This window comes from Planomicrobium soli (assembly GCF_003014655.1).
GTDB classification, from domain to species: domain Bacteria; phylum Bacillota; class Bacilli; order Bacillales_A; family Planococcaceae; genus Planococcus; species Planococcus soli_B.
Genome location: NZ_PYAT01000008.1, coordinates 1 through 57,671 on the forward strand (window position 1 = coordinate 1; position 57,671 = coordinate 57,671).

The following is a 57,671-nucleotide window of genomic DNA, read 5'->3' on the forward strand; positions in this document are numbered from 1 at the left end:
CAATGAAAACCTGCAAAAGTCGCAAATGGAGCGGAAGGCGGCGACTCCAGCGGGACCAGCGCGAGCCGAAGACCCTGGACAGAGCGAAGCGAAGGGAGCGGCTGAGGCCGTGCCCGCGGAAAGCGTCCGCCTGGAGCAAAATGAAAAAAGCTGCCGAGAGTTTCTCGACAGCCTGTAAAAAAGCGCCCACGGGCGCTTTTTTCCTTTCCTATGCTTCCAAAAAATCACGCGGCGTAACGCCTTCCATTCCGATCAACGGATGGATGGCATGGGCATTGTCAGCTGTTAAGCTTGCCGGTCCAGTTTCTTCGGGGTTGGTTTCCGTTTTTGTTTCAGGTTCGGCTTGGGAAACCGCCAGGCGATCTTTCAGCGTCGTCATCCGTTTGGTGTCATCCGTGCGTTCCACGCCGAAACGGAATACGCTCGGATCACCGCAAAGAATCAGAAAGTCCTTGCTTCTTGTAATTCCGGTATACAGCAAATTGCGCCGCAGCATTTTCATATAGCCGCGGACGACCGGCATGATGACTGTCGGGAATTCCGAGCCTTGCGCTTTATGAATCGAGCAGCAATATGCAAGCGTCAGTTGATTCAAGTCGCTGCGCTCGTATGTCACTTCGATGCCATCAAAAGACGCTACAAGCATATCCTGTTTCTCTACAGTTTCTTTCGCTTTCATGATAGCGACAACTTCGCCCATATCGCCGTTAAACACATTGCTTTCCGGCTGATTGACAAGCTGGAGTATTTTATCGCCGATCCGGTAAGTGATATCGCCGAAAACGAGCTCTTTCCGCTTGCCGTCCTGATTCGGATTGACCATTTCCTGAATCATCCGGTTTAATGCATCAATGCCGGCCGGCCCCTTGTACATCGGTGCGAGCACTTGGATGTCTTTGATCGAGTGGCCTTTCGATAAGGCGCTTTTCACGACTTTTTCAACAACTGTCGGAATTTGCTCGGCTCCCGCTTTGATGAACGAACGGTCTGAGGTTTTTGCTGTAATATCTGCGGGCAATTGGCCGTTTTTCATTTGGTGAGCAAGTTCAATGATCGAGGAACCGGACGATTGCCGGTAGATATCTTTCAATTCGACCGTCGGAATGCGCTTCGAATCGAGCAAATCCCGGAGCACTTGGCCTGGTCCGACAGGCGGCAACTGGTCCTGGTCACCCACAAAAATGATTTGTGCGTCTTCCGGGACAGCTTTTAAAAGTTGATGTGCAAGCCAGGTGTCAACCATCGACATTTCATCGATGATGATCAATTTGCCATCGATTTCCTTCTCGGTTTCCTCTTCTTTTTCCTGGCCATTAAAACCGAGCAACCGGTGGATGGTCATTGCCGGCAGTTCGGTCGACTCGCTCAGGCGTTTTGCAGCACGGCCAGTCGGAGCCGCCAAAATAATCGGAAACGGTTCTTTTTTCTTGGCATAATCTTTCGGATCAAGCGAAAGGCCATGCAGCTCCGCGTATACTTCGACCAATCCTCTGACAACGGTCGTCTTCCCGGTTCCCGGTCCGCCGGTCAAAATCATCACCGAGGAATTGATGCTCGAGTCGATCGCTTCAATTTGCGTTTCGGCGTAATTGACGCCAAGACGCTCTTCCGCTTCGCCGAGTGCACGCCGCACTTCGGAGGCCGGAAAACGGTCGCGGTTTTCCTGGGATGCAAGCAAGGTCTCGAGCTTTGTCGCTATTCCAACTTCGGAATAGTAAAGGGACGGCAAATAAAGCCGCGTTTCTTCGCCAGCCACTTTGCCTTCTTCGTTCAATTCGATCATCGCCTTCGAAACCGCTTCGATGGAGATTTCTTCGCGCTGGCTCGTTTCAAGCAGCTGCTTAACAAGTGGAATAAGCGTTTTCGCATCAACAAAGACATGGCCTTCCGATAACGATGCCTGGTTCAATAAGTGCAGAATCGACGCTTTGATGCGGTCTGGATGGCTGCCGGTAATGCCTAGTTTCGCGCCAAGTTCATCTGCCCGCTGAAAACCGATGCCTTCGATTTCTTCAATAAGACGAAACGGATTTTTTGTTAAAAGGTCGATCGTTTCTTCACGGTATGCCTGGTAGATGCGCATGCCGACTTGCGGGCCAAAGCCCCAGTCGTTCAACTGGATCATGACCCGTTCAAGCCCAAGATTCATTTGCAAAGTTGCGCGGATATTGTCTTTTTTGTCATCTGATAGCCGCGGAACGGCATCAAGCGCTTCCGGGTCCTCCAGAATCTTTTTAATGGCGTCTTTCCCAAGCTTTTTGACAATGGTCTCGGCAGTTTTTCTGCCGATGCCGTTAAACATATCGCTTGATAAATAATGGATGATGCCTTGTTCGGTTTCCGGCACTTCTTTGGTGAATGTCTCGACCTGAAATTGAACTCCGTATTTTGGATGGTTTTTGACCAATCCGGTGAAACGGTATTGTTCTTCCATCGATAACTGGGGGAAATAGCCGGAAACAATGATTTCTTTTTCTTCATACGAGGTGTTTGTTTGTTGGATTTTCACTTTTGCGATGGAAAATAAATTATCGGGATTGTGAAAAATAGAAACGACCGGACGTCCCAGCACAAACTGAACTTCTTCTTGAAACAAATCGATCTGCCCTGCCATGCCAGCCGCCTCCTTTCACTTTTTTAAAGCTGTGTTTTTATCATATCGTACGCATAGCGCGCCATTTCATTGTTTTCATCCAATGTATACGCTTGTTCCAAATGATAAAGCGCATCGTTCGTGCGATTTGTTGAGACCGCGTATAGAACACCCAGGTTGTAGTGAGCATCCGAATTGCCCGGCTCTTGCTCTACTACTTTTCGGAATTGCGGCTCCGCAAGATCGAACAACTCCATTGAAGCGAGCATAATGCCGTAGCTCAAGCGGGCTGGAACATCATTTTCATCCAATTCCACTGCTCGCTGCAAATACGGCAGCGCCAATTTCGGCTGATTGAGCCGCTCTAAGCATTTGCCGATCATAAAATGTGCATCAGCGCCCTCGAGCCCGTACTGTACCGCTTTTTCATAAAGTTTAAGCGCTTCTTCATAGCGTTCAGCATTGAAATATAAGTTTGCCAATCCGTAATAAGCGGTCGCAGAAGTTTCATCAAGCGTGAGCGCTTTTTGAAAAAAGCGCTCTGCCCGTTCCACGTCGTCCATCGACGTCAAGACATGCCCAAAATTGATATAGCCTAGCGGGTTGTTTGGTTGTTCTTCGATTGCCTGCGTGAATGCCTTGATCGCTTCTTCAGTATTGCCTTCTTGAAGCGCTCTAATACCGATTTCATTGTAATTCATGTTTTTCTCTCCTATTACCCTACATATTCAAGGCGTGCGCCGTTTTTAAAGACGCGGTCGATCGTTCCGCCGCCCAAGCATTCTTCACCATCATAGAAAACCACTGCCTGTCCCGGGGTAATTGCACGAACCGGTTCTGCAAACGTAACAATCGCTTCATCGCCGATAAACTCGACGCTTACTTTTACGTCCGCTTGGCGATAGCGGAATTTCGCTGTGCACTCAAGCGTTCCTGTTGGCGCATTACCTGATGTAAAACTTAAGTTTACGGCCGACAAACTGTCCGAAAACAGGGCGTCATGGTTGATGTTTTGGCCGACGTATAAGATATTTTTATCCAAGTCTTTGCCGATCACAAACCACGGGTCTCCCGCACCGCCAATTCCTAATCCTTGGCGCTGGCCGATCGTGTAATACATCAAGCCGTCATGTGAACCCATCTTGACGCCTTCCAGGGTCTCCATCGAGCCGGGTTGAGCCGGCAAATATTGTCCGAGAAATTCCTTGAAATTGCGTTCTCCGATAAAGCAGATGCCTGTAGAATCTTTTTTCGTAGCTGTTGCAAGACCCGCTTCGAGTGCAATTTCACGCACTTTCTTTTTTTCCATATGGCCGATTGGGAACATCACTTTTGATAATTGATCTTGGTTTAATTGGTTCAGGAAATACGTTTGGTCTTTGTTGTTGTCTTTGCCGCGCAGCATTTTGGTTTCGCCGTTTTCGGTATGCTCTACTTGCGCATAATGGCCGGTCGCCAAATAATCAGCACCCAAGCTTAGCGCATGCTCCAAAAACGCTTTAAATTTAATTTCTTTGTTGCACATAACATCAGGGTTCGGTGTACGCCCGGCTTTGTATTCTTCCAGGAAATACGTAAACACTTTGTCCCAGTATTGTTTTTCGAAATTGACGGCGTAATACGGAATGCCGATTTGATTGCAGACACGGATGACGTCTTCGTAATCTTCCGTTGCTGTACAAAAACCGTTCTCGTCGGTATCATCCCAGTTTTTCATGAAGATGCCGATCACATCGTAGCCTTGTTCTTTCAATAAATAAGCGGCTACTGAAGAATCGACTCCGCCGGACATGCCGACGACAACTCGTGTATCTTGTGGTGCTTTTACAGTCATTTATCTCACCTTTTCACTTAAGCGCTAAACGCTTGCTGATTTGGGCTGTTTTTTCAGCCGCTTGTATAATGTCTTGTTCAGTCAGCCCGATGCCAAAACTAAAACGGATGGAATTGCGGCTTTGTTCCGCTTTTTCGCCGTACATCGCCACCAAAACATGTGACGGATCAATCGAACCCGCTGTACAAGCAGATCCGCTTGACGCAGAGATACCGGCCAAATCGAGGTTTACTAAGAAAGACTCGATATCGATGCCGGGTATGCTTAAATTCAGTATATGAGGCATTTGATGGCTGCCATTTTCATAGAAATTAACGCCTTCTCCTTCAAGAATGGCTTTGAACATCTCTTTGAATCCGTTGTAAAGTGCCCATTTCTCTTCTTTTTCTTCCAAAGAAATGGCGACAGCTTTTGCAAAAGCGATGACGCCCGGCACATTTTCCGTACCGGCGCGGCGTTTGCGTTCTTGTTCGCCGCCGATCAATTGAGGCGCAAGCTGCGTGCCTTTGCGCTGATAAAGGAACCCGATGCCTTTCGGTCCGTTCAGTTTATGTGCAGATACTGACAATAAATCCACATTCAACGTTTCCACATCGATCGGTAAAATGCCATAAGCCTGTACTGCATCGGTATGGAAAGTGACGTCCGTACCCTTCAGCAATTCACCGATTTCCGCAATGGGCTGCATTGTGCCAACTTCATTATTGCCCAGCATGACCGTCACTAAAATTGTATCGTCACGGAGCGCTTTTTTCACGTCTTCTGCCTCGACACGGCCATTTACGTCAACCGGCAGGTAAGTAACCTCATAGCCTTCACGCTCCAGTTTGGCGCATGCGTGCAAAACGGCATGGTGTTCAATAGCAGATGTGATGATGTGTTTGCCCTGTTTTTTCGCTGCCGTACCAAAAATCGCCAAATTGTCGGCTTCCGTTCCACCGCTGGTGATGATTATTTCCGCATCGCCTGCGTTGATGCTTTCCGCAAAAACACGGCGCGCGTCATCCAATGCTTTTCGCGCCGTTCTTCCGGAACTATGGATGCTTGACGGATTTCCGTAAACTGTACCGAGCGCGCCTGCAAACGCCTCAACCACTTCCGGATGCACCGGAGAAGTAGCCGCATGGTCTAAATAAATTCGGTTCATTTCTTTAACTCCTTTTATATATAAAACATGTAGTTTTCGTTTTCGCCATCCTGGTGATTTGCCAGATCATCAATAGTAGTTGTATCGAGTACATTTTTTACTGCATCGCGTATCCGTACCCACAGCTCACGCTGCGGCTGGGCTTCATCATCGATGCCTTCGACCGGTTGAATCGGGCCTTCCAGGACCCGTATCACATCTCCGGCTGAAATTTCCTTCGGCGAACGCGTCAGCATGTAGCCGCCGTAAGCTCCCCGCACACTTTTCACCAGCCCCGAGTTCCGGAGCGGCGCGACTAGCTGCTCTAAATAAGCTTCCGACAATTCGTAGTCGGCAGCAATTTTCCGGAGCGGCACCGGGCCTTCTCCATATTCTTTTCCTAACGCGATCATTATGGTCAAGCCGTAACGGCCTTTTGTCGATATTTTCATGGTTACACCTCAAAGTTATATTCCATTATTCTTCAAATCAGTATAGCATATTTAGACAGAATGGACTTGCAATGACTTTTCAAAGTTGACGCGATATACTGATAGAATTGATGTACGGAAGGAGTTTTTTAGTTTGCAGAACGAACCTTTGGCATACCGGATGCGTCCAAGGACGATCGATGAAGTGGTCGGTCAGCAAGATGTTATTGGGCCCCAAACCGCGCTTTACAAAATGATCAAGAACGGCCATATTCCGTCCATGCTCTTGTACGGCGAGCCGGGTATCGGAAAAACGTCGATTGCCCACGCTATCGCCGGCACATCAAAACTGCCGTTCATCGCCCTGAATGCAACGACGTCAGGCAAAAAAGACGTTGAAGACGTCGTCACCGAATCGAGGATGACCGGCAAAGTTCTGCTGTTCCTGGACGAAATCCACCGCTTTAACAAACTCCAGCAAGACGCGCTCTTGCCCCATGTTGAAAGCGGGTCGATCATTTTGATCGGCGCAACAACAGAAAATCCGTTCCACGACGTCAATCCGGCCATCAGATCGCGCTGCGGCGAAATAAAGCAGCTGAAGCGATTGACGCAGGAAGATGTTGCCCAATTGTTAAAAAGTGCATTGGAGGACCCAAAACGCGGCCTTGGCAGCCAAGAAATCTCCATCGCACCGGAACAAATTGAACGCATTGCATCAGGTTCGAACGGCGATGCCCGAAAAGCCCTGACGATGCTCGAATCAATTGTCATGGCTTCGGATGAAGAGGACGGCAAAACAATCGTCGACAATAGCATCATCGAACAGATGATGAAGCGAATTGGCGTCTTCGGCGACAAAAAAGGATCACATTACTTCAACTTGTTGTCAGCGCTCCAAAAATCGGTGCGCGGGAGCGACATCAACGCTGCCATGTATTATTTAGCACATCTGCTAGAAAACGGTGATCTGACAGCGGTGACGCGCCGCTTGCTTGTCATGGCCTACGAAGACATCGGCCTCGCCAATCCAGCGGTCGGCGGCCATGTGCTCGCCGCTTGCCAGGCAGCTGACCGCCTCGGCTTGCCGGAAGCACGCATCCCGCTTGCCCAGGCAGTTGCCGAGATGTGCTTGTCCGAGAAATCCAACTCGGCCTATAAAGCAATTGATGCGGCAACTTCCGCCATCCATAAAGGCCAGACCGGCGATATTCCGATGCATCTTCGCGATGCCCATTATGCCGGCAGTTCGGACCTTGGGCATGTTGGCTATCGTTACCCCCACGACACACCGATCGGTTCTTTTGGCGGCTGGGTAGATCAGGACTATCTACCTGCTGAAATCAAATCAGCCGAATACTATAAACCGGTCATTGCCGGTGAAGAAAAAAAGTTCGCGGGCATTTACGAAAAATTAAAGACGTTCCGAAAGAAAAAACGTTAAATCAGAGCCATTTCCTTTTAAGGAGATGGCTTTTTTTGTGCTTTCGAGAACCTTATGCACGCTTACAAAATTTTGTGCACGCTCCAGAGAAAATACGCACGTTCAGTGAAAAATACGCACGCTTACGAAAAAATACGCACGTTTAAAAATTTTTACGCACGTTCACCACTATTTTGCACAGAAAAACCGGCTCAACTTTCGAGCCGGTTTTTCTAGTTTGTGCGAACCCGTTGGATCGGGATGTTTTTTGTAATATCGTTTATGACCCAGCTGGCGGCAATCAAACCAACCGCAGATGGTGTGAAGGCATTGGAGCTCGGCGGCATCTGGGCTTTGCGGATAGCAGCGCCTGGTTTGCCGACAGTCTCTACGACATCTTCCCGCACGACAATCGGGCTTTCATCAGAAAATACGACAGGAATGCCTTTTTTGATGCCTGCATCACGCAATTTTTTGCGGATGATTTTTGCTAATGGATCCGTATGCGTTTTAGAGATGTCTGCAATCTGAAAGCGCGTTGGATCGGTCTTGTTTGCCGCGCCCATGCTTGCGATGATTTTTACTCCACGCTTGTAGCATTCCTGCATCAAATGGACCTTGTAGATCATCGTATCGGATGCATCAATCACGTAGTCTGGATTGTAGCTGAAAAATTCTTCATATGTTTCTTCCGTATAGAACATATGTAATGAAATAACTTCGCAATCTTCATTAACATCAGCAATGCGCCGTTTCATCACTTCCGCCTTGGATTGGCCGACTGTTGACAGGTTGGCCACCAGCTGGCGATTGATGTTGGTAATGTCCACATTGTCTTTGTCGACAAGAATGATTCTGCCTACACCGCTGCGAGCACAAGCTTCTGCAGCGAATGATCCCACTCCGCCAACTCCAAGAATTGCAACGGTTGCATTTTTAACTAAATTCAAGCCTTCTTTGCCTATTGCCAGTTCGTTCCGAGAAAATTGATGTAACATGATCTTCCTGCCCTTCAAATGGAATCGGTGTACCCCAAATTATACACATAAAAAATCCCTCCGACAAATTGAAGGAGGGAGATAAAGTTTAAGTTGATAAAGAATCCCAATCGTGCCGTCTTTTTTGGTGCTCATCGCTTTGAACCCGCTTCTAGCAGGTGGGTGACCTCTTCATCACTTTTAACTTCCGGTGAGGGCATGTTAGCCATGACGAAATTCAGTCTCCCGACGACAAAATGTTGGGTCAAAACTGAATTGCTGAAAACGAACACATCAGGATTCTTTAATAACTAGATATTAGCACATCTTCACGGAATAGACAAATGTTTTAATCTGAAACTTTTTGATTATTCTGTTCTTTGGCCGATAGGCTTAATTCCTCAAGCTGCGCTTGCGACACAGGGCTTGGAGCGTTTGTCAAAAGGTCGCTGGCACTTGCGGTTTTCGGGAATGCGATTGTGTCGCGAAGGTTTGTGCTTCCAGAAAGCAGCATAACCAAGCGGTCCAATCCGAACGCAATTCCGCCGTGTGGTGGCGTTCCGTATTCGAAAGCTTCCATCAGGAAACCGAACTGCTCTTTCGCCTCTTCGTCCGAAAAGCCAAGGACGCTGAACATTTTTTCTTGGATGTCGCGGCGGTAGATACGTGAAGAACCTCCACCCAGTTCATAGCCGTTCAGCACCAAGTCATATGCTTGGGCCCGGACACTTGCCGGATCTGTCTCCAATTTGTCGAGGTCTTCTTCAAACGGCATCGTGAACGGATGGTGAGCTGCAAAATAGCGGCCTGCTTTATCATCGTATTCAAACAATGGCCAGTCTGTGATCCATAAGAATTTATAGACTGAGTTGTCAATCAATCCGAGCTCTTTGCCGAATTTCAAGCGGAGTGCTCCGAGTGCATCGGCGACAACGGATGCTGAATCAGCAACAAACAACAGCAGATCTCCCGCTTCCGCTTCTGCCCGTGTGATTAACGCTGCAGATGCTTCGCCTTCGAAAAACTTTGCAATCGGGCCTTTTACGCCTTCTTCTTCCACTTTCAGCCAAGCCAACCCTTTAGCGCCATATACCGCGGCAAATTCACCAAGTGCATCGATGTCTTTGCGCGAATAGTTGGCGGCAACGCCTTTAACGTTGATCAATTTTACTTGGCCGCCATTTTCAACAGCACCTGAAAATACCTTGAATGCAGAATCTTTGACCAGATCCGAAACGTTAATGAGTTCTAAACCGAAACGAACATCCGGCTTATCGGAACCGAACCGGTCCATCGCTTCTTTATAGCTCATGCGCTGGAACTTCGGTTCGATGCTGAGCCCCTTCACATCTTTCATCATTTGTACCATTAAGCGTTCATTTAACTGAATGATATCCTCCATTGTCTGGAAGCTAAGTTCCATATCGATTTGGGTGAATTCCGGCTGGCGGTCAGCGCGCAAGTCTTCATCTCGGAAACAGCGTGCGATTTGGTAATACTTATCAAATCCGGACACCATCAGCATTTGTTTGAATAGCTGCGGCGATTGCGGAAGTGCGTAGAATTCGCCTTCATGAACACGGCTTGGCACCAAATAATCACGGGCGCCTTCCGGAGTGGATTTTGTCAAAATCGGCGTTTCCACTTCCAGGAAGCCTTCGCGGTCCAAGAAATTGCGGACAGACTTTGTAATGTCCGAGCGCATTTTAAACGTTTCAAACATTGCCGGACGGCGCAAGTCCAAATAACGGTATTTCAGACGCAGGTCTTCGCTGACGTCCGTGTTGTCTTCAATAGCAAATGGCGGGTTTTTCGCCGCATTGATGATTGCTGCATGGTCCACTTGCACTTCTACTTTGCCAGTCTTCATCGAAGTGTTCACTTGGCCATCCGATCTTGCAACAACTAGCCCTTCAATGCTTACAACAAATTCATTGCGCAATTTTTCGCCGATTTCAGCGGCGCGTTCGGAAATTTTCGGGTTGAACACCACTTGTACAATGCCTGAGCGATCGCGTACGTCGACAAAAATCAACCCGCCCAAATCCCGGCGTTTTTGAACCCATCCTTTTAATGCGACGCGCTGGCCGATGACAGATTCGTTTACTTCTCCACTATAATGCGATCTTGACATAATTATTCCCCCAATGATTTCTTCTTCAAAATTGTCTCTGCTAATTGTTCAAACACCACTTCTACCTGCTCGCCCGTTGCCATTTCTTTGACAGCAGCTTTGCCATTGGCAATTTCATTTTCGCCGATCACAATGACGTATGCCGCTTTTTTGCGGTCGGCCGATTTCATTTGCGCCTTTAGTTTACGGCCGCCAAAATCCATATCTGCTGAAATGCCGTTTTCGCGCAAGTTTTTAACGATGCTGAATGCTTTTTTCTTGGTCGTCTCGTCCATTGCAACCACATACGCTTCCAGGTTTTGCGAATCGCCGATTTCAACCTTCTCCATTTCAAGCGCCAACAGCAAACGTTCAATGCTCATTGCAAAACCGATTCCTGGCGATTGCGGCCCGCCAAGGTCTTCCACAAGGCCGTTGTAACGCCCGCCCCCTGCCAGTGTCGTGATTGCGCCAAATCCTTCAGCGTCACTCATGATCTCAAAAGCGGTGTGGTTATAGTAATCCAAGCCGCGCACCAAGTTCGGATCGACAACATAGTCAATGTCCAAGTTCTCAAGGTAGCCTTTGACGTCGTCAAAATATTGCTGTGATTCCTCATTCAAGAAATCGGCAAGCGATGGCGCGGTTCCCATCAGCGGGTGGTTACGGTCTACTTTGCAATCCAAAATGCGCAGCGGATTTTTTTCAAGGCGTGTCTGGCAATCGCTGCAAAATTCATTGATTCGCGGAGCAAAGTGTGCGATCAGCGCTTCTTTGTGCGCAATGCGGCTTTCCGTATCGCCAAGTGAGTTGATGACCAGGCGCAGGCTTTTTAGGCCAACTGAACGGTAAACGTCCATTGCCAGTGAAATAACCTCCGCGTCGATTGCCGGGTCTTTCGAGCCGATTGCCTCAACTCCAAATTGCACGAATTGGCGCATCCGGCCAGCTTGCGGGCGTTCATAGCGGAACATCGGCCCTGTATAGAACAGCTTCACTGGCTGGTCAGGCAGACCGAATAATTTATTTTCAACATACGCGCGGACTACAGACGCTGTTCCTTCCGGCCGCAACGTCAAGCTGCGGTCGCCGCGATCCTGAAACGTATACATTTCTTTTTGGACGATATCGGTCGTGTCGCCGACTCCGCGCTGGAACAGTTCTGTGTGTTCAAAAATTGGTGTACGGATTTCCTTGTACTGATAAAGTCGGCATAGCTCGTTTATTTTCTGTTCGACTTCCTGCCATTTGGCAGATTGGTCCGGCAATACATCGTATGTGCCGCGTGGTGCTTGAATGCTCATGATTTTCACTCCTCTGATTTTCCATACAAAAAAGCTCCCGCCCCTTGCTTTACGCAAGGGACGAGAGCCTGTATTAGCTTCCGCGGTTCCACCCTAGTTGATGCACAGAAGTGCATCCTCTCATTCCGGATAACGGCCGGTTCCGTCTTTTCCTAATAAACAGCAAATGCCATCGTTCAGAAAAAAGCCTCGTAAGTGTTATTCATCACCGATCTCTGCAGGAAAGTTTGCAGCCTAGGACTTTCCCTCTCTTTTCAGCCAATCATGCGACTACTTTCTTCGTCATCAGCAAAATATATAAAGATAATAAAGTTAATCTTAATTATCTTCGCAAATCTTGTCAACCTTTTTCACCAATGCCTGATTTTTTTTGCTATTATAAATCTATAATCCTAATTGGAGGTGCTAAATGAACCGCAAGTGGCTTACTGCTATTATTTTACTTTTCTTATTGATTGCTAATTTTCCTCCAGCTTTCGGCGGGCATATGGCTGTCGCAGAAACCGGAGGCACCCAAATCAACGCTTCCACCGTTAACTTACGGACTGGTCCCGGTTTAACATACAGCGTTGCAGGGTCTCTTGCTAAAGGCGACAAAGTGACCGTCATCGGGCAAGAAGGCGAGTGGTTCAAAGTGCAGGCCGGAGATTCGACCGGTTGGGTGGCTTCATGGCTCACTTCTGCTGCAACTGATAAATCGTCGGCACAAACAGCAGTCTCTTCGGTTGACCGCTTGAATGTGCGTTCACAACCCGACCTTTCGGCATCGGTTCTTACGCAAATGAACGCTGGTGACCAAGCAAAACTGATCGGAGAAACTGGTGACTGGGTTGAAGTGGAATTCCGCAATACACGTGGCTTTGTTTCTAAACAATACATAACGGCTACAAAAACCAAGTCGGAAAATCCCGCTCCAGCAGCAAATAATGCCGCTTCTTTTGAAATCGCTGTCAGCACTTTGAATGTCCGTAAAAAAGCGGACCTTAGCTCGAGTAAAATTGCGACAGTCCATAAAGGCGAAGTATATGCGATCCAGTCTTTTGAAGGAAACTGGGTCCAAATCCGTTTATCGGCAGATCTAACCGGCTGGGTTTACGCTTTCTATGGCCACCTTTCCGACCAGTCTGTCAAAACCGCAACCGCCTCTACAACTGAAAAGGTGACAGTCCTGACCGACGGCACTAATTTGCGTGCGCAGCCTTCTACCGCTTCCGGAGTTGTCAGCCGGGCAAACGCCGGTGACCAGCTAGGAGTTGTCGTGAAGCAAGGAGATTGGTACAAAGTAGCGTTGCCAGATGGCCAGCAGGCATTTATTGCAACTTGGGTCGTAACCGCCGGCGAAGCATCCGGTGCACAAAAAGCACCGGCAAAACAACCGGCAAACCGCAAAGCCGGAACACTGAATGGCGTTACCATTGTCCTTGATCCCGGGCACGGCGGGAACGATGGCGGCACAGTCGGAGTACGGGGAACAGTGGAAAAAGATTTGACGCTGAAAACAGCCGAAGCCTTGTCGCATTACTTGCGTTCTGCCGGCGCCGAAGTTGTGATGACCCGTCAGTCCGATGTTTTTGTCGACTTGCGAAAACGTGTATCGGATGGCCATCAATCAGCAGCTGATGCATTTATCAGCATCCACTATGATGCCATCAACGACAACAGTGTCCATGGGTTCACAACTTATTTTATGCATAGCTACCAGCAGCAGCTCGGCAAAGCGATCAATGCCGGCCTTGAAGGCAAATTATCGCTCGACAGCCGCGGCGTACGAAACGGCAATTACCTGGTGCTCCGTGAGAACCAGCGGCCGGCCGTCCTTGTTGAACTGGGCTATTTGAGCAATTTCAACGAAGAGCGAATTGTCACGACCAGCCAATTCCGCGATCAAGCGGCGCTTGGCTTGTATACCGGCATCGTCAATTATTTTGATGCCCAGCTCGGGCAATAGCAAAAACGGCATGGGGAAAATCCCGTGCCGTTTTTTATTTTTGTGCTTTTTCTAACTTCTGTAAATAATGCCTAATTTGTTGCAAATAACTATCGGCTTGCCGCAAACAAACAGCAAATTCTCATAAATAATTCTGATTCACAATAAAAACCGGCACAGGAACCATTTCCTGTGCCGGTTTTTATTATTTGGATTCAACTACAAGGGTGACGGGACCGTCATTAACCAGTTCAACGTCCATCATGGCGCCGAAAATGCCGGTCTCGACTGTCAATCCGTTCTCCCTCAAAGCATCGTTAAACGCATGCCATAAGGGCTCTGCGATTTCAGGGCGGGCAGCCGAAGTAAAACTCGGCCGGCGCCCTTTTTTCACATCGCCGTACAAAGTGAACTGGGAGATCGACAGGATGTCGCCCCCCACTTCTAAAACTGAATGGTTCATTTTGCCTTCTTCGTCTTCAAAGAGACGCAGCTGGGCAATTTTTCCCGCTACGTATTTTGCATCATCGATGGTATCTTCATGGGTGATGCCGACGAGTAGGACATAGCCTGAGCTGATTGCTCCTGTTACGGTCCCTTCGACTTTAACAGAAGCTTGTTTGGAACGCTGTAAAATTACCCGCATGGCTCCTCCTTAATTGGTCACGCGCGTCACCGAGTAAACGTCCGGCAGCTGCTTGATCCGTTCGACCACCCGGTTTAAATAAGAGATGTGCGGAATCATGATGGTCAGATTGATTGTCGCGATTTTATCGTTGTCGGCACGCCCGCTGACAGCTGTAATTGTCGTCTTCGTTTCGCTGACCATGTGCATGACTTCATTGATCAAGCCAGTCCGGTCATAAGCTTGGACTTCGATATCGATCTGGTAAGATTTGTTTTCCACTGTCTCTGTATTTTCCCATTCAACCGGAATGAGGCGGTCGGTCTCATTCGACTGGACATTCGGACAATCGCCCCGGTGAACTGAAACGCCGCGGCCTTTTGTGATAAATCCGATGATGCTGTCTCCAGGAACCGGATTGCAGCATCGCGATAAGCGAATCATGACGTTGTCGATGCCCCTGACAATAACGCCGGATTCGGTCCGTTTTTTCGGATTGGCTGCTTTCATTTCTACAGTGATTTTTTCTAGCGCTTCTTCTTGTTCGCGTTTTTTGCGCAATTTTTCAGCCAAACGGTTGACAACTTGCTGAGCGGTAATGCCGTTAAAGCCGACCGCCGCATACATATCATCTTCCCCGGCAAAATTGAATTTATCGCAGACGCGTTTAATGTTTTCATTGGTCAGCACATCTTTGACTGGAAACTCTTGCGCTTTTATTTCTTTTTCAATCAGTTCCCGGCCTTTTTGCACATTGTCAACGCGCAATTGCTTTTTAAAGAACTGCTTGATTTTATTTTTTGTTTGGGTGGATTTAGCTATTTTCAGCCAGTCGCGGCTTGGCCCAACCGATTGCTTGGATGTCAGGATTTCAACAATATCTCCTGTTACCAGTTCGGTATCAAGCGGAACCATTTTCCCATTCACTTTTGCGCCGATGGTTTTGTTGCCAATCTCGGAATGCACCCGGTAAGCAAAATCAATCGGACAAGAACCGGCGGGCATTTCAATCACATCGCCTTTTGGCGAAAAAACATAAACCATATCAGAAAACAGGTCGTATTTCAGCGACTCCATAAATTCTTCCGCATTGTCTGACTCGTTCTGGTAATCAAGAATTTCCCGGAACCATGTCAAGCGGGAATCCACGGAGCTTTTCGGGCGTTCAGAAGCCTTGCCTTCTTTATAAGCCCAATGCGCCGCCACCCCGTATTCGGCGATGCGATGCATTTCTGCCGTACGGATTTGGACTTCCAACGGATCGCCTTGCGGCCCAATGACTGTCGTATGAAGCGACTGATAAAGGTTTTGTTTCGGCATGGCGATATAATCCTTAAAGCGCCCGGGCATCGGTTTCCATGTGGAATGGATAATGCCAAGCACGGCGTAGCAATCTTTGACAGTCTCGACCGTGACCCGAACGGCCAACAAATCATAAATTTCGTTGAATTGCTTGTTTTGCAGAACCATTTTCCGGTAGATGCTGTATATGTGTTTTGGGCGTCCAAAAAGTTCCGCTTGAATGTCGACATCGTCCAATTGAGTGCGGATTTCGCCCATCACTTTATTCAAGTATTCTTCCCGTTCGGTCCGCTTTTTCTTCATCAAGTTGACAATGCGGTAATATTGCTGCGGGTTCAAATAACGAAGCGCTGTGTCTTCAAGCTCCCATTTGATCGTATTGATCCCTAGGCGGTGTGCAATCGGCGCAAATATTTCCAGCGTTTCGTTCGCTTTGATGCGCTGCTTTTCAACCGATTGGTACTTCAACGTCCGAAGATTGTGCAGACGGTCTGCCAACTTGATCAAAATAACACGGATATCCTGGGCCATGGCCACGAACATTTTGCGGTGGTTTTCCGCCTGCTGTTCTTCTTTCGACATGTATTTGATTTTGCTGAGCTTTGTTACACCGTCAACCAAAAGTGCCACTTCTTCATTGAAGTCGCGGACAATGTCCTCGCGGCTGACACTGGTGTCTTCTACTACGTCATGCAAAAAACCTGCAGCTACTGTTGCAGGGTCCATTTGCAAGTCCGCCAAAATCCCAGCTACCTGTACAGGGTGTACGATATACGGTTCACCTGATTTTCGGAACTGCCCTTCGTGGGCATCAAGCGCAACTTCATACGCCCGTTTTATCATTTCAACATGATCAGCGTTCATATAAGAGGCAACCATTTGGAATACGTCTTCTGCTGTCCTAATTTGATCTTTGGCCATAATTGCCCACCTTGCTTCTATTTTTTCGAAAAGTATATCTTTATATTATAAAAAACAAGGGAAGGAAAAGTAAAGCTTTGTTAGCAGATTTCCATCACTTTAATGAATTCCCGCATATATTCCGGCAAATCTGGCGGACGGCGGCTTGACACAAGATTGCCGTCAACAACGACAGGTTCATCAAACCATTCTGCTCCGGCATTAGTCATGTCATCTTTAATGCCCGGTGTGCTCGTCACTTTACGTCCTTGCAAGATATCCGCAGAAATAAGGACCCAGCCGGCATGGCAAATTTGGCCGATCGGTTTTTTCTTTTCATCCATCTGCTGGACGATGTTCAAAACTTCAGGGAACCGGCGGATTTTGTCCGGCGCCCAACCCCCAGGAACAAGAATCGCATCGTATTGCTCTGGTGTGATGTCGCCATAAGCAAAATCGGATTCGGCAGGAACGCCGTACTTGCCGATATATTTCGTATGGGCTTCTTCACCGGCCAAGTGGACCGTCGCGCCTTCTTCACGAAGACGCAGTATTGGATACCATAATTCAAGATCCTCGAATTCATGATGAACAAAACTCAGCACTTTTTTTCCTGCTAATTTCATGTTTGTTCCTCCTTTTGAGTAACGCCTTCTACAATCACATCAATGCATTCGTCTCCTACCGACAAAGCTTCAGGAGAAGAATCGATGCTCTCGATGTTCCGCACGCGTACATGGTTGGCTCCATTGTCGCCGCCAGATACTAAAATATCTGACTTTGCCGTCTTAAAACCTTTAAAAATACCGTTATTCATAGAAACATGATTTGCCCGGAATTGAATGGTTACAGCCGGATTTCCTTTATAGTCGTACTCCGGATCGCCTGCGAACAAAAAGCGGTTGATGACCACATTGCGGTAGCCGGAGACAACCAAAGCGCGCGGCGTCGATACCCAGTACAGGTCGGAAAATACGGGTGCAATGGCAATAATGCGTTCTGCCGTAATATTATAAGCTGATACGGATTCCGGATCCGTCATTTTATGGTGCCCGATATGGCGGAAGTTGTAAGCACGGTTATCGTTTAACGACAAATGGCCAGATATGTGGACGCCGGACGCCGCAGAAGACGAACCATGAGCTTTTATTTCGATTCCGCCGAAGCAGCGGGCTGTTACATTGTTTACGAGCCAGATATGCCTGGAGCCGTCATCAATTTCAAGGCCATTGGAATTGGCCACGCCTTTGTCATGGGCAGCACCGCTTGGGTCCCAGAAAAATGAATTCGAAACGAAAATGTAGTCACTGTGGTGGGTAGTTACGCCATCGTCGCCGAAACCATAGCCTGTCACATGGTCAAGCCAAATATACCGGCTTCCTCCACGCGCGCGGAACCCGTCGCCTGAATAGTTATATAAAGGGGATGTTATATCGAAGCAATGCAGCCCTGGATTGATGCCTTCTACATTCCTTACCCAACCGTAAGTGACCTGAGCAAATACGAGGCAGCTTGAGAAATTGCCGCCAAAACCGGTTTTCTCCAGACTTTCCAAACGATGGACGTTCCAGTCCATGCTTAGGTCTTCAACAGCAATATTGCGGTTGCCCTTCAGGTAATTCGAATTGGTAATGAGCCTGCGCCGTTTTGGAGTATCGGGATGAAGTTTTAAGGTTGTTTCGGATTTGCCTGCACCGATTAAACGCGTCCAGGAAGGCAGTTCTATGAATTTTACTATGTAGACGCCTGGCGGAACATATACATGAACCCGGCCTTTGCCAATCGCTTTTTGGAATGCAGTCGTGCAATCTGTCTTGCCGTCGCCTACTGCACCAAAATCTGTAACGTTGACATATCGAGTGATGGTTTTTTCTAGGTTTTCATATTCCTGATCAAGGGTGATTTTCCATTCCGGATATATCTCTGTCCCATCCGAAGTCCATTTATATCCATGTTGGTCAGGAATGGCATACGGCTGCCGGTAAATCGACAATGCCCGTTCAGCTACGGATCTTGGACGCTCCAATACCGGGTTTGCTATCGGTTCAATCTTAATTTCGTCAAAGTAAGCTTCAGTTTCTTTCATCGTTTCATCCATCGACAATGGATTTTCCAGTAGTTCATCAATCAGTTGCTTGTTCCTTGATGGATCATGGTTTTTGTCTAATTGAATCATTCGGCCACCTCTTCCTCATTAGTTTCACTCTTTTACATACCCTTCATTTTATAAAAAAACCCCTTCGCCCCGAAAGACGAAGAAGATATTTTAGTATTTCAACAAAGTATTTACATCGTAGCCATCTAGGTTTTTACGGCCATCCAAATAAGTCAATTCAATCAAGAAGGCACAGCCTACCACTACGCCGCCAAGCTGTTCAACCAGGTTGATCGTTGCGCCGATAGTTCCGCCAGTTGCCAGTAAATCATCAGTAATAAGCACACGCTGACCTGGTTTGATTGCGTCTTTGTGCATTGTTAAAACATCTTTCCCGTATTCAAGGCCATATTCAGCACGAATAACTTCGCGCGGCAATTTGCCTTCTTTCCGCACTGGGGCAAATCCGATTTCAAGCGCATAAGCAACCGGGCAGCCGATGATGAATCCGCGTGCTTCCGGGCCTACGATGATTTCAGCGTTTACCGTTTTTGCATACTCCACGATTTGGTCCGTAGCGTATTTATAGGCAGTTCCATTGTCCATCAGTGATGTGATGTCTTTGAAACGGATACCTGGTTTTGGCCAATCTTCTACTATTGTTACATACTGCTTTAAATCCATATCTTTTCCTCCTTGGCCGATAGTTTCGTATCGAACCATTCTTTCAAATCTTTATAGGACGCATACAAGAGCTTTTGCTCGAGCGCAATCTGCTGTTCACGCTTTTTGTAAATCGGCGCTTCTGACAAATCGCGTTTGCTTGGCGCTTTTGCAATTTCCGTAAGTCCATTGTTAAGTGTAACAAAACCGAGTTCAAAAAACACCTGAAGCATGAAAAATATCGCGTCCCGCGTCCAGCCTTTATGTTTCGCCAGCTCATCTCCGTGCTTTTTGAAATCGAATGAACCCCGTTTTTTTATAAACGCGAATAACCATGCAAACTGGTCCCGTGTTGGTATCTGCTCAAAATACTGGGAGTCTTTTGCATAAAAATGCGCATAGATCCGCTTTGGTCTCAATTCCGACAAAATTTGTGCAAGCTGCTCTTCGCTATCCGGCAAATCCAATAGCACAAGATGATGTTTCGGGGCTTCCAGCTCATTGAGCGTTTCAATGCCATATATCGGTTCACTGATCATGGATTTGAAAAGCGCCGCAGTATCTGGCTTGAATGCCAGATAAACCTGCTCTTTTTCAGGAATAAGCTTCGACCAGCGGGAAACTTGCCGGATGCCGCGAATATCGAACAGCTGCCATTCGTCAGTACGGACGTCTTCAATCAGCAGTTGCGGCTTTTTGCGGCCGTTCCATTCATTGATCTGCAAGTCGCCGATAACATCAATCTGGACATCGGGCGTCAGTTCGTCACCGACAGAACCGATGCCGAAGCCAACTGCATCGAGCGTTACAGCATTTTGTACCAACTCCATCTTCAAATGGTTCTGGGCTGCGCCGATTTTCCGGATCGATGATACTTTCACTCCATCCAGAAAGAATTTCGGCTTGGAAAAGCCCATGCCGAACGGTGCCAAAAAGCGCATCGATTCGATGGTTTCAATATCGATTTCATCCAGACGCACCGGTATGTCGATCTCCACAACCGGAATCAGGTCTTCTTCCGAGAGACTTGTTTCGGCTTGCATGTTCAATCGTTCCCGCAGCTCGTCAACGTGATTAAGTTCCAAGGTCATGCCAGCTGCCATCGGATGACCTCCGAAATGCGGGAGGATGTCGCGGTTTTCTGCCAGCTCATTGTACAAATGAAAACCTTCGATGCTGCGCGCGGAACCTTTTGCTTTTCCGGTTTCAGGATTCAAGCACAAAACGATCGACGGCCGGTAGTATTTTTCCGTCAGCTTTGACGCCACAATACCGACAACACCAGGGTTCCAGCCTTCCTGGGCAACGACGATGACCCGTGGCGGGCCATCAGGATAGCGTGCGTCAACCTGCGCGGTCGCTTCGTCGGCAATCTGTTTGACGATCGCTTGCCGCTCCTTGTTCAAAAGATCCAGGCTGCTCGCTAAATCCCGGGCTTGTGCGGGATCTTCCGTCATGAACAAGTGAACTGCCGGATCGGCGTCTTGCAGGCGGCCGATTGCATTGATGCGCGGACCGAACATATAGCCGATTGTCTCTTCAGTAATATCACGTTGCTGAACACCGGACACTTCGCAAAGCGCGTTTACCGCAACCCGCGGAGAAGTGCGCAGCGCCGCCAGCCCCTCTTTCACCAAAAAGCGGTTTTCATCGTGCAGCGGCACCAAGTCGGCAATTGTTCCGATTGCAACCAGTTCAAGCAAATGATCAGGCAGGTCTTCATATAAGGCATGTGCCATTTTAAAAGCGACACCGACCCCTGCCAGTTCACCAAACGGGTAATTGCCTTCCGGATGGCGCGGATGGATGATGGCCAATGCGTTCGGCATTATATCGCCGATATCGTGGTGGTCACTAATAATAACATCCAGCCCCAGACTGTTGGCATAACCCACTTCCTCAATTCCGGAAATGCCATTGTCCACCGTAACGATCAGTTTGGCGCCTTCTTCAAACGCCCGCTTAAACAACTCTTTATTCGGGCCATAGCCGTGTTTAAAGCGGTTTGGAATCATGAACGACACATCTGCCCCAAGATCCTGCAAAACCGTTAACATGACTGTCGTGCTTGAGACGCCGTCAGCATCATAATCTCCGTAGACGACAATTTTTTCATTTTGCTCAATCGCCAAACGGATTCGTTCCACGGCGATGTCCATATCTTTCATCAAGTACGGATTATGTACTCCGCTTTCGTCCATGTTCATGAATTTACGTGCTTCTTCGGCTGTGGTAATGCCGCGTGTCACTAATATTTTAGCCAATACGGATGAGATGGATAATTCTTGTTGGATGGCTTGCACCAACCCGCTTTCCGGTGTTGTCAGCCGCCATCGTTTTTTTGATTCTATCATGGCTCTTCACTTCCTCACCCGTCCATTATACAGAAAAAATGCGCAGACAAAAACCTTTCGGCAATAGTCCGAAAGGTTTTAATTTACAGCTGGTTTGTATCATTTGTGACAACCATCGCTTCAGGCACGACATCCGCCTTTTGGTACTCGGCAATTTCATTTTGCTGAGTAGCAATCAAGGACTCTTTGACTGCGATTTCTTTCTGAAGCGCTTTGACTTTGCGCTGCAGCGAATAGGTCCGGACTAATGCGAACACGCCGCTCAGCAAAAATCCTAGCAGTGCAGATGCCAGTATCACAAGAATTAACGGCCACTGGGCAGTGCCGAAAATATAATTGACCGGCACGCGATCCACGTTAACAACGGCAAACAAGGCAATGATGACAGCAAAAACAAGTCCGAGCAATATGAGCCATTGCATTTTCATGGAGATCTCTCCTTTCGGTAATAAAAAAATGGAACAAGGTCAGTATTCCATACCCCGTTCCATTTCTTTTATAAACTTATCCCTCCAGCGGCCAATAATACTCCCGCGGAAAGGAGTTTCTCTTTATACGACTGGCTCGTCAGAACCCCATTTGGACTCTTGTTCTTTCTTCTCGATGTCGATCGGACCTTTTTTCTGCAACTCGCGTTTTTTCAGCACTAGCCAGATTTGGGCTGCGATGAAAATTGACGAATACGTACCTGCGATCAAGCCGATCAGCAATGCAAGTGAGAAATTCGTGATCGATGGCGCTCCGAATATCAGGAGCGCTGTTACTACCAGCACGACTGTCAATACCGTATTAACAGAACGGCCAAGCGTTTGGCGAAGCGACTTGTTCACAACTAACGCCAACTGTTCTTCCGAATCGACTTTCTTCATATGCCTTAAGTTTTCACGAATCCGGTCAAACGTTACGATGGTATCATTGAGCGAATACCCGACAATGGTCAGAACGGCAGCGATAAAGGTTATATCCACTTCTAAACGAAGCAAGCTAAACAGCGCAACTATAAAGAAGATATCATGCAATAAGGCGACGATCGAAGCAATTCCCATCCGCCATTCGAAACGGAACGCGACATAGATGATTATGCCGATCGATGCAAGTGCAAGTGCCCATATGGCATTTTTCACTAGTTCCCGTCCTACAGTCGGCGATACTGTGGAAACATTTGGTTCATTTCCAAATTCATCGATCGCTGCTGCTTTCAAATCATTGATTTCTCCTTGTGTAAATGCCTCGGCATAACGGCTGACCCCGATATTGGAAGCATCACCGGAAATGACGACATCTTTTGATGGATAACCGCTATCCGACAAGAACGTCTGGACTTGTTCTTGCGTTAACGCAGAATCGGCTGTTATCTCAACTCGCGTACCGCTTGAGAAGTCAATCCCTAAGTTCAACCGGAAAATCCCGATTACCGCCATACCGGCAATTATAGTAGCAAGAGACAACAAGAAAAACTTATTGCGTGAACGTGCAAAATCGAAACGGTCGAAACGTGTTGATAAATCCAGGATTTCCAAATTTTCTTCCGGTTTATGGACAAGCGATTTACGCAATCCGAACAAGCCGACCTTTCCGTCGAGCAAGCTGCTGCCGACCAACAAACCTAAAAGAATGCGAGCTCCCCAGACAGCTGTCAAAAAGCTGACCAGAATAGAGATGATCAACAATGTGGCAAATCCTTTAACAGAGCTTGTTCCATATACGAACAAGACGATTGAAGCAATCAATGTAGTGATGTTGGCGTCAAAGATTGCGGAAAAAGATGATGCCGCCCCTGCACGGAACGATTCCTTCACAGAGCGTCCGACGCGCAATTCTTCGCGTATGCGCTCATACGTGATGATATTGGCATCGACCGCCATCCCGACCCCAAGTACGATTGCCGCAATCCCCGGCAATGTCAAGACGCCGCCAATCCATTCGAACGTCAACAGGATCAAGTAAACATATACTGATAAGGTAATCACAGCTATAAGTCCAGGCAACCGGTAATACAGAAGCATGAACAGTAAGACTAGAGCGATACCTACCGCTGCTGCATAAACGGTCTGATCCAATGCCTGTGCACCGAACTGTGCACCGACGGATGTCGAGTAGATTTCTTCCAGTTTTACCGGAAGGGCTCCAGCATTTAAGATACCCGCCAAGTTTTGCGTTTCCTCCACTGTGAAGGCACCTGAAATTTCCACCGATGGGGAATTGATGCGCTGAGACACACGCGGATCGGAAACGAATTTCGGATCCGGTTTCAAACGTTCTTCTTGATAAGAATCAACGCCTTCTTCAAAATCCAGCCAAATGACCAGTACATTATCTGGAGCTGGCATCTGTGCAATTTGCCCGGTTATTTCAGCAAATTTACCGGAGTCATTCAATTCAAGCGTTACAATCGGCTCGCCATTTGACCCGAAAGTGGCTTGTGCGCCGCCTTGTTTCAAGTCGTTCCCGGCAAGCATGACATTGTCATTAGCGTCGCGGAACGTTAAATTCGCTTCTGTTGACAGGAGTTCACGGGCAGTAGCCTGATCTTCCACTCCAGCAAGCTGAACGCGGATCCGGTCCTCGCCTTCAATTGCGATGACCGGCTCGCTTACTCCAAGAACGTTGATGCGGTTCATCAAGGCGTCAGTAGTGTCCGCTAAAACGGCCTGGTTAATTTCCTGTCCATCTTCAAGCGCTCGGACTTCGTAAAGAACTTCAAATCCGCCTTGAAGGTCCAATCCTAATTTAATGTCTTTTGCAATCGGCATTCCGGTAGTGCCTATCATGCCAAACAAGGCGACTACTAGTAGAAAAAAGGCGATGATGCGACCTCTTGCTTTCATATTTAACTTTCCTCCTCAGTCTGTAAAACACAGCACTATCATTATGAAACAGCAGCCATCAGGTGTCAAATTCTTCTTATTTTTTAATGGAAGGCCGCAACAGCTGTTCAAGGTCGTCATTTTTCTCGCTTGAAAACCAATTCCCGCCTTTAAACCCTTCTATTTGGTGGAAAGCAACAAATTCCGAAGCGGTCATTTCCATAATCTCATTGATCATTTCATGAAGCCGCATTTCGCCGATATCTTTTTTTCGCCATTTTTTCTTGATACAATACTGCCACAAATCTTCGGTAGTGAACGTATTGTAGCCAAAATAATGGAATTCCTCAATTTTACTTTCCAAAGCCGGCAAAACGGTGTCGTACTGATCTGTATACTTCAACATGCTGTTTCTCCTCTCGGCGATTCTTATTCTATTGTAGTCGAAAGCGGGAGGATGGTGAATACCGACCCTATAATTTTCCAAAAAAAAAAAAAAAAAATCGCCTTCTTAAAAGAAGGCGAGATTTTTTTAGAGACCTGTTTTAGCAGAATCTACAACACGGGCAATTGCTTGGCGCTCGAATTGCAAACGTGTTCCGTCAGCAACTTTGATGTAAACAGTCGTGTCGTCTACTGCATCGACTTGGCCATGTAGGCCGCCGATCGTGACGATCTGATCTCCACGTTTGATTCCAGTCTGCATTTGCGCTGTCTGTTTCTGGCGTTTTTGGGCAGGACGGATGATGAAAAACCACATTAACACGAACATTAATAGTAATGGCGATAACGCTACTATTGTATCCATTTGTTCATTTTCCCCCTTTCGCTATCTCTATTTCTTTCATACTTAGAAGTTTTTCGCGTTTGGCAAATTGAATCCGTACGCTTCGAAAAATTCTTCGCGGAAATCTCCCAGGCGGTCTTCGCGGATCGCTTGACGCACCTGCTCCATTAAGTTTAACAGAAATTGCAGGTTATGATAACTAGTAAGTCGAATTCCGAACGTTTCATCTGCACGAATCAAGTGATGGACATAGGCGCGTGTGTAGTTTGTGCACGTATAGCAATCGCATTTTTCATCGATTGGACCGAAATCACGTTTAAACGCAGCGTTTTTGATGTTCAAACGGCCGGTGCTTGTCATCAAGGTGCCGTTGCGTGCGATACGGGTCGGCAATACGCAGTCGAACATATCGACGCCGCGGATCGCTCCGTCAATCAGCGAATCCGGAGACCCGACGCCCATCAAATAACGCGGCTTATCAAAAGGCATAAGCGGTGTCGTAAATTCCAATGCGCGGTTCATAACATCTTTCGGTTCGCCTACTGACAAACCGCCAATTGCATATCCTGGAAAATCAAGCGATACTAAATCCCGCGCGCTTTGCTGACGAAGATCTTCGTATTCGCCTCCTTGGATGATGCCGAACAACGCTTGTTCGTTCGGACGTGCATGTGCTTCCAAGCAGCGTTCTGCCCAGCGCGACGTGCGCTCTACGGAGGATTTCATGTATTCATGCGATGCCGGATAAGGCGGGCATTCGTCAAACGCCATCATGATATCCGAACCTAGATCGTTTTGGATCTGCATCGCTTTTTCCGGGCTCAGGAACAGTTTATCTCCGTTCATATGATTACGGAAATGAACGCCTTCTTCCTTGATGTTGCGGAATTCGCTCAGTGAAAATACTTGGAAGCCGCCTGAATCCGTCAGAATCGGACGATCCCAGTTCATGAATTTGTGCAAGCCACCAGCTTCTTTGATGACGTCGTTGCCAGGGCGCAGCCACAGATGGTATGTGTTGCTTAGAATGATGCCGGCGTTCATCGCTTTCAATTCTTCTGGTGACATCGTTTTTACCGTCGCTTGTGTTCCGACCGGCATAAAAGCGGGCGTTTCAAACGAGCCGTGCGGAGTGTGGACAATTCCAAGCCGCGCACCTGTCTGTTTGCAAGTTTTAATATGTTCATACGTTACTGCTGGTGTCATGAGTAGTCTCCTTTTTCTCTGGTTCAATAAACATTGCGTCCCCAAAACTGAAGAAACGGTATTGTTCATTTATCGCTTCGTTATAGGCATTCAAAATATGGTCCCGGTCCGATAATGCGCTGACCAGCATAACCAAAGTCGATTTCGGCAAATGGAAATTGGTGATCAAGCCGTCAACCGCCTTGAATTTGTAGCCGGGAAAGATGAATATATCGGTCCAGCCGCTGTCTTCCTGAAGCTGCCCGCCGAATTTATTCGCTACAGATTCAAGCGTCCGTGTCGACGTAGTACCGACTGAGATAATGCGTCCGCCCCGTTCTTTTGTTTTGTTGATCAAATCGGCGGTTTCTTGGGTAATGCGGTAAAATTCCGCGTGCATAGCATGCTCTTCGATCGAATCGACGCTAACAGGACGGAACGTACCGAGCCCCACATGAAGCGTAATAAAGGCAATTTCGACACCTTTCGCACGGATCTCATCCAATAATTCTTCCGTAAAATGAAGGCCGGCTGTCGGTGCAGCCGCGCTGCCCCGTTCTTTTGCGAAGACCGTCTGATAACGGTCCTGATCGTCCAATTTTTCGCGGATGTATGGAGGCAACGGCATTTCGCCCAGTTGATCCAAGATTTCATAGAAAATGCCGTCATAGATCATTTTAAAATGGCGGCCGCCGTGGTCAAGGATAGCGGTGCACTCTGCCCGCAGCAAACCCTCGCCAAATGAAACGACCGTGCCCACTTTGACTTTCTTTGCGGGCTTTACAAGCGTTTCCCATACATCGTCTTCAATCTGTTTTAAAAGAAGCAGCTCGATATTCGCCCCTGTATCTTCTTTCACGCCCATAAGCCGCGCCGGCAAAACGCGCGTATCGTTTAACACGAGCACATCTCCGGCATGCAAATGGCCAATAATATCGCGGAAATAACGGTGCTCGACCCTTCCCGTTTCCTTATCCATCACAAGCAGGCGGCTCGATGTCCGGTCAAGCAGCGGTGTTTGCGCAATCAGCTCTTCCGGTAAATCAAAATCAAAATCATTTACGTTCATTCTAACTCTTCCTTTGTTTTAGGCTTTATTAAATAGTAGTATTCATATTCCGCAAAACGGCTACGCTTTCCGCGGGCTTGCGCCGAACTAACTCGGGCTAAACCCCAAGTGGATTTCGACACTTCGCTGTCCCGCTGGAGTCTCCGCTGTTTTGCTCCATATTTAAAATGCAAGAAGGCTTCAATAAAGATTTTTATTACAGCTTTATTTTAAGAAATATTACTCAGGAACTTCCATACCAAAATGCTCATAGGCAGTTGCTGTTACGACTCGGCCTCTTGGTGTGCGCTGGATAAAGCCGATTTGCAGCAGATAAGGCTCGTAGACGTCTTCTATCGTGGTCGATTCTTCGCCTATGCTTGCCGCGATCGTATCAAGGCCTACCGGACCGCCCCGGAACCGCTGAATCATGCCAGTCAACAATTTATGATCGACATGGTCTAGGCCGAGCGGATCCACTTGAAGCATCTCCAGCGCTTGATCGGCCATATCCACTGTGATGGAGCCCGTGCCGCGAACTTGTGCATAGTCACGGACACGCTTTAACAGACGGTTGGCAATACGCGGAGTTCCCCGGGAGCGCCGCGCGATTTCCACGGCAGCGTTCGGGTCGATCTCCGCTTCGAACAATTGAGAGCTGCGGACAACAATATCAGTCAATGCTTCCGTGTCGTAATACTCGAGGCGTGCCATGACGCCAAAGCGGTCGCGCAACGGAGCTGATAAAGCACCGGCACGCGTAGTCGCGCCGATCAACGTAAACGGCGGCAGATCAAGGCGGACCGAGCGCGCTGTCGGACCTTTGCCAACAACAATGTCCAAACAAAAATCTTCCATCGCCGGATACAGCACTTCCTCGATCGAGCGGTTCAACCGGTGGATTTCATCGATAAAAAGAACATCTCCGGGTTCAAGCGATGAAACAATCGCGGCCAAATCACCGGGACGTTCAATTGCAGGCCCGCTCGTCATTTTTACATTGACGCCCATTTCGTTAGCGATTACCGCAGCTAGCGTTGTTTTACCAAGTCCGGGAGGCCCATACAGCAACACGTGGTCCAGGCTTTCCTGGCGCATTTTCGCCGCTTCGATGAAAATTTCAAGATTGTGTTTTACTTTGTGCTGTCCGATATATTGGGACAGAAATTGTGGGCGCAGCGATTGTTCAAAGCGTTCATCAAATTCGGAAATCTCGCCTCCGATGACCCGTTCCTCCATGCCGTCCGCCTCCTTTTCGTCAGTTTAGTTTCAGTAAAAGCTGCAGCGCTTTTTTCATATAGCCTTCTGTATCCAAATCCAAATCCTTTAGTTGCGGTTTCACTTTAGCGATTTCGCGCTCTGAATAGCCGAGTGCGCCTAACGCCAGCATCGCTTCTTCAAGTTCCGTATCGTCACTTGCAAATAGGCCATGCGGTTCTGCTGACTCCAACGGCTCTCCAAAAAATTCAGCAAGCTTGCCCTTCAAATCCAAAATCATCTGGCGCGCCGTCTTTTTGCCGACCCCTGGGAATTTCACTAAAAACGATTCATCTTCGCGTTCGATCGCCTCGATCACATGCTGCGGCTGGCCGCTTGCTAAAATTGCCAGTGCCCCTTTCGGCCCGATGCCGGATACCGAAATAAGTTTGCGGAAAAGTTCGCGCTGTTCGAGCGTCGGAAATCCGAACAACAGATGGGCGTCTTCCCGCACATGATGGTGCAAGAACACTTGCAGTTCTTCTGATCCGAACGAATACGGATTCGGCGCAAAAATCTGCCAGCCGATCCCTTGCTGTTCTATTACCAAGTATTCGGGCGTCACGCGTGTAACAGTCCCTTTTATGTAATCGTACATGTAAGTCTCCCCTTTAATTCAACCTATTGATTATAGCATATTTGTTCGCATTAGACGAAATAAACCCGTTAGTAAAAGCCTCATGTTAAAATAACATTAATCATTTCTATAAGCGAGGGTTCTACATGAAAAAATTATACGGCGACGACCGCCGACAGATTTTATTGCAGAAAATTAAAACATCTTCAGCTCCTTTGACAGGCAGTGAACTTGCCGCATTCGCCAACGTATCACGGCAAGTTATCGTCAGCGACATGACACTGCTGAAAGCAAAAGGCGAACCGATCATCGCGACCAGCCAGGGCTATCTGTACCTGAGCGACCGTGCTACTGAAGAAATCAGCCAGATCATAGCGTGCAAGCATACGAAAGAAGATACGGAACGCGAATTAAACGTATTGGTGAACGCGGGTGTCACTGTCAAGGATGTTGTTGTCGAACATCCTGTCTACGGCGAATTGACAGCAGGTATCCATGTTTCGAACGAACAAGAAGTAGAGCGCTTCATGCAGCGTGTCCGTGATACTGGCGCAAGCTATTTACTTGAACTTACCGGCGGCTACCATCTCCATACGATTACCGCACCGAACGCAGCCGCCATCGAGCGAGCGGTTAAGGCAATGCGGGAACATGGCTTCTTGTTAGAAGAGACAGAATAAACACAGTTTGAACCTGAACTGCCGGTTCTGGCTGTAGCTGTTTTATATACACTTGAATTTATGCCGACAAAAAGCCCCTCGGAGCAATGCGCCGAGGGGCTTGAATTTATTTATACGTATAATACGAGCCGAGCGTTTTCACGCTGCAGCCAATGGCGGCAAGCTCTTCATATGCGCCTTTCATCATCGGCTCGCTTTCTTCAGCCAGTACATCGACGATGAAAAAGTAGTTGCCAAGACCTGTCTTAAGCGGACGCGATTCGATTTTGCTCAAGTTCAACTTGCGCCAAGCAAACACGGATAAGACTTGATGAAGAACACCCGAGCGGTCGTCTTCCGGCAAGGAAATCATCAGCGTCGTCTTGATCGTCTCGTCGTGCCCTGCTGTATCCAGCTGATGGTTTGTTTTTGACAACACGAAAAAACGCGTATGGTTAAAATGGAAATCGTGAATATCCCGGTGCAAAATGTCCAGCCCGTATTTCTGTGCGGAAAATTCGTTGCCGATAGCCGCAATCGGACGTTCAGGCAACTCACTGACCATCTTGGCCGCGGCCGAAGTAGAGCTGAATTGTTCCAATGGCGTGGTTTTGTATGTATAAAATAGAAATTTGTGGCATTGAGCAAGTGCATGTGGATGCGAATAAATCGCTTCAAAAGATTCCGCGTAGCGGTTTTCAGGATGTACCAACAAATGCTGCTCGATTGGCGACAGCACTTCTGCTGTAACAAACAACTGTGCTTCATGGAACAAATAATCAATTGTCAGCGGCACAGATCCTTCCAATGCATTTTCCAGTGGCACGACCGCGTAATCGACACGGTCTTCCGCCACTGCTTCAATGCATTCAGGTATTGTAGTAAATGGAAGCAAGGAGCCCTCCGGAAATACTTTTAAAGCGGCCAAATGCGTAAAAGACGCTTCTGGGCCCAAGAAAGAAATCTGGTGTTGCCTTGATTTTTCAGCCATACAATCCCGCCTTCATAAAATTCTATCTCAACCTACATTAATAGGAGCCGCTTGAAACAACATCAGCCGATTCGACAAAATCGAGCTTTTTCAGCTGCTGCAAAAACGTCTCCAAATCTATCTCCATCGCGGTCACATCCAGAGAAAGCGTCACATTCGCACGTCCCTGAATCGGAATCGTCTGATGGATCGTCAAAATGTTGCAGCGCGCTTCCGCAACTGACTGAAGCAAGGTCGCAAGTGTTCCCGCCCGGTCTTCCAATTGCAGAAAAACGGTCAGAATCCGTTCTTTTACAATGGAATGGAACGGGAACACCGCATCCCGGTATTTGTAAAAAGCGCTGCGTGAAAGTCCGGTCTGAGACACTGCATCCAGAATCGACATGCGGTCCCGCTGCAGCAATTTTTTCACTTCAAGCGTTTTTTGCATCGCTTCCGTCAAAACATCTTCGCGCACCAAATAAAACCGTTGTTCCGAAATATCCTTCATTCACGCAACCTCCAGATCAAGTGAAACTTTGCAGTTCGGGCTATATGCCCGAATTAATCCATAAATTCGAATTCGAATTCAAGCAAGCGAACCGTGTCGCCGTTTTCCGCTCCGCGTTCACGCAAAGCGTCATCAATGCCCATGCCGCGCATCTGGCGAGCAAATCGGCGGATTGAATCTTCCCGAGAGAAGTCCGTCATCTTGAACAAACGCTCGATCGCATAACCGCTCAAGACGAATGAACCATCCGAATCGCGTGAAATGGTAAAGCCGTCTGCATCCGTCTCGTGTTTGTAAAGAACCGTGCTTTCCGATTCGTCTGCTTCTTCGTCGATCAACGGGAATTCCGGTGTTACTTCCAGCAGATCCGCAATCGCGAACAATAAGTTACTAAGCCCTTGGCGGCTTAGTGCAGAAATCGGGAAAATACGAGCGTCTTCGCCAACTTTTTCGCGGAATTTCTCTAAGTTTTCATCCGCTCCCGGCATATCCATTTTATTAGCCACAATCAATTGCGGGCGCTCTGTTAAACGCATGTTGTATTGCTGCAATTCTTCGTTGATAGTCAAATAATCTTCGTACGGATCACGGCCTTCCATTGCGGACATATCGATGACATGGACGATAACACGCGTCCGTTCGATATGGCGCAAGAACTGATGGCCAAGCCCGATTCCTTCATGGGCGCCTTCAATCAATCCAGGAAGGTCAGCCATGACGAAACTGCGCTGGTCTTCTGTTTCAACCATACCGAGGTTCGGCACGATTGTCGTGAAGTGGTATTCCGCAATTTTCGGTTTTGCCGCTGAAACAACTGACAATAACGTAGATTTTCCGACACTCGGGAAACCGACAAGCCCGGCATCCGCCAATACTTTAAGTTCCAAAATAACGTTGCGTTCAAATCCTGGTTCGCCTTTTTCCGAAAGTTCCGGAGCCGGGTTTTGCGGAGTCGCAAAACGCGAGTTTCCGCGCCCGCCGCGTCCGCCGCGTGCAATTACAGCTGTTTGGCCGTGTTCAACCAAATCGGCAATCGTTTCGCCGCTATCTGCGTCTTTAACGACCGTGCCCGGTGGAACTTTGATCAATGTATCTTGCGCTTTTGCACCGTGCTGGTTTTTACTCATACCGTGCGTACCGCGGTCCGCTTTAAAGATCCGCTTGTAGCGGAAATCCATTAGCGTCCGCAAGCCTTCTTCTACGATAAAGACGATATCCCCGCCTTTACCTCCGTCGCCGCCGGCTGGCCCGCCGTTCGGTACATATTTTTCTCGGCGGAATGCAACCATTCCATCTCCGCCGTCTCCACCTTTAACATAAACTTTTACGTGATCGACAAACATATTATCCCTCCATCTGTGCGCTGGCAGTAAAGACCGTTCTGCCTCCTGCACACTCTTTTCGTACCTGAAGTACCGGAACTGGCGGCATTTCAATATCCGCCCAGTTTCCTGCCGCATCCATTTTAATTGTGAATACAGCCGCTGTAGCCGTGATTTCTATCCGGCAATCATAGTCTTGCCATGGATCCATGTGCCCTTTAATCGCCTGTACAATCGTCTCCAATGTTTCCGCAAACTCTTCATCCAATGCGTGCGGCGCTTTATTCGCCAAGCACTCGATACGGAACTGGAATTCGGGAAACCGCCATTGGGATACGAGCAGCCATTCTTCCGTCCTCGGCAATTTGAGCGCCGAGAGCCGGCTCGCATGCACAGCCGCTTCAGCATGCGAACGAATTATCGCCTGTGCCTGCTCAATGCGGCCAAGGTCCAAATTCATTTTGATCAATTGCAATTCGTTCAAAAAATCATGGCGCGCATGCCGAAGCGATTGTGCCATTGTCAGCGTATCTTCCATATGTCACGTCCCATTTCAGCTTCTCTTCTCAGTATAACAATTTTCCCCCGAAAATTCCTGATAGAAAAAATAAAAAGGGCTGCCAAAAGCAGCCCTCTTCATTGTTGTTATTAAGCTTCTTGTGCTACTGGGTATACGCTAACTTTTTTCTTGTCGCGTCCGTAACGTTCGAAACGTACGACTCCGTCGATTTTAGCAAAAAGTGTATCGTCTCCGCCGCGTCCAACGTTTTCACCAGGATAAATTTTAGTACCGCGTTGACGGTATAAAATTGAACCACCAGTAACTTCTTGGCCGTCTGCACGTTTTGCGCCAAGGCGTTTAGATTCTGAGTCACGTCCGTTTCTCGTTGAACCTACACCTTTTTTGGATGCAAAAAACTGAAGATCTAATCTTAACATTCTGTTCCACCTCCTAAGCTGTGAAGGTTATTTTAATATATTTTCCATAATCTTGCTCAATCGTTTTCAATGAAACAATCATCGCGCGTACAAGCAATTGAACTTGTTCGTCTGTTTTTTCATCCAATCCTTCCGGAAAAGCAACTTTCAAAAAGCCGCTGTCCGCCTGCTCGATAACAGGTTCAATCCTCGTCAACTCCATAATGGCGTTCACCGCTCCAAATGAGACAGCGGACGCTCCAGCACATACGAGATCTTGGCCATGTTCAGCATAGTCGGCGTGGCCCGACATTTCAAAAAATGAAACGCGGTTTGACGATTCCTTTACGGTGACTTGTATCATTTCTTACAGGTTGATTGCATCAACAGTCAATTTTGTGTATGGCTGACGATGACCTTGTTTTTTACGGTAGTTCTTTTTCGCTTTGTATTTGAAAACAGTAATCTTTTTCGCTTTGCCGTTTTTAGCAACAGTAGCCGTAACAGTAGCTCCTTCAACAAAAGGAACACCAACGCGTGATTCGTCTCCACCTACAAATAGAACTTTGTCAAAAGTTACTGCGTCGCCCGCTTCTACATTCAATTTCTCGATGAAGATTTCTTGGCCCGCTTCAACTTTGATTTGTTTACCACCAGTTTCAATAATTGCGTACATATCCTTGCACCTCCTCTTAGACTAAGACTCGCCTATCCAGGTGATCCGCAAATTCTTGCGAACGCTTCAAGACCCGGTTCGAGCGGTTGTAGCACAGGTGCGCTACAAACATAACATTAAAATAATATCATGCGTAAGCTTTCTAGTCAATAGTTATCTGGAATTTGCTTGTGACGGGCGAGGTGCGGGAATATTCTTCTGGGGTGCGGAAAGCGGATGTTGGGGTGCGGAAGATTGGCGATGAGGTGCGGAAATTCTTTTTCGAGGTGCATTCACCGATAAATAGAGCTGAAATACGCTTCCAAAAGTTCAACGCGAGGAACAATCCACCGTTTTCCCCGTTCATTGCCTTGTAAAGCTGATTTTTCAAGCAGCCGGTAAAGCAAGTATTTATCCTCGACTCTTAATAACTGGTAAGCAAATCGTGTCGGCAGTTCTCTCCCAAATAACACTGCATATTCCTGGAGTGTGACTTCATGGGCATCTTGAAAAAATCCGCCGCATTTAGCACAATGCCATTTTCTATTTTTCCTTTCTAAAGCAACGGTTCGGCAATTAGGGCACGTTACCCCTAAACGCAAGGAATCGATTGATAACTGGTGGCGTTCAAGCAAGTTGTTAGGAAAACTCCCCTTAGGCAAATCACGGAGCCTTGCCGCAAGGCCTTCAACATCAAATGCATTTGTCTTATACACTAAACTTTCTATATGAAAAGGCAAATAGTCCAATGACAGCACTGGATGGATTTTTGGACCTTCCACTACCCTGCCCGATCGGTTTGCTAGCACAATTGCTCCGGACACAGGGACTCCGAGATATTTTTCTGCCGCCTTCATTGCCCTGTGCAATTGCCATTCCGGATTTCTCATTCCTTCGACGCGCCCATCCACAATCCGGTGGAATTGAAAATTTTCAGAGTTGAAATAAAAGTCGCCTCGCATATTTTTCACTTCAAGAACACAGACGAAATTTGGATGCAATAAAAGAAGATCGACTTGTGAGAAACCTTCTTTATTTGGAAAAGACAAATCCGTGAAGAACAACGGAGCTGGTTCAAGATCTAATTCCCGCTTCAAAAGAGCTAACACTCTAGCTTCTCCGCCCGCCCCTGCCAAAGAATTTTTCAATTCGCCGGCTATGTTATTCCATGAAGCATGGTTTCTATCGACTCTTTCGGCCAAAATCATTTGAGAAAGCAATTGTAAATTCAACCAGCACCTCCAAATAGGTTCTAAAAAACCCCCACATTCCTGTGGGGGTCATAGATCAATATTATTTCGAAAAGATCGCTTTGATTTTCGAGAAAACGCCTTGGTTTTGCTTTTCCATCGTCATGAGCGGCACGGATTCGCCAAGCAGACGCCGCGCAATGTTGCGGTATCCGAGTGCGGCCCGGTTTGTTGGATCCATGACGATCGGCTCTCCACGGTTCGAGCTCGAGATGACACTTTCGTCATCGGCAACAATGCCAAGAAGGTCGATCGACAAGTGTGTCGTGATTTCGTTGACGTCAAGCGCTTCGCCCGCTTTCATCAAATGCGGACGGATACGGTTGATGATCAGTTTTGGCGGCTCGATGTTTTCTTCCAGCTCAAGCAGACCGATGATGCGGTCTGCATCGCGCACAGCCGAAATTTCCGGAGTCGTGACGACGATAGCACGGTCTGCTCCGGCAACAGCATTTTTGTAGCCTTGCTCGATGCCAGCAGGGCAATCGATGATGACAAAATCATACTCCTCTTTCAATCCCATTACCAATTCTCTCATTTGATCCGGGTTGACGGCATTCTTGTCGGTTGTCTGAGCAGCCGGCAAAAGATACAGCATATCTTCAAAACGCTTGTCTTTGACAAGCGCCTGGTGGACTTTGCAGCGGCCATCCAGGACGTCTACCAGATCGTAGATGATCCGGTTTTCGAGCCCTAGAATAACATCTAAATTCCGTAAACCTATATCCGTATCGATCAAGCATACCTTTTTCCCTTGAAGAGCCAATGCAGTTCCGAGATTAGCGGTTGTCGTCGTTTTTCCGACGCCTCCCTTTCCTGATGTAACAACTATTGCTTCTCCCACATTAGCTTCCTCCTTTAAACGTTGAAATTTCCGGCCGTAAATACCGTAATTCCTGTAAACGGTCAATTATGATATGTCCGTTATTATGTAGATAAGCGCATTCCATTTCCGGCTGCTCCGACAACACAGTCAGTTCATCGGTCATTATTTCCAGGGTGTCGTGAATCATCAGATGGGTAGCTTCCAGCCAAGAAGCGGCAATCACCGCTTCGCGGTTGCCATTGGATCCGGCATGGGCTTGTCCTTTTAGGCGGCCGAGCACGTAAATGTTGCCTCCTGCGACAACTTTGCCGTTCGGATTAACATCGCCTACAACCACAAGATCGCCCTGGGCTTTTACGATCTGGCCAGAGCGGACAATGCCGACGTAAGTTTCGGATTGGCGCTCCTGAATGCGGCGGTTGCTTTCTTCAACAGTGATCACTTCGCTCCGCATTTTCGCAACGCGCAAATGCTCATTGCTCTGAACGGTGGCGACGATTTCTTTTTGCTGAGCTTCCGTGCAGAAACGGTACCCGAGATTCACTTGCACTTCAACACTGCCATCTAGCGCAGGGTCCGATACCTTTGCCTGCAACTCCGCTAAAAGATCCGCGTAAGCACACTGGTCATCAAGCTGCAGCACGAGCCCTTGTTTCGTCCCTTTAATATAAACAAGATTCTTCAAAAATGGTACACCTGCGCTTTCATTAAGATAACCTTGGGTTTTTTTCCCGCTCTATCAGCCGGGCATCGATAATTGTTTTAAACCCCCAGCCGAGCATGACCAGAAAAAGCGAATTCGCAATCATGGTCGGCAGCAGACGGGTATTTAAAAACACATCCAACGGAATAGAGACGAGTGAAATGAACTTGAAAAATTGGTATAAAATAAATTCGAACAATGCCGTCAGCACTAAGGTCAACATTGTAGTCACCGCCAAATTGCGATGGATCGATTTCACGATATATCCAGCTGCCAAACAGATGGCCGGATATAAAAAAGAATATAACCCAATAATATCAATGAAAAACACATCGTACAAGAGCCCGAAAAATAATCCGTAGTAAATGGCGTGTTTTAAATCATAATATACGGCAATAAAAATCAAAAACATGATAAGAAACCGAGGCACAATATAATAAAAATTACCATCAAGCTTGAGAGGTGACAAGAGGCCAAAAATCGGTTCCATGAAAAACAAGACGATACTGATCAACGGTATCCAGAAACGGATCATGAGCCTTCCTCCTCTGTTTCCGTTGATTCATCAATTTCGCCATTGTCTTCCCCGTTAACTTCAGGAGCTACCCGGTCTGCGATAATTACGTGGTTCAACAAAGAAAATTCCGCAGCAGGCTTAATATAGGCAAGCTTCGTCAAACCGAACTCATCAATCGTCACTTCCGTAATTTCCCCGATTAAAATGCCTTTCGGGAAAATGCCACCCAGGCCGCTTGATACGACTTGCTCGCCTTTTTTCAAGTCGATTTCCGCATCTACCCGTTTTAAGAGCAATTCGCGGCGTTCCGCATCGTACCCTTCAATCAGGCCAAAAACTTCTCTTTTGCCTCCCAGGACCATTGCTGAGACCCGGTAATTGGGATTCTGGGTTGAAATCAGCTCAACCGTTGAAAAGAATGGCGTTGTCGAAATGACTTTGCCGATCAAACCAGAAGCTGTCATGACCGCCATATTTTTTTCAACGCCGGTTGACGAACCTTTATTTATAATGATTTTCTCTTCCCATTGGTCCGGATTCCGCGCAATAACGGTCGCTTGGATCGGGTTGAAGTCGCGAAGGTCTTCTTCTTTGCCGACAATCTCCTTGAGCTCGGCGTTTTCCGAGCGCAAGTCTTTCACTTCGGCTTGAACGCTCGCAAATTCCTCCAAGCGCGCTTTTAAATGCTGATTTTCCTGGTAGGTGTTCAAAAGAGAATCAACATTATCAAAAATTCCAGTAACAAAATGGGCAGGACCTGAAAAGATCGATTGCCCGACTCCCACTGCATCTTTTATGATTTGCTCCGGAGGCGACACGTCATCACGCGTCCGGAGAGAATATGAAATCAATGCAACGAGAAGGATAACGCCCAACAGCAGCAAAATGAGCCGCTTGTTTGAAAAAAGCTGTGGCATTTCGGCAATCCTCCCTATTTAGTAGATTGCAGGCGACGAATTTGATCAATGTTGTCTAGCGCTTTGCCCGTACCGATTGCAACACAGTCTAAAGGATCATCCGCGATAATGACAGGCATCATCGTTTCAGCTGAGATTACTTTGTCCAAGTTTTTCAATAAAGCGCCGCCGCCCGTAAGGACGATTCCGCGTTCCATAACGTCAGCCGACAATTCCGGCGGAGTTGTTTCAAGCGTCTTTTTAACGCCGTCAACGATAGCAGCTACCGCTTCTTTTAATGCTTCAGCAATTTCTTCAGATGAGATTTCAATCGTTTTCGGCAGCCCCGTCAACAAATCACGGCCGCGGATGTCCATTTTCAAGTTTTTCTCAGCATCCGTCACGACGCTTGCAGAACCGACTTCAATTTTGATCGCTTCCGCTGTGCGTTCGCCGATTGTTAGATTATACACTTTTCGGATGTATTGGGTAATTGCAATATCCATTGCGTCGCCTGCTACTCGGATGGATTCGCTAGTAACGATTCCTCCAAGTGAAATAACGGCAACTTCCGTTGTTCCGCCACCAATATCGACGACCATGCTGCCCATAGGTTCCCAAACCGGCAGATTCGCGCCGATTGCCGCAGCAAACGGCTCTTCGATCGTAAATGCTTCACGAGCGCCAGCTTGGCGGGAAGCATCAATGATAGCACGTTGTTCAACAGACGTTATGCCGTATGGTACACATACCATAACGCTCGGTTTTTTCCAAGTGCCACCCGATGCTTTCATTGCTTCTTTTAAATAATATTGAATCATTGCAGTCGTTGTATCGTAATCTGCGATCACGCCATCTTTCATTGGGCGGATAGCAACGATCGATCCCGGTGTACGGCCGATCATGTTGCGCGCGTCGTTTCCGACTGCCACGATCTCACCTGTATTTGTATTTTTTGCGACAACGGACGGTTCACGAAGAACAATCCCTTTATTTTTGATAAAAACAAGCGTATTAGCAGTACCTAAGTCAATTCCTACATCTTTCGATCCGATTCCAAACACGTAAATTCTTCCCTTCTTTATATGCCTATTAAGCCATAGAGTTTACACAATACTTCTCATTATAGACGATAAGAAGAGAAATAGACAGTACTACATATATCCCTTTTCTTTCAAAGATGTGAACTGATGGTCCCCTATGATTACATGGTCCAAAAGTTCAATTCCTATGATGCTGCCAGCTTCCATTAAACGCTTTGTCACGTCGATGTCTTCCGGAGATGGGGCTGGGTTCCCAGATGGATGGTTGTGGGCACAGACGATCGAAGCAGACGACCTCCTCACCGCTTCACGGAAAATTTCGCGCGGATGGACAATAGAGGCGTTCAAGCTGCCGACAAAAATCGTCTGCCGGTGCATCACCTGGTTTTTGATATTCAAAAAGAGCACGACAAAATGTTCTTGCTTCAAGGAAGTCATATCCGCCATCAAGTAAGAGGCGGCATCTTTAGGAGAGCGGATGGTGAATTTCACATCGGTCTGTTTCGAGGAAAGGCGGCGGCCAAGCTCCACTGCAGCGAGAAGCTGCACCGCTTTTGCCTGGCCAATGCCTTTAATGGAAGTCATTTCTTCAATCGTTGCGTCTTTCATTTGCTGGATTTGCTCAAAGTACGTTAGCACCCGGTTCGCTAAATGCAGCACCGACTCCTGTTTGGTGCCGGTGCGGAGCAAAATGGCAATCAGCTCCTGGTTCGATAAGGTATTGGCGCCTTGGTTGACCAGCCGCTCGCGCGGACGGTCGGCAACATGGACGTCCCGGATCATCAGCGACTTTTCCGTCAGCATTCGATCCGGCTCTTTTCCAATTGGATGTAACCGGCTTGCGACAGCTTTTGCGCGAGACTTGCGAGCGGCAACCCCACCACTGTGTTGTAATCGCCATCGATTTTTTTGACGAACAGGGCGGAAGCTGTCTGGATGCCATAAGCACCGGCCTTGTCGTACGGATCTATCGTATTCGTATAGGCCTCGATCCACTCGCCTGAGAGCTCATAGAACGTCACTTTCGTCAGTTCGTGGAACGACAGCTCGCTTTCGCCATGCAAGACCGTAATCGCCGTAATAACGTCGTGGGTGTTACCGGAAAGTTTTTGCAAATAGCTCCGGGCTTCTTCTTTTGATTTCGGTTTCAATAAGATTTCACCGTTCAAAACGACAATCGTATCGGAGCCGATGACAACGGCGTCTTTGTGTTTCTTGGCGACTTCCCGTGCTTTTTGAGCGGCGCACTCGAGAACATAGCCCATCGCTGTCTGGAACTGTGCCGGATCTGGTTCATCTTTTGTGCTTGGCACCACTTGGAAATCGAGTCCAAGAGAGCGGAGCAGCTCCTGGCGCCGGGGAGATTGGGATGCAAGGACGATCGGTTGGTTGGCAATAAACTTCATAAAATAATTCCTCCTTTTCTAGCATCATACCCAATAATCGCCGCACTGAAAAATGTACACAAAAACAGAAAAATGATTTTTGGCGGGTATTCGCCGGTTAAAAATGAAATTTGGACCCGGTTATTCATAAGAATCGATCCGTTGCCCGGTTTAAATAAATATTTTCAGAAGAAAATCTTTTAAAAGCCATGAAACCGCTCCGGGCGGACGCTTTCCGCGGGAGGACCGCGAGCCTCCTCAGGCTGTCGCCTTGCGGGGTCTCGCCCGGCCCTCTTTCCCGCTGGAGTCGCCGCCCTCCGCTTTTTTCTATAGTGGTGTACATGATTTTCTCTGTTATTATCTTTGAAATCGAAATAAAAAAGGATGAAGCCGAAGCTTCATCCCATAAAACCCATATACCAATCCAAAATAGTAAATCCATAGAAATAAACGATTAGCGCGCCGACTGCAATGGATGGGCCGAATGGAATCGGCGTCTTGCGGCCTTGCTTAGTGATGCGCAGCTGAATGATGCCAACAATTGCTCCGATCAATGAAGCGAAGAACAACGTCATCAAAGTGCCTGCGGTTCCGACCACAAGGCCGATGGCGAAAAATAATTTGATGTCGCCGCCGCCCATGCCGCCTTTTGAAAGAATCGCAATCAAGAACAGCAGCGAAAAGCCGACGACTGCACCGAGCAGGCTGTCCCACCAGGAATCGAGCGGAATCACGAAACGCAGAACGAGCAGGACTGCCGCAAAGGGCAAGAGCACCCGGTCAGGTATAAGCATATATGCGATATCCGAAACCGTGATAATGACGAGCAGTGAGACGAAAAGAATGGCGATAGCCAGTTCCGGCGTAAAACCGAAATGCAAAAACGACAGCGTGAACAGAGCTCCGGTAACAAACTCCATGAGTGGATAAACCCAATGGATTTTCGAGCCGCATGTCCGGCATTTCCCTCTTAGAAAGAGGAAGGACAAGACTGGAACCAAATCGATCGCTGTCAGTTGCCGGTTGCAGTTTGTGCAATGCGACGGCGGATAGGCGATCGATTCTTTTTTTGGCACGCGTAGACCGACAACATTAAAGAACGAGCCGAATACCAGCCCGAATATAAAAAAGAAAACAGCATACGTAATCGTCATAGCGACCCTCTTTTACTCGTAGAATTTTTATGAAAAAAAGAGAAATCGGAGTGATTTCTCTTTAAGGACGTTTTGGAATAGTCAAGGTCTGGCCGGCCATGACGGTTTCACCTGTCATGTTGTTAGCTTGCCGAATCCACTCCAAACCGTCTTTCGTGTTGTAATATTTTATAGCGATAGAAAAAAGCGTATCCCCTTTTACCACTTTGTGCATCGCAGCGGTTTGGACGCCGGCAACATTCGGGTTTGGAGTTTGAACTGATGGTGTTGCAGCTGCAGAAGCATCGTCTTCAACGTTAACCTCAACATCTACATTTACATCGGGCTCTTCGACCACAACAGGCTCTTCTTCTGTATCCGCAAATTTTGTGCCGTCATTTTGCGGCAGGGGATTGATTTTGCGTGCTGGCGCCGGTGCATCGACTTTCGGCAAAGTATCGGCTAAGGCGATCAAGTCCGGACGGAAATAAGCGGAAAAGCTCAATGAGACTTCTAAGTTTTCCCGTTCTTGATCCGCAGCTGTTACTTCTTGGTTAGCGCCAAAATCGATCGAGTCGACAATCATGATGCGATCCATTGCTTCGATTTCTTCGATAAATTTCGTGATGCTTTTATAATCAACCACTTCGATCGCTACGGTCGTCTTGACTTCCTGCAAGTTCTCAAGCCCTTCAACCGGCACCGGAAGCACAACCGGCGCTTCAGCGATTGCAATGTTCTTAACGAGGGAATTGGAAAGCAGTTCCGCCTGTTCGATTTGCAGTACGATCAGTTCTGATAAAGGTTCAATCGAAACTTTCTGCTGCAATTCACTAGTCGGAATTTTTTCGCCTTCCGGCACCTCTTTCAATTGGGTTTGCAGCGCCATTAAAACTTCGCGCTCAGAACTCAGCGTCTGCTCAGCCTGCAGCCTGGCTTCTTTTGCAGGAGCGTACTGAACAAAATAGGAATATGCGGAAAGCACTAACAAGAAAACACCAGCTAATACAATAAGAGCCATTTCTTTTTGCCTTTTCGACATGCTGCTCATCGGCCATCCCCCTCCGTTTCTGCCGGAGCGGTATCTGTTTCTTCATTTACTTCTTCATTTACTTCTTCATTTACTTCTACATTTACGTTAACATCCGACTCCTCAGTTGCAGGGTCAGCTGCCGGTTCTTCGGTAGTTGGTTCTGTTGGTTCAGCAGCTGGCGTTTCTTCTGCAGGCACTGGTTCTGCCGGCGTTTCTTCAGTTGCCGGTTCAGCAACAGGTGCTCCTTCTACCGCTTCCCCTTCAACAATTTCCGCAGGAATACGGCCGTCAACAAAAACGAGCGTATAAGTAGCCAGGTAACGCGGGTTTTCAGCCAGTGCATCTTCGTCAATGATTTGTCCTTCATCCGTAGCAGATTCAATTTCCTGCTGGGCTATCGAATCAAGCGTTGCGGATTCCAAAAGTTCCGATGATTTTAATTGCGCTAAGTAATAAGCAGCTTCCCGTGCCGTATCAAACTGCACCGTCAAAGCGGCTTGGTCCATGCCGGTATACGAGAAACTATTAAAGAAGCCGCGTTCCGGCAATTTCGCAACCAGTTCGCCCAAGAGTGGAATCGTATCGAATTGATAGCTCTCCGCCCAGTCAACTGTCACTTTCAGCTGCTGTTCTTCGCTCAAGCCTTGAATAGCTTCGAGCTGCTGGCGTATGGCCGCTTGCTCTGCTGCCACTTGCTCGGATTGAGCGGCAAGCACAGCTTGTTCTTGCGCGTTGGCATTTGCTAAAAAGGCGAAAACCGCCCAAATAATAAGAGCTAATACCAAAATGGAAATCGCCGCAATAATAGAGGCGGGACGATCCCGCTCTTTTTGCGGCAATAAGTTAATATCTACAAGCATATTCGTTTACACCTCTTTCAGCGCAAGACCAATGGCGCGATTGAAACGGCCCGGAACTGCATTCGATCCTTCGGAAGGAATATCTTCCAAAACGACCGGATGGACAGGCAAAGCAAAACGCTCTTCCAAGCGAGCTTGGAATGCGTCCCAGTCGTGGTATTCGCCATTGCAGACTACTTTTGTGACACCCAATTCGCCGGCGTTCATGTTAAAGCGGTAGAAGTTGGCAAGTTTTTCCGCCTCTTCTTCGATGATTTCCATTACTGCATTCGGATCTTCAGAAATCGTTATGGTATCGTCCAAATCGACCGGCCGCATAAAGAGCGGATAATGCTCATGGAAAATCGTAACCGTCATTTTTTTCGACTGCAAGTCGATAAGCATAATGTGCTCATCCTCGGTAAATTCATGCTGCAGGTGAGCTAAGCGGTATAACGCAAGCGGCGTAATGTCAGCTATGACCGCTTTCATTTTCACTCTCTCCAGTGCATTTTCGTAATCACTGACAACTGATTCTTTTGAAGCAATGATGATCACTTCCGGTTGTTCGGTATCCGTGTGGTAAGGCACCACTTCGAATACAGGGTCTTCAAAAGGCAAATAAAGCGTTGCACCGATTTCAATGAAAAAGTGGCCTTTCAGTTCATCAGCTGCAACGTCTTCGGGGTATGGTACTTTGCGGATAATAACGAATTCGTCAGGGGCGAGGAATCGGACTGACTTCTTAGAGAGACCCCACTGATTGACAGCCTTATCGAGTACCGATCCAAGCGCTTCTGCATCGACGATCTTCCCGTCTTCAATAGCGCCGCTAGGTAGAGCAAGCTCTTCCGCGACGCTCAATTGAAGAGGTAACCGGGATTTAAGATCGACATAGCGAATCGCGTCTTCTTCTATAGTTATTGTCGCGACTCGCGCTTTTCTCGATAAAAACGATAAGGCCATTTTTTCAGCTCCTAAATAAATTATTATCTTTTTGTTACAGTAACACCTGCTGGAGTAGATGTTCCACCTTGAGGAGTACCATTCGGTAATCCATTAATAGAAGCGATAGAAGCAGTACTAAAAGTCAATACAATTCCATCATCGGCATTATTACCCGAAAGAAGTGCATTACCACCAGTAAAGTCGACTTTTACATTAAGTTTATCAGCGGCACTAAGGTTTTCGAAAGTTCCTGCATCATCAATATAACCTTGTGATTCTAATGTAGTCAGAGTCACTGTTGTGCCATTAGTATCTGCTTGGTAAATTTTCGCAGCATTGATAACGTTAATAGCATCTGCTTTAATTGCTCCAACACGTGAGTTTTCAATAATTCCGCCAATTGCCGGAATTGCAATTGCCGCGATAATAGCGATGATTACGATAACTGCCAAAAGCTCGATCAACGTCATCCCTTTTTGTTCTTTTAACTTTTTCTGAAGAAATTTCTTCATTCTCATTGCCCCCGTATCCTTATCAATTTAGTACCACGATGAGTACAGCTTTATTATAACAATAGTCTCAAATTAAACAATAGCTTTTCACACTTTTTTATAGAAATATTTTCTTTTATTTTTGATATTTTTCCCTACAATTTGTCCACATTTTGGAACATTTCAAACATCGGCATCATAATAGCAAGGACTATAGTCCCGACAATAGCAGCAAGCACAACAATCATTAACGGCTCAATTAATGCTTTCAATCGATCGGTTTCCGCTTCCACTTCTTTTTCGTAGAATTCCGCTACTTTTGACAACATATGGTCAAGCGAGCCTGTTTTTTCACCGATAGAAATCATATGCGGAATGAGCGGCGGAAACGCCCAGTGTTTTTTCATTGGTTCCGTTAGCGATCCACCTTTTTGCAGCGACTCACGAGCAGACAAAATCACTTTTGACATCACTTCATTGCCAACAACTTTTTCTGTCATCGTCAATGCTTGAAGGATGGGGACCGAGCTTGAGAATAATGAACTTAACGTTCGAGTCAATCGGGCGAGCGCTGACTTTTTCATAATGTTGCCGAATATTGGTATGCGCAGCAAGACGGTATCCAAAATATAGCGGCCTTTTTCAGAGCGCTTCATTACCCAAATCGTCCCACTGAGTGAAAGAACACCTAAAATCATTAGATACCAATAATCTTTCACATAGCCGCTTGCTGCTACGACTAATTGCGTCACGATTGGCAACTCGCCGCCAATGCTTTCGAACATATCTACGAACATTGGCACAATTGACGACAGGAGGAAAACAACAACACCAATAGCCAAAATGCCGACAACTATGGGATACGACATTGCAGATTTAACCTTTTGGCGAGTTTGGTAAGCTTTGTCATAATGCGTAGCAAGGCGATCCAATGATTCATCAATATTCCCCGATAGTTCGCCTGCGCGAACCAAATTAATCGTTAGTGGTTCAAAAATTTTTGGGTACTTGGCCAACGAATCGGACAAGGAATTTCCCTTTCGAAGGGCCTCGTCTACTTCCACCAGTGTTTTTCTGAGCGCTTTTGACTCGACTTGCTGGGAAAGGATTTTCACGGCATCGACAATGGTCACCCCCGCCCGCATCAAGGTCGAAAATTGGCGAAGAAACATGATGAATTGGTCGCGTTTGACCGGTGCGCCGAGCGTGATTTCTTTTTGCATTGTTGTGGCCGGCAGTTCCCGGATATCAATTACACGTATTCCTTCGTCCCGCAGTTTCTCTACCGCTTCGCGGCGGTTGGCGGCGACCATGATGCCGGATCTGATTTTTTTCCGGTCGCGCCCTTCGTATTTGAAACGAGCCAAATCAGTCCTCTCCTTTTAGGAAAGGCTGCGCGATTTCCCGAGTGATCTTCCCTTTTTTCAATAGGTCTTGGACGGTCGTCTCCATCATGTGCATACCTGCTGCACGGTTAGTCAAGATAACGTTCGGGATTTGGTGGACTTTTTCCGATCGGATCAAGTTGGCGATGGCTGGGTTGCTGATCATGATTTCGGTCGCGGCAACACGGCCTTTGCCGTCCGCCGTCGGAAGCAGGCGCTGCGAAATAACTGCTTTTAAGATGCCGCCAAGCTGTGTCCGGATTTGTGCGTGCTGCTCATGCGGGAACACGTCAATGATTCGTTCGACAGTCGAAGCGGCACTCGACGTATGGAGCGTCCCCATGACCAAGTGGCCCGTTTCGGCTGCGGTGATGGCTGTGGTGATTGTCTCCAAATCCCGCATCTCACCGACCAAGATCACATCCGGATCTTGGCGGAGCGCTGCGCGCAAGCCGTTGGCAAACGAGTTTGTGTCAAAGCCGACTTCCCGCTGGTCGATGACCGATGTGCCGTGCTTGTGCATATACTCGATCGGATCTTCCAACGTAATAATGTGTTTTGTCATATGTTCATTCATATACCGGATCATCGCGGCAAGCGTTGTCGACTTACCTGAACCGGTAGGGCCTGTTACGAGAATCAGCCCTTGGTGGGTGGCGGCCAATTTTTTTAAGGTATCCGGCATGTTCAAGTCTTCGATTGTCGGGATACGTGTTGGAATGGTCCGGAACGCGTGGGAAATCGACCCGCGCTGGTGGAACGAGTTGACCCGGTAACGGGCCACGCCTGGAATCGAGTAGGAATAATCCATCTCGCCTTTTTCCAGGAACGTTTCCCATAGGGATTCCGGCATAAGGACGCGGGCGATTTCTTTCGTATCTTCCGGCAGCAATTTTTCATCCCCGTATTGCTTTAACGTGCCGTTCATCCGGAAAACCGGCGGGATGCCGGTCGTCATATGGATATCCGATACATTCAGTTCTCTAGCTGCTGATAATACACTGTCTATATATGTTGTTGGCATCGTTAATCATTCATGGCAACGCGAAGAACTTCTTCAGTCGTTGTCATGCCCTCCTTCACTTTTAATAAGCCATCGTCGATTAAGAAAATCGTATTGTTTTGGACCGCGATATCACGGATTTCCGCTGCTGTGCCTCCGCGGTTGATGACGCTCTTGATCGCTTCATTTACTACAAGTACTTCATGGATCGCCATCCGCCCACGGTATCCGCTCATATTGCACTGTGTGCAGCCTTTGCCGCGGGATACAGCATCAATTGTCAAACCACGCTTTTCAAAAATTTCTTGTTCGCGAATTGTTGCTGGCTGAATTTCCCGGCAGTCGCGGCAAACTCTACGGACCAAGCGCTGCGCGATAATCGCATTTAATGACGCAGTTACTAAGAAAGGCTCGACGCCCATATCGATCAATCGGTTTATCGAAGCGATCGAATCGTTGGTATGGATTGTGCTCAGCACTAGGTGGCCGGTCAGTGAAGCCCGAATTGAAATTTCCGCCGTATCTTTATCCCGTATTTCCCCCACCATGACAATATCCGGATCCTGGCGCAGGATGGACCGTAAGCCAGCTGCGAAACTCAGGCCGACATTATTGTTCACTTGAATTTGATTGATCCCTTCAAGCTGGTACTCAACCGGATCTTCAACGGTAATAATGTTTACTTCATCACTATTTAACTTATTGAGTGCGGCATAAAGCGTTGAAGATTTCCCTGAACCGGTCGGTCCGGAAATCAACACAATGCCGTTCGGCTTATCGATTTCTTTCATGAAACGTTCCATGTTCAATTGATTAAAGCCAAGTTTTGAAATATCGGTCAAGTTGTTGCTTAAGTCGAGAATACGCATAACGATTTTTTCGCCAAAAACTGTCGGCAGCGAGCTTACGCGCAAGTCAATTGCACGGAAGTCGACGTTCGTCTTGATCCGGCCATCCTGTGGCACCCGGTTTTCGGTGATGTCCAGATTCGCCAAAATCTTGATACGCGCCGTCACCATCTGCTGCATCGTTTTTGGCAAGATCCGTTCTGTCCGCAGCGTGCCATCGATGCGGTACCTGACAAGAACTTTGTTTTCATGCGGATCGAAATGCACATCACTCGCTTTTAGCGTAACGGCATTCGACAAAATTTGATTGACCAGGCGGACTATCGGTGCATCCAGATCATCCGGATTATCCTGCTGTTCGGTCGCTTGCGGCATTTCCCCAAGCATATCGTCATACGATTCTTCTTCGTAATACTTCGCAATCGTTTTTAATATATCTTCTTTGGAGGCAATAGCCGGTTCTATCTGGAAACCGGTTGTCAGCCGCAAATCGTCCAATGTGATGAAATCCGTCGGATCGGCCATTGCGATAAACAAGCGGTCGCCTTCCGCTTTCATCGGAACCAGCAATTTGCGCTTTGCAAACTCTTTCGGAACGACGTTGAACAAATTCGCATCAAACGGATAACGGAACAGCGAAACGTGTGGAACGCCAAGCTGGACTTCCAGCGTTTCGATCAATTGCATTTCCGTAATCAGTCCGCGCTGCACCAATGCGTCCCCGAGCTTTTGATCTGTCTGTTTGCCTTCAAGTGTCCCTTGAAGATCTTGTTCCGTAATTAAACCCAATTCTACTAAAATGTCCCCTAATCTTTTTCGCGTTGTTCTTGCCAAACGTTTTTCCCCCTCAAAATCGGTTAAGGATAGACTAAATTTCCAGCTTTATCGTACACAGGTGCTCTGTTTTCTGTAGTTGTTTTTTCACGTATAGTTTCTCCGGTTGCCGGATCTGTTTGGCCATTTGCCGGCTGTTCGATAGAAGGTTCTCCGTCGTGGATACCGTCGCCATTCGTATCAACAAATCCAGCTTCTCCTTGAACAGGAACTTTTGCAGGTGCAGCCGGGGCATCATGAATGCCATCTCCATCACTATCAACAAAACCGGCTTCTCCTTGAACAGGAACTTCTGCAGGTGCAGCCGGAGCATCATGTACACCATCGCCATTTGCATCAACAAATCCAGCTTCTCCTGGCTGCGGTGCAACAGTTGTCCCAGTTTCCCCTTCAGTTGCCGCTGTTTCTGTTCGAGTCAGCGGATATACTTCCACTCGGTGAACCGGTGGATAGAAATCAGAAGAAATCGGCTGTACCTGGAGTTCTTGTCCGTTGGCGAGAATAGAGCGCAGCACTTCAATGCGTACGCCTTCCGTGCCTTCCGCCTCCACTTTTTTGCCACTCGAAACAAAAGCGCTATATTGTTTGATCAATCGCGGTTTCACTTTTTCTTCGCTTCCAATCTGGATTGCGTAAGTATAAACGAGTGGGTAGCCGCTCAAAGAAATGACAAGCGAATTGCCTTCGATTGCTGCGGCCAAATCAAACGAGCTTGCATTCGGATTGGTGAAAACCAGGTCAATACCAAGAGAACGGTTAATCGCCGCTTCTTGGCCTATCGGCACCATTTCAGGCGGCGCATTTCCAATGCTCCGCTCTTCTATAGAAAAATTCGTTTTCAATACAGCTGTATAAATAGCCGATGCTACTTCTGTCAACTCCGCATCGGTCACGTCGGTCAAATTCAATTCGCTGATAAAGTCCAAAAAGGAAAACTGGCTGCCAGCCGGAATTTCCACCCTTTGCATTGCCGTAATCACTTCGGCAATTCCAGCACTTTTTAAGTTATGCGGGAAAGAAACGTCCGCAATAATCTCTTTTTCCAGTCCAAGCAAATCGTCACTGATTGTCACACGCGTCTGTGTTTGCCCTGCCGCCAAGCTTTGTTCAAGCTTCGTATTAATAGTAGCTATATCCGTTTCAGTAAACTGAGCTACCGGAAATTGCTCTGCCAAAAACATGCCAGTTGTTTCAGGAGACAAATGATAAACAAAATTATTTTGAGTTCCTGACTGAGCTTGGCCAACGGTTTCGTCCAAGAGGATTTCAGCGTTTTCAAGCGGATATTTTCCTGTAGCGTCCTGATAAGTCACATGAAGTTCAGCAGTTTCCCGCCATACTGCAGTTTGCCCGGTAAAGAGCAGTTTTGCATCGGCCAATGCCATATCAGAAACTTCTGTTGTCCCGATATAAGTATTTTCACCGAATTTCTGCGTCGGGAAAAGCCATGTATCGACTGCGTAAGCTCCTGCATTCGCAGTACCGAAAAACAGCATTGCAGCTGTTAAAATAACGATGAAAGTCTGTCCGAATAGTTTGTTGTTGTTCATGTTAACGCTCCTTTCTGACAGGTTGAATCGATTGCATGCTGGCTGGTCGGGCCGGCACTGTCTCCAATTCCCGTTCTGGTGCTTTTATCGTTTCGCGCACCTGTAAGGTTTCACGAACTTTAATAGATTCCGGTGCTTTTTTCGCTTCTTGAACTTCAGCTGTTTCTGGTTCTTTTACCGGATTCCGAACTTGCAAGGTTTCCCGCACCGCTATCTTCTCCGGCACTTTTATAGTCTCGCGTTCTTTCGAGGATTCCGCCATTTTAATTGTTTCAGGTTTATTTGAAGGTTGATCTTGAAGTGCAGCTTCCTGACCTGGGCCTTCAGCAGTTGCCGCCGGTATCAAGGTTTTCCTTTTTGCTTTGCGTTCTTCAGCCAAACGCAGTTTTTCACTTTCTTCTTTTTCCACAATTTTCATGAAAACGATTGAGAAAAGCAAAGAAACCGCGATAATAGCAAGGATTGCCATATACCATGCAAAACCGGTCTGAAGCAATACACCGATTGCTGCTGCAGCAACCGCACCTCCTGCCATCGCCATTTTTTTTGCCATCGAAACGGCTTTGAATTGGAAAATTGCAACCGATAAAACTATGGCAGCAATCATAATGAGAAATAACAATCGAATCAACGTGTAACCCCCTGTATCTTTTGTAAACTTTCAGTTCTTGCTAGTTAATATTCAACTTCAAAATCAAATCCTGTATCGATAACGATCGGCACAGCCACATCCGTTGGCACGGTTTGGGTATTTTTCAACGTAACTCCGCAATTCTCCAAAAAAGTCGTGTAATTATCCATTTTGGTTACATGCACAGCAGTGTCCGTAGCTTGCCTTTTCGCGCCTGTCAGCGTAAAAGTTTTAGAAGGATCTTTTGTAAAGTAAATTAAAGAGCCGCTGTCGGAAAAGGTTACTTCTTTAGAGAGCCTTTCCAGATCGGTTTGGTTGATCCGGTCAATATCGATGCAGAGCCTGGAATAATTGGCAACTTCAAAATGATTTCCCCATTTAATGTTTGCGTCTGTTCTGTCTCCATAGCCCAGAATCAAAAAGTTGGTGTAATACATTTTGATGTTGTTATCCACATCCAGTTCTTTGACTATTATATTTTGCTTGATGCCGTTTTTTCCTAAGTTATTCAGATTGTTGCCGACATCCAGTTTCCCGTTGATTACTAGATTGGCGTTCACCAAATTGTTCATGTTATTGAAAGCATCCATATCTGTATGTTTAACAATTACATTAACACCGTGAAAATTTAACGAGTTGCAATTGGTATTGCATACATAATTTACAAAAGAATCCGTATATACCCGGAAATCTTCGGGGTTATATCCTTCATTCTTAATATGGTTGATAAAAGTCATTAATTTTTCGCCCGGTTGCGACATGCATTCGTAAGGGGCTGTTGCGGTTCCTGTTCGTACTTCATGAAGCAATGTTGCGCAGGTTTTAGAACTCGAATTCAGCCTGAAAACATCGTCGTAACTAACATCTTTTTCTTGCGTAATTACAATAGTATCGACTTTAAGTGCTTCATCGGGATTTAAAAACGTATCAGGCACTTCAATTTTAAAAGAAGTGGACAATTTTTTGGCCGCTTCTTTTGAAGTCCCCTCTATTTCAAGTTCTACTATTATTTGTTCAAGTGCTGTGTCGCTTGAAGTAAATGGAGTACTAGTCACCGATTTGATCAAATAACTGATCTGCCCCTCCTGGAAAGGGGTCTTTTTGAAAGTTGTTTGATTTTCCGCGATTTCTCTCAACTGTGCTATTTTCTTAGCAATTTCTTCAAGGTAAAGCTTTCTCATGTCTTGATCGATTTTCTGCTCCCAGGCAGACCTTTTTGCTGCTGTATCACATTGCGCTCCTGTGGGCGGTACAATGCAGCTGATCAAGTTATTCAAAGCCAATTGAGTTTGCGCGGAGACACGTTCTCTAGTCTTATCAATATCCATTTCAAACCGGGAAGCGTAATCCACTACTCCCATCTCAGCTGCTGCCACTGACTGATTTGTTGTATCGACTGTCTTTTCCTGTTTGGCATGGCTCATTGAACCCGATAAAAAGATGGCAGAAAAACCAAAAAACAGCATAATTACCAGAAGAACGACAAGAAGAGCATATCCACGTTGATTGGTTAAATAGTTCACTTTAGATACCCCCTTACTTCATGCTGGTCAAAATTCTGGTCAATTTGGTCCGGACCGACACCAATTTGCTCGGATTCTTCGAATCGGAGACGGTCAATAAGACAGCAACGTGCGCTTTTGTAGGCTCCAGTTTCTGGTTTTCATTCCATACAGCAAATTCAACTTCGTTTATCGTCCCTGTATACTTGTACTTGCTTTCAGTTATTGGCCGAAAGTTGCCGCAAATGCTGTCTTTGCAACTTTTCAGCTCTATTGCGTTGTTTTGGAATCTTAAATAATATTCATCGCTTTTCCGGTGTTCATTGCTCAATGTCGCCATGATCAGGTTGGCGTTCTGCTGCAGATGCGTTTTGCCGGTTTCTGAAATGCTATGCTGTGATCCTGTTGAGAGCACGGTCCAGCCAATCATGGCGATAATCGAAACGAGTGTAATAGAAGCCAGCACTTCAACAAACGAAATCCCTTTTTGATCGCCTCTCATCTTATTCACCTGAACTTTCGACCCTGTAAGGGATATAAGAATAAGTTTCACTGCTTAACTGGCTGCCTCCGTAAACTTTCAGATGGACCTTGTATAATTTTATTTTGTCCGTCACTTCACATTGTGTTAAAGTAGCGGAATCTGTTTGGCACTTTAAATAGATATCCGTTTCGTAACGATAATCCCCTTGCTTTTCAAATCTCAGGAAATCCGGATTGGTGGTTTTCAGCTGATAGCCCAATGCTGTCATCTCCTGCGAAATTTTTGTAATAGCCAAGTAATCTGGAACTAATAGACTATTCCATTTATCGCCAGCTACAACTTCTGCCACTTCATGCCTTGCCAGATTCATCGTGTCTAATTTAGTTCCTGTCTTGGCATTAAACTGAGTCATTTGTGGAAAAATTGTCATGATGCCTACGAAGATTATGCTAAGGATAACGATTGCCGCAAGGACTTCCACTAATGAAAATCCTTTATCATTTTTGAAATCGACTTTCACTATCTTCATCACCCTGTACTTTCTAGTAAGCTTATCTCCTTTAAATTGGATAATTTAAATGTATAAAGATTTAAATAGTGCTATTGCTTATTATTACATTTAAATTAAATTTCTGCACCGTTTATTTCTATGAAAATCTATTCTTTTTAATATAAATTTTATTTTATTTTTTGCAATTCATAGGAAAAAAGGCTGGAAGAAGGAATTTCCCCTTCTGCCAGCCTTATTTCGCGTACGCCGCCACTTTGTTTCGCCCTGCTTGTTTTGCTCCGATATAAAGTGCCCGGTCGGCATTGCGGATTAATGCCATCCCATCATCACTGTCTTCTGGAGCGGTCGATACCCCGATGCTCAAGGTAATATTAATGATTTGAAGTTCCCTTTCCGTCCCAAGATCATTGACAATTTCAAAAGGGTGAATTTCAATTCGCTTCCGGAGATTTTCCGCAAACAATAACGCCAAGTCTTTGCCGTAGTTTGGCAAAAGCACAACAAACTCTTCGCCGCCATAGCGTGCACAAATTCCTTCGCCGCCAACTTCTTCTTCAATAATGCGGGCAAGCTGGATGAGGATGTCATTGCCGCTTTGATGGCCATATTGGTCGTTAATTCCTTTAAACCGGTCAATGTCCATCATAACCAGTGATAATTGATCTAATTCCCCGTTACCGATCTTCACCATATTTTTTTGAAGTTGATCATCCATATAGCGGTAATTGTAAAGTTTCGTCAGCCCGCAGCGTTCGCTGATGGCGATTGCTTGCTGCAGATAGCTTGCCTTTTCCAAAGAAACCGCAAAATACGTGCTTAATATATCAATAATCTGAAGCTGATGATTGGCGAATGCATACTTCTGGCGGGATGCCAGCATCAAGACACCCTCGGTTTTATTGTTCCGGGCGATCGGAGTCGCCATTATGCTTTCTGTATCAATTGGCAGATGGCCCGTAACAATATCTGACCATTGGGATTTCCTATCGTAGATAATTGCAGCATTGGTTGTGACCACTTTGCCTCCAATTCCCTGGTTATAACGCACAGGCGGGACAGTTGGTTTTTGCAATTCCATATTCTCGAACATTCTAAGCATCTGCAACTGATTGTCACGATAATCCAAAACATAGGCATAGTCCGCTTTGAAGAGATCTGCTACTTGAACCACAAACTGATCGAGCACTTCATCTGTAGAAAGCCGAGCAGCCAATTGATGTCCTATATCGCCCGCTTTTTTCAATTCCACATTAATCTTTTCAGAGCTGTTATACATCTTCATAATCGCCGTCATGATAAAGAAAGGTATTCCTAGAAAAAGTAAGGCTGATAGGCCGATGTACATTTCAGAAAAGTAAAGGGCCAGTGCATATGGAAATACTAACAGTGTTATTGAAAGGTCCCATATCATATCTACTGAAAAAAACTTAGGATCAGCTCCAGTGTATTTATCATAATAGTAGAAGATCAATTGATTGACTAAAAATGAGGTAAATTGAAAAACAAAAGCATAAAGAACAATCTTTTCAATATTCAGCGAGCCAAGTTGGCCGCCGACTGCAAAAAAGGCAAGGCCAGCGGATAAAGAAGCGGTGAAAAACATAAGGGAATTAAAAGGAATCCGGAATGATAACGGCTCTGAGGTTCTGCTTCTTAAAATAACAATAAATACTGTCAGCTGAGAAAAAAGAATTTCGATAAATATTCCATACTTTAAAAACACGGCGACAGTGGCCCATTGGACCAAATAAGTTGAGGAACCGTTAATGTTCATTGGCATTAAACAAGCGATGATAAAAAACAAGGCATAAGCCAATAAATTCCAACCATCTATTTCAGGAGGCGGATATTTTTGATAGACAAAAAACAAGCCGACTGGAACGATTAATATCCAGAGAGACCAAAGAACTGTTTTTCTTTTGGTAGTAACAGGCATAGCATCTTCTCCCTTTATAATAATCGCTCAGTTGGCATTTTGTAACTTTTAAGGTCTATAGATAGGATATTAAAAAATTCGGAACTCCCTTTCTCGCAAACCTGATAATAAATAGAGCGAACCCGTGACTATTGTCACTTCTTTTTCTTCTCTTTCAGGTAATATATCATACATATTCCGAATTGTCTTTATTTTACTTTTACTTTCTTCAAATAAAGTTTGGGCTGGCAGTGCACGTTCATTCTCAAAATCAATAAAAGTAAAATGTTCACTCACTTTTTCTAGTTGACGTAAGACAGTTATGTAATCCTTGTCTTTCAGCATTCCCAAAACGATATGAATTTTTTCATTTGGATAGGTTTCTTTTATCGTTTCTACAAGCGCCTGGATGCTTTCGGTATTATGCGCGCCATCAAAAATCACATTCGGAGAGATTTCTTCAAAACGGTTTGAAATTACTGCTTTTGCAAGACCAGCTTCCGCTTTAGCATCGTCATAACGAAACTGCAGAATTTCTTTTGCCGCTTCAAGGGCGACTGCCGCATTGTGGCGCTGGTGTTTGCCTTTGAGCTTTAGTTCCGCTTGAACCGGCTGTTTCGGTTCGATCACTTCTGAATGAAGGAGGTTGGCTGTTTCAACGACAATTCTCTTTGCTTTGTCCGGCAAGTTGCCAATTACGACAGGCTGCCACTTTTTAATGATGCCGGCCTTATGCCAAGCAATATCCTCTATCGTCTCGCCAAGAAAATTCGTGTGGTCGAGCGCAATAGAAGGAATGATCGATACAATCGGAGTGATGACGTTCGTGCTGTCATACCGCCCGCCCATTCCCGCTTCAATAATGGTGATATCCGGGCTGTTTTTATGGAACGACAAAAAAGCAGCAGCTGTCAGCAACTCAAATTCGGTGAGCGGCGTTTTGATGCTAGCAAGCTGTTCCATGACGGCATCCATCTCTTTTTCGGAAATCGGGACACCATCCACTTGGATTTGGTCATGGACATCAATAATCGCTGGCGAATAAAAATTGCCTACTGATAGTCCATGTTCACGCAAAACGCCAGCAAGCAGAGTTGCAGTAGAACCTTTGCCGTTTGTCCCGGCAATATGGACGAATTTTCCCAATAAGTGCGGATTCCCAAGTTCTTCGAGAGCAGAAGAAATAGCTGTTAGACCGGGTATAATTTCTGAATTAGTATTTATTTTCCATTTGTTGACATAGTGAGCGAACCCTTTTATCATAAGGCACCTTCTTTCCTGCAAAAAACATGTTAAACTTTATAGGATAATTATAGCATGAAGGTGGAGTAGAAATGACAACATGTTGGGTGATCTACAACGGCAGTTTGGTCTCGGATAAGTTTGCAGATCAAGCCAGGCTTGTGGCCGAAGCAGCGGAACGTGCGGGCGTGTCAGCCCGGATGATGAAAAATTATGAAACGGTGATGGATTTAGCATCAGACCTGGACTTGCCTGACTTTGCCGTCTTGCTCGACAAGGATATCTTGCTCGGCTATTTTTTGGAAAGCCGCGGCGTACCCGTTTATAATGACCCCGCCA

56 protein-coding genes, 1 other RNA gene and 2 other annotated features (1 of these 59 running past the window's edge) are annotated in these 57,671 nt (G+C 46.8%); of the genes, 4 read left to right on the forward strand and 53 right to left on the reverse strand.

The features are described 5' to 3' along the window. Positions 1-208: 208 nt before the first annotated feature. Genes recD2 through cymR form a run of 5 tightly spaced genes read right to left on the reverse strand, consistent with a single transcriptional unit; the run spans position 209 to position 6,005 of the window. Entirely contained in the window at positions 209-2,614 is a 2,406-nt protein-coding gene (gene recD2, locus B0H99_RS11275) for an SF1B family DNA helicase RecD2 (RefSeq protein ID WP_106533784.1), read from the reverse strand. Positions 2,615-2,637: 23 nt separating this feature from the next. Next, complete coding sequence (locus B0H99_RS11280; RefSeq protein ID WP_181313655.1) at positions 2,638-3,294, reverse strand: tetratricopeptide repeat protein; 657 nt, start codon at positions 3,292-3,294, stop codon at positions 2,638-2,640. Between the two features lie 14 nt (positions 3,295-3,308). Next, entirely contained in the window at positions 3,309-4,427 is a 1,119-nt protein-coding gene (mnmA, locus tag B0H99_RS11285; RefSeq protein WP_106533786.1) for a tRNA 2-thiouridine(34) synthase MnmA, read from the reverse strand. Positions 4,428-4,440: 13 nt separating this feature from the next. After that, entirely contained in the window at positions 4,441-5,574 is a 1,134-nt protein-coding gene (locus tag B0H99_RS11290; protein WP_106533787.1) for a cysteine desulfurase family protein, read from the reverse strand. Positions 5,575-5,588: 14 nt separating this feature from the next. Then, positions 5,589-6,005 (reverse strand): cysteine metabolism transcriptional regulator CymR, encoded by a 417-nt coding sequence (gene cymR / locus B0H99_RS11295; protein WP_106533788.1) that lies wholly within the window; start codon positions 6,003-6,005, stop codon positions 5,589-5,591. 133 nt (positions 6,006-6,138) lie between these two features. On the opposite strand from cymR, the gene B0H99_RS11300 reads away from it, so the two are divergent. Continuing rightward, positions 6,139-7,428 (forward strand): replication-associated recombination protein A, encoded by a 1,290-nt coding sequence (locus B0H99_RS11300; RefSeq protein ID WP_106533789.1) that lies wholly within the window; start codon positions 6,139-6,141, stop codon positions 7,426-7,428. A gap of 212 nt (positions 7,429-7,640) precedes the next feature. On the opposite strand, the gene B0H99_RS11305 is transcribed toward B0H99_RS11300, so the two are convergent. From B0H99_RS11305 to hisS, 4 genes are all read right to left on the reverse strand, one after another. After that, the gene (locus tag B0H99_RS11305) at positions 7,641-8,405 is read right to left on the reverse strand and encodes a tRNA threonylcarbamoyladenosine dehydratase (RefSeq protein WP_106533790.1); all 765 of its coding nucleotides are present in this window, start codon (positions 8,403-8,405) and stop codon (positions 7,641-7,643) included. Positions 8,406-8,504: 99 nt separating this feature from the next. Continuing rightward, positions 8,505-8,688: non-coding RNA, 6S RNA (gene ssrS, locus B0H99_RS11310), on the reverse strand. A gap of 45 nt (positions 8,689-8,733) precedes the next feature. Next, positions 8,734-10,518: an aspartate--tRNA ligase gene (gene aspS, locus B0H99_RS11315; RefSeq protein WP_106533791.1), complete on the reverse strand. Its 1,785-nt coding sequence runs from the start codon at positions 10,516-10,518 to the stop codon at positions 8,734-8,736. A 2-nt stretch (positions 10,519-10,520) separates the two neighbouring features. Continuing rightward, positions 10,521-11,801, reverse strand: a complete 1,281-nt coding sequence (hisS, locus tag B0H99_RS11320) for a histidine--tRNA ligase (protein WP_106533792.1) — start codon at positions 11,799-11,801, stop codon at positions 10,521-10,523. 53 nt (positions 11,802-11,854) lie between these two features. Next, positions 11,855-12,096: a binding site (T-box leader), on the reverse strand. Positions 12,097-12,210: 114 nt separating this feature from the next. Between hisS and B0H99_RS11325 the strand changes: the two genes are divergently transcribed. Then, complete coding sequence (locus tag B0H99_RS11325) at positions 12,211-13,749, forward strand: N-acetylmuramoyl-L-alanine amidase family protein (protein WP_106533793.1); 1,539 nt, start codon at positions 12,211-12,213, stop codon at positions 13,747-13,749. 184 nt (positions 13,750-13,933) lie between these two features. On the opposite strand, the gene dtd is transcribed toward B0H99_RS11325, so the two are convergent. The 14 genes from dtd to ruvA form a co-directional block, all read right to left on the reverse strand. Further along, positions 13,934-14,374 (reverse strand): D-aminoacyl-tRNA deacylase, encoded by a 441-nt coding sequence (gene dtd / locus B0H99_RS11330; protein WP_106533794.1) that lies wholly within the window; start codon positions 14,372-14,374, stop codon positions 13,934-13,936. Positions 14,375-14,383: 9 nt separating this feature from the next. After that, positions 14,384-16,576, reverse strand: a complete 2,193-nt coding sequence (locus B0H99_RS11335) for a RelA/SpoT family protein (protein ID WP_106533795.1) — start codon at positions 16,574-16,576, stop codon at positions 14,384-14,386. 80 nt (positions 16,577-16,656) lie between these two features. Then, positions 16,657-17,181, reverse strand: coding sequence for a type 1 glutamine amidotransferase domain-containing protein (locus tag B0H99_RS11340; protein WP_106533796.1), 525 nt, complete (start codon positions 17,179-17,181; stop codon positions 16,657-16,659). After that, positions 17,178-18,731 (reverse strand): glycosyl hydrolase family 28-related protein, encoded by a 1,554-nt coding sequence (locus B0H99_RS11345; RefSeq protein ID WP_106533797.1) that lies wholly within the window; start codon positions 18,729-18,731, stop codon positions 17,178-17,180. The genes B0H99_RS11340 and B0H99_RS11345 overlap by 4 nt, the downstream gene beginning before the upstream one ends. A 90-nt stretch (positions 18,732-18,821) precedes the next feature. Beyond that, entirely contained in the window at positions 18,822-19,334 is a 513-nt protein-coding gene (locus tag B0H99_RS11350) for an adenine phosphoribosyltransferase (RefSeq protein ID WP_106533798.1), read from the reverse strand. Further along, complete coding sequence (gene recJ, locus B0H99_RS11355; protein ID WP_106533799.1) at positions 19,325-21,667, reverse strand: single-stranded-DNA-specific exonuclease RecJ; 2,343 nt, start codon at positions 21,665-21,667, stop codon at positions 19,325-19,327. The genes B0H99_RS11350 and recJ overlap by 10 nt, the downstream gene beginning before the upstream one ends. Before the next feature lie 83 nt (positions 21,668-21,750). After that, positions 21,751-22,095: a LapA family protein gene (locus B0H99_RS11360; protein ID WP_106533800.1), complete on the reverse strand. Its 345-nt coding sequence runs from the start codon at positions 22,093-22,095 to the stop codon at positions 21,751-21,753. Positions 22,096-22,218: 123 nt separating this feature from the next. After that, on the reverse strand, positions 22,219-24,495 hold the full coding sequence (gene secDF, locus B0H99_RS11365; RefSeq protein ID WP_106533801.1) for a protein translocase subunit SecDF: 2,277 nt from the start codon (positions 24,493-24,495) through the stop codon (positions 22,219-22,221). Between the two features lie 76 nt (positions 24,496-24,571). Next, on the reverse strand, positions 24,572-24,880 hold the full coding sequence (locus B0H99_RS11370; RefSeq protein WP_106533802.1) for a post-transcriptional regulator: 309 nt from the start codon (positions 24,878-24,880) through the stop codon (positions 24,572-24,574). Between the two features lie 126 nt (positions 24,881-25,006). Next, on the reverse strand, positions 25,007-25,282 hold the full coding sequence (yajC, locus tag B0H99_RS11375) for a preprotein translocase subunit YajC (RefSeq protein ID WP_106533803.1): 276 nt from the start codon (positions 25,280-25,282) through the stop codon (positions 25,007-25,009). 42 nt (positions 25,283-25,324) lie between these two features. Continuing rightward, positions 25,325-26,467, reverse strand: coding sequence for a tRNA guanosine(34) transglycosylase Tgt (gene tgt, locus B0H99_RS11380; protein WP_106533804.1), 1,143 nt, complete (start codon positions 26,465-26,467; stop codon positions 25,325-25,327). Further along, positions 26,445-27,515 carry a tRNA preQ1(34) S-adenosylmethionine ribosyltransferase-isomerase QueA gene (gene queA, locus B0H99_RS11385; RefSeq protein ID WP_106533805.1) on the reverse strand — a complete coding sequence of 357 codons (1,071 nt, stop codon included), beginning with the start codon at positions 27,513-27,515 and terminating at the stop codon, positions 26,445-26,447. The genes tgt and queA overlap by 23 nt, the downstream gene beginning before the upstream one ends. Before the next feature lie 219 nt (positions 27,516-27,734). After that, a complete protein-coding gene (gene ruvB, locus B0H99_RS11390; RefSeq protein WP_106533806.1) occupies positions 27,735-28,733 on the reverse strand; it encodes a Holliday junction branch migration DNA helicase RuvB in 999 nt (332 codons plus the stop codon). Between the two features lie 19 nt (positions 28,734-28,752). Continuing rightward, entirely contained in the window at positions 28,753-29,349 is a 597-nt protein-coding gene (gene ruvA / locus B0H99_RS11395; RefSeq protein WP_106533807.1) for a Holliday junction branch migration protein RuvA, read from the reverse strand. A gap of 125 nt (positions 29,350-29,474) precedes the next feature. Between ruvA and B0H99_RS11400 the strand changes: the two genes are divergently transcribed. Beyond that, complete coding sequence (locus tag B0H99_RS11400; protein ID WP_106533808.1) at positions 29,475-30,008, forward strand: transcription repressor NadR; 534 nt, start codon at positions 29,475-29,477, stop codon at positions 30,006-30,008. A gap of 106 nt (positions 30,009-30,114) precedes the next feature. Here B0H99_RS11400 and pheA read toward each other — a convergent pair whose 3' ends face one another. The 30 genes from pheA to B0H99_RS11550 form a co-directional block, all read right to left on the reverse strand. Next, on the reverse strand, positions 30,115-30,978 hold the full coding sequence (gene pheA, locus B0H99_RS11405; RefSeq protein ID WP_106533809.1) for a prephenate dehydratase: 864 nt from the start codon (positions 30,976-30,978) through the stop codon (positions 30,115-30,117). Between the two features lie 37 nt (positions 30,979-31,015). Then, the gene (locus tag B0H99_RS11410) at positions 31,016-31,468 is read right to left on the reverse strand and encodes an ACT domain-containing protein (RefSeq protein WP_106533810.1); all 453 of its coding nucleotides are present in this window, start codon (positions 31,466-31,468) and stop codon (positions 31,016-31,018) included. 53 nt (positions 31,469-31,521) lie between these two features. Then, entirely contained in the window at positions 31,522-32,811 is a 1,290-nt protein-coding gene (obgE, locus tag B0H99_RS11415) for a GTPase ObgE (RefSeq protein WP_106533811.1), read from the reverse strand. A gap of 1 nt (position 32,812) precedes the next feature. Then, positions 32,813-33,328, reverse strand: coding sequence for a Spo0B domain-containing protein (locus tag B0H99_RS11420; protein ID WP_106533812.1), 516 nt, complete (start codon positions 33,326-33,328; stop codon positions 32,813-32,815). 110 nt (positions 33,329-33,438) lie between these two features. Beyond that, positions 33,439-33,729 carry a 50S ribosomal protein L27 gene (gene rpmA, locus B0H99_RS11425; RefSeq protein ID WP_008431505.1) on the reverse strand — a complete coding sequence of 97 codons (291 nt, stop codon included), beginning with the start codon at positions 33,727-33,729 and terminating at the stop codon, positions 33,439-33,441. Positions 33,730-33,742: 13 nt separating this feature from the next. Beyond that, the gene (locus B0H99_RS11430; protein WP_106533813.1) at positions 33,743-34,072 is read right to left on the reverse strand and encodes a ribosomal-processing cysteine protease Prp; all 330 of its coding nucleotides are present in this window, start codon (positions 34,070-34,072) and stop codon (positions 33,743-33,745) included. A gap of 3 nt (positions 34,073-34,075) precedes the next feature. Next, positions 34,076-34,384, reverse strand: coding sequence for a 50S ribosomal protein L21 (gene rplU / locus B0H99_RS11435; protein ID WP_106533814.1), 309 nt, complete (start codon positions 34,382-34,384; stop codon positions 34,076-34,078). A 14-nt stretch (positions 34,385-34,398) separates the two neighbouring features. Beyond that, positions 34,399-34,482, reverse strand: a sequence feature (ribosomal protein L21 leader region). Between the two features lie 174 nt (positions 34,483-34,656). Then, on the reverse strand, positions 34,657-35,595 hold the full coding sequence (locus B0H99_RS11440) for a nuclease-related domain-containing protein (RefSeq protein WP_106533815.1): 939 nt from the start codon (positions 35,593-35,595) through the stop codon (positions 34,657-34,659). Positions 35,596-35,656: 61 nt separating this feature from the next. Next, positions 35,657-36,457, reverse strand: a complete 801-nt coding sequence (minD, locus tag B0H99_RS11445) for a septum site-determining protein MinD (RefSeq protein ID WP_106533816.1) — start codon at positions 36,455-36,457, stop codon at positions 35,657-35,659. A 1-nt stretch (position 36,458) separates the two neighbouring features. Further along, on the reverse strand, positions 36,459-37,124 hold the full coding sequence (minC, locus tag B0H99_RS11450; protein WP_106533817.1) for a septum site-determining protein MinC: 666 nt from the start codon (positions 37,122-37,124) through the stop codon (positions 36,459-36,461). A 22-nt stretch (positions 37,125-37,146) separates the two neighbouring features. Beyond that, the gene (gene mreD / locus B0H99_RS11455) at positions 37,147-37,677 is read right to left on the reverse strand and encodes a rod shape-determining protein MreD (RefSeq protein ID WP_106533818.1); all 531 of its coding nucleotides are present in this window, start codon (positions 37,675-37,677) and stop codon (positions 37,147-37,149) included. Next, positions 37,674-38,576 carry a rod shape-determining protein MreC gene (gene mreC / locus B0H99_RS11460; RefSeq protein WP_106533819.1) on the reverse strand — a complete coding sequence of 301 codons (903 nt, stop codon included), beginning with the start codon at positions 38,574-38,576 and terminating at the stop codon, positions 37,674-37,676. The genes mreD and mreC overlap by 4 nt, the downstream gene beginning before the upstream one ends. A gap of 14 nt (positions 38,577-38,590) precedes the next feature. Next, complete coding sequence (locus B0H99_RS11465) at positions 38,591-39,619, reverse strand: rod shape-determining protein (protein ID WP_106533820.1); 1,029 nt, start codon at positions 39,617-39,619, stop codon at positions 38,591-38,593. Positions 39,620-39,709: 90 nt separating this feature from the next. Next, on the reverse strand, positions 39,710-40,402 hold the full coding sequence (gene radC, locus B0H99_RS11470; protein ID WP_106533821.1) for a RadC family protein: 693 nt from the start codon (positions 40,400-40,402) through the stop codon (positions 39,710-39,712). Beyond that, entirely contained in the window at positions 40,396-41,004 is a 609-nt protein-coding gene (locus tag B0H99_RS11475; protein WP_106533822.1) for a Maf family protein, read from the reverse strand. Before B0H99_RS11475 ends, radC begins: the two co-directional genes overlap by 7 nt. Positions 41,005-41,381: 377 nt before the next feature. Beyond that, positions 41,382-42,137 (reverse strand): prepilin peptidase, encoded by a 756-nt coding sequence (locus B0H99_RS11480; protein ID WP_106533823.1) that lies wholly within the window; start codon positions 42,135-42,137, stop codon positions 41,382-41,384. 61 nt (positions 42,138-42,198) lie between these two features. After that, complete coding sequence (locus tag B0H99_RS11485; RefSeq protein WP_106533824.1) at positions 42,199-43,167, reverse strand: LysM peptidoglycan-binding domain-containing protein; 969 nt, start codon at positions 43,165-43,167, stop codon at positions 42,199-42,201. Next, entirely contained in the window at positions 43,164-44,009 is an 846-nt protein-coding gene (locus B0H99_RS11490) for a PilN domain-containing protein (RefSeq protein ID WP_106533825.1), read from the reverse strand. The genes B0H99_RS11485 and B0H99_RS11490 overlap by 4 nt, the downstream gene beginning before the upstream one ends. A 6-nt stretch (positions 44,010-44,015) precedes the next feature. Then, a complete protein-coding gene (gene pilM, locus B0H99_RS11495; RefSeq protein ID WP_106533826.1) occupies positions 44,016-44,954 on the reverse strand; it encodes a type IV pilus biogenesis protein PilM in 939 nt (312 codons plus the stop codon). Between the two features lie 23 nt (positions 44,955-44,977). Next, complete coding sequence (locus B0H99_RS11500; RefSeq protein ID WP_106533827.1) at positions 44,978-45,448, reverse strand: prepilin-type N-terminal cleavage/methylation domain-containing protein; 471 nt, start codon at positions 45,446-45,448, stop codon at positions 44,978-44,980. Between the two features lie 134 nt (positions 45,449-45,582). After that, entirely contained in the window at positions 45,583-46,794 is a 1,212-nt protein-coding gene (locus tag B0H99_RS11505; protein ID WP_106533828.1) for a type II secretion system F family protein, read from the reverse strand. A 1-nt stretch (position 46,795) separates the two neighbouring features. After that, complete coding sequence (locus tag B0H99_RS11510) at positions 46,796-47,836, reverse strand: type IV pilus twitching motility protein PilT (protein WP_106533829.1); 1,041 nt, start codon at positions 47,834-47,836, stop codon at positions 46,796-46,798. A gap of 2 nt (positions 47,837-47,838) precedes the next feature. Then, entirely contained in the window at positions 47,839-49,497 is a 1,659-nt protein-coding gene (locus B0H99_RS11515) for a GspE/PulE family protein (protein WP_106533830.1), read from the reverse strand. A gap of 23 nt (positions 49,498-49,520) precedes the next feature. Then, positions 49,521-51,047: a VanW family protein gene (locus tag B0H99_RS11520; protein WP_106533831.1), complete on the reverse strand. Its 1,527-nt coding sequence runs from the start codon at positions 51,045-51,047 to the stop codon at positions 49,521-49,523. Between the two features lies 1 nt (position 51,048). After that, positions 51,049-51,678, reverse strand: a complete 630-nt coding sequence (locus tag B0H99_RS11525) for a hypothetical protein (protein ID WP_106533832.1) — start codon at positions 51,676-51,678, stop codon at positions 51,049-51,051. 44 nt (positions 51,679-51,722) lie between these two features. After that, a complete protein-coding gene (locus tag B0H99_RS11530; protein ID WP_106533833.1) occupies positions 51,723-53,201 on the reverse strand; it encodes a hypothetical protein in 1,479 nt (492 codons plus the stop codon). Between the two features lie 13 nt (positions 53,202-53,214). Then, the gene (locus tag B0H99_RS11535) at positions 53,215-53,682 is read right to left on the reverse strand and encodes a PilW family protein (RefSeq protein WP_106533834.1); all 468 of its coding nucleotides are present in this window, start codon (positions 53,680-53,682) and stop codon (positions 53,215-53,217) included. Position 53,683: 1 nt separating this feature from the next. Next, entirely contained in the window at positions 53,684-54,193 is a 510-nt protein-coding gene (locus tag B0H99_RS11540) for a type IV pilus modification PilV family protein (protein ID WP_106533835.1), read from the reverse strand. Positions 54,194-54,407: 214 nt separating this feature from the next. Next, positions 54,408-56,111, reverse strand: coding sequence for a sensor domain-containing diguanylate cyclase (locus tag B0H99_RS11545; protein WP_106533836.1), 1,704 nt, complete (start codon positions 56,109-56,111; stop codon positions 54,408-54,410). Positions 56,112-56,180: 69 nt separating this feature from the next. Further along, positions 56,181-57,353: a bifunctional folylpolyglutamate synthase/dihydrofolate synthase gene (locus tag B0H99_RS11550; protein ID WP_106533837.1), complete on the reverse strand. Its 1,173-nt coding sequence runs from the start codon at positions 57,351-57,353 to the stop codon at positions 56,181-56,183. 71 nt (positions 57,354-57,424) lie between these two features. Here B0H99_RS11550 and B0H99_RS11555 point away from each other — a divergent pair, with 71 nt between their 5' ends. Further along, a protein-coding gene (locus B0H99_RS11555; protein ID WP_106533838.1) for an ATP-grasp domain-containing protein crosses the window boundary here: on the forward strand, positions 57,425-57,671 show its start. Its footprint extends 617 nt past the window's final position; 247 of the gene's 864 nt are visible here — the first part of the coding sequence; the start codon lies at positions 57,425-57,427; its stop codon lies beyond the right edge, outside the window.

What these genes read in the sequence shown, in the direction of transcription:
- recD2 (WP_106533784.1), bottom strand. Translation starts at nt 2,614, where the DNA reads ATGGCAGGGCAGATCGATTTGTTTCAAGAAGAAGTTCAGTTTGTGCTG.
- B0H99_RS11280 (WP_181313655.1), bottom strand. Translation starts at nt 3,294, where the DNA reads ATGAATTACAATGAAATCGGTATTAGAGCGCTTCAAGAAGGCAATACT.
- mnmA (WP_106533786.1), bottom strand. Translation starts at nt 4,427, where the DNA reads ATGACTGTAAAAGCACCACAAGATACACGAGTTGTCGTCGGCATGTCC.
- B0H99_RS11290 (WP_106533787.1), bottom strand. Translation starts at nt 5,574, where the DNA reads ATGAACCGAATTTATTTAGACCATGCGGCTACTTCTCCGGTGCATCCG.
- cymR (WP_106533788.1), bottom strand. Translation starts at nt 6,005, where the DNA reads ATGAAAATATCGACAAAAGGCCGTTACGGCTTGACCATAATGATCGCG.
- B0H99_RS11305 (WP_106533790.1), bottom strand. Translation starts at nt 8,405, where the DNA reads ATGTTACATCAATTTTCTCGGAACGAACTGGCAATAGGCAAAGAAGGC.
- aspS (WP_106533791.1), bottom strand. Translation starts at nt 10,518, where the DNA reads ATGTCAAGATCGCATTATAGTGGAGAAGTAAACGAATCTGTCATCGGC.
- hisS (WP_106533792.1), bottom strand. Translation starts at nt 11,801, where the DNA reads ATGAGCATTCAAGCACCACGCGGCACATACGATGTATTGCCGGACCAA.
- B0H99_RS11325 (WP_106533793.1), top strand. Translation starts at nt 12,211, where the DNA reads ATGAACCGCAAGTGGCTTACTGCTATTATTTTACTTTTCTTATTGATT.
- dtd (WP_106533794.1), bottom strand. Translation starts at nt 14,374, where the DNA reads ATGCGGGTAATTTTACAGCGTTCCAAACAAGCTTCTGTTAAAGTCGAA.
- B0H99_RS11335 (WP_106533795.1), bottom strand. Translation starts at nt 16,576, where the DNA reads ATGGCCAAAGATCAAATTAGGACAGCAGAAGACGTATTCCAAATGGTT.
- B0H99_RS11340 (WP_106533796.1), bottom strand. Translation starts at nt 17,181, where the DNA reads ATGAAATTAGCAGGAAAAAAAGTGCTGAGTTTTGTTCATCATGAATTC.
- B0H99_RS11345 (WP_106533797.1), bottom strand. Translation starts at nt 18,731, where the DNA reads ATGATTCAATTAGACAAAAACCATGATCCATCAAGGAACAAGCAACTG.
- B0H99_RS11350 (WP_106533798.1), bottom strand. Translation starts at nt 19,334, where the DNA reads ATGGATTTAAAGCAGTATGTAACAATAGTAGAAGATTGGCCAAAACCA.
- recJ (WP_106533799.1), bottom strand. Translation starts at nt 21,667, where the DNA reads ATGATAGAATCAAAAAAACGATGGCGGCTGACAACACCGGAAAGCGGG.
- B0H99_RS11360 (WP_106533800.1), bottom strand. Translation starts at nt 22,095, where the DNA reads ATGAAAATGCAATGGCTCATATTGCTCGGACTTGTTTTTGCTGTCATC.
- secDF (WP_106533801.1), bottom strand. Translation starts at nt 24,495, where the DNA reads ATGAAAGCAAGAGGTCGCATCATCGCCTTTTTTCTACTAGTAGTCGCC.
- B0H99_RS11370 (WP_106533802.1), bottom strand. Translation starts at nt 24,880, where the DNA reads ATGTTGAAGTATACAGATCAGTACGACACCGTTTTGCCGGCTTTGGAA.
- yajC (WP_106533803.1), bottom strand. Translation starts at nt 25,282, where the DNA reads ATGGATACAATAGTAGCGTTATCGCCATTACTATTAATGTTCGTGTTA.
- tgt (WP_106533804.1), bottom strand. Translation starts at nt 26,467, where the DNA reads ATGACACCAGCAGTAACGTATGAACATATTAAAACTTGCAAACAGACA.
- queA (WP_106533805.1), bottom strand. Translation starts at nt 27,515, where the DNA reads ATGAACGTAAATGATTTTGATTTTGATTTACCGGAAGAGCTGATTGCG.
- ruvB (WP_106533806.1), bottom strand. Translation starts at nt 28,733, where the DNA reads ATGGAGGAACGGGTCATCGGAGGCGAGATTTCCGAATTTGATGAACGC.
- ruvA (WP_106533807.1), bottom strand. Translation starts at nt 29,349, where the DNA reads ATGTACGATTACATAAAAGGGACTGTTACACGCGTGACGCCCGAATAC.
- B0H99_RS11400 (WP_106533808.1), top strand. Translation starts at nt 29,475, where the DNA reads ATGAAAAAATTATACGGCGACGACCGCCGACAGATTTTATTGCAGAAA.
- pheA (WP_106533809.1), bottom strand. Translation starts at nt 30,978, where the DNA reads ATGGCTGAAAAATCAAGGCAACACCAGATTTCTTTCTTGGGCCCAGAA.
- B0H99_RS11410 (WP_106533810.1), bottom strand. Translation starts at nt 31,468, where the DNA reads ATGAAGGATATTTCGGAACAACGGTTTTATTTGGTGCGCGAAGATGTT.
- obgE (WP_106533811.1), bottom strand. Translation starts at nt 32,811, where the DNA reads ATGTTTGTCGATCACGTAAAAGTTTATGTTAAAGGTGGAGACGGCGGA.
- B0H99_RS11420 (WP_106533812.1), bottom strand. Translation starts at nt 33,328, where the DNA reads ATGGAAGATACGCTGACAATGGCACAATCGCTTCGGCATGCGCGCCAT.
- rpmA (WP_008431505.1), bottom strand. Translation starts at nt 33,729, where the DNA reads ATGTTAAGATTAGATCTTCAGTTTTTTGCATCCAAAAAAGGTGTAGGT.
- B0H99_RS11430 (WP_106533813.1), bottom strand. Translation starts at nt 34,072, where the DNA reads ATGATACAAGTCACCGTAAAGGAATCGTCAAACCGCGTTTCATTTTTT.
- rplU (WP_106533814.1), bottom strand. Translation starts at nt 34,384, where the DNA reads ATGTACGCAATTATTGAAACTGGTGGTAAACAAATCAAAGTTGAAGCG.
- mreD (WP_106533818.1), bottom strand. Translation starts at nt 37,677, where the DNA reads ATGATCCGTTTCTGGATACCGTTGATCAGTATCGTCTTGTTTTTCATG.
- mreC (WP_106533819.1), bottom strand. Translation starts at nt 38,576, where the DNA reads ATGCCACAGCTTTTTTCAAACAAGCGGCTCATTTTGCTGCTGTTGGGC.
- radC (WP_106533821.1), bottom strand. Translation starts at nt 40,402, where the DNA reads ATGCTGACGGAAAAGTCGCTGATGATCCGGGACGTCCATGTTGCCGAC.
- B0H99_RS11475 (WP_106533822.1), bottom strand. Translation starts at nt 41,004, where the DNA reads ATGAAGTTTATTGCCAACCAACCGATCGTCCTTGCATCCCAATCTCCC.
- B0H99_RS11480 (WP_106533823.1), bottom strand. Translation starts at nt 42,137, where the DNA reads ATGACGATTACGTATGCTGTTTTCTTTTTTATATTCGGGCTGGTATTC.
- B0H99_RS11485 (WP_106533824.1), bottom strand. Translation starts at nt 43,167, where the DNA reads ATGAGCAGCATGTCGAAAAGGCAAAAAGAAATGGCTCTTATTGTATTA.
- B0H99_RS11490 (WP_106533825.1), bottom strand. Translation starts at nt 44,009, where the DNA reads ATGCTTGTAGATATTAACTTATTGCCGCAAAAAGAGCGGGATCGTCCC.
- pilM (WP_106533826.1), bottom strand. Translation starts at nt 44,954, where the DNA reads ATGGCCTTATCGTTTTTATCGAGAAAAGCGCGAGTCGCGACAATAACT.
- B0H99_RS11500 (WP_106533827.1), bottom strand. Translation starts at nt 45,448, where the DNA reads ATGAAGAAATTTCTTCAGAAAAAGTTAAAAGAACAAAAAGGGATGACG.
- B0H99_RS11510 (WP_106533829.1), bottom strand. Translation starts at nt 47,836, where the DNA reads ATGCCAACAACATATATAGACAGTGTATTATCAGCAGCTAGAGAACTG.
- B0H99_RS11520 (WP_106533831.1), bottom strand. Translation starts at nt 51,047, where the DNA reads ATGAACAACAACAAACTATTCGGACAGACTTTCATCGTTATTTTAACA.
- B0H99_RS11535 (WP_106533834.1), bottom strand. Translation starts at nt 53,682, where the DNA reads ATGAGAGGCGATCAAAAAGGGATTTCGTTTGTTGAAGTGCTGGCTTCT.
- B0H99_RS11540 (WP_106533835.1), bottom strand. Translation starts at nt 54,193, where the DNA reads ATGAAGATAGTGAAAGTCGATTTCAAAAATGATAAAGGATTTTCATTA.
- B0H99_RS11545 (WP_106533836.1), bottom strand. Translation starts at nt 56,111, where the DNA reads ATGCCTGTTACTACCAAAAGAAAAACAGTTCTTTGGTCTCTCTGGATA.
- B0H99_RS11550 (WP_106533837.1), bottom strand. Translation starts at nt 57,353, where the DNA reads ATGATAAAAGGGTTCGCTCACTATGTCAACAAATGGAAAATAAATACT.